This window comes from Sulfitobacter sp. 1A12056, assembly GCF_043558125.1.
Taxonomy (GTDB): Bacteria; Pseudomonadota; Alphaproteobacteria; order Rhodobacterales; family Rhodobacteraceae; genus Sulfitobacter; species Sulfitobacter faviae.
Genome location: NZ_JBIFFY010000007.1, coordinates 167,734 through 209,422, shown reverse-complemented (window position 1 = coordinate 209,422; position 41,689 = coordinate 167,734). Strand labels below are relative to the sequence as shown.

Here is a 41,689-nt window from a genome sequence, read left to right as displayed (position 1 = left end):
TGGTCCATGTGTAGAAATCAATCATCGCTTCGGTCCCATATGCAGAGGTGCGTTTCGGTTTCTTGCAATGTTAAGCAGGCGGTTTGCGGCGGGTCAACGCAAGGAACCACGGCGGCCTGCGGGGGTTTTGCTTAACAAGGCACCAATTTGCGGAGCGAAGATGCAGAACAGTGACCCCCTAGCGCAGCCCGACATCGCAGATCGCGCGAAATCCGTTTTGGGAGCGCTTTGCGATCGCGACATTCACATCGCCACGGCGGAAAGCTGCACCGGCGGGCTGGTCGCCGCGTTGCTCACGGATATCGAAGGGTGCTCCCATGCGTTCGAGCGGGGTTTCGTCACCTATACGGATCAATCCAAGCATGAGCTGTTGGGCGTCGATCGGGCGCTTTTGGACCGCTGCGGTGCGGTTTCGTGCCCCGTGGCGATTGCCATGGCCGAAGGCGCGCAGCACCGTTCCGGCGCGCAGATCGCCGTCTCTACCACCGGGTTTGCCGGGCCGGGCAGCGCCGAGGATGAAGAGGGGCTTGTGCATTTTGCGCTTGCACGCGAGGGGTGTAACACGGTTCATCGGGCCGAGTCCTTTGGAGCCATTGGCAGGGATGCGATCCGGCAGCGATGCCTTGAAACGATTTTGGATATGTTGGAGGAGAGCCTGACGTGAGCAAGAGCCAAGCCGCCGCCTTTACCGCCTACCACCGTCATGGCTTTGTCCGGGTGGCGACCTGCACGCCCCATGTGCGGCCCGCCGATGTGGCTTTCAACCGCGACAGCCTGTTGGACGAAATGCGCCGGGCCGATGCGGCGCGGGTGGATTTGCTGGTTTGCCCCGAACTGTCACTCTCGTCCTACGCCATCGACGATCTGCACATGCAGGATGCGCTGCTGACGGCGGTGGAAGAGGCGCTTGGCGACCTGATCGAGGCCAGCGCCCAGATGACCCCCGTGATCCTGCTCGGCGCGCCACTGCGCCGCGAGGGGCGGCTTTACAATTGCGCCATCGCCATTTCACGCGGGCAGGTGCTGGGCGTGGTGCCGAAATCCTACCTGCCCAATTACCGCGAGTTCTATGAGAAACGCTGGTTCGCCCATGGCCGTGACACCGGCGGAGAAATCACCGTCGCAGGCCGCCGTGTGCCCTTTGGCGATGACCTGATTTTCGAGGCGACGGATCTGCCCGGTCTGATCTTCCATGCCGAGATTTGCGAAGACCTCTGGACGCCTGCGCCGCCCTCGGCGGATGCCGCGCTTGGGGGCGCCTTGATCCTCGCCAATCTGTCAGCGTCCAACATCGTGATCGGCAAATCCTCTGACCGTCACTTGCTGTGCCGGTCGCAATCCATGCGCGCCTTTGCGGCCTATGTGTACTCCGCCGCCGGGCCGGGGGAAAGCACAACCGATCTGGCGTGGGACGGGCAGGGGATGATCCATGAGTTGGGCGATCTTCTGGCCGAATCCACCCGTTTCCCGCTGGAGCCGGAACTGACCATTGCCGATGTGGATTGCGGGCGTATCCAGTCCGAGCGGATGCGGACGGGCAGTTTCCATGATGCCGCGCGGCACCGGGCGCCGGAATTCCGCCGGGTGACCTTTGCCCATCAGCCGCATCACGAAAACGCCGGTCTGATCCGCCCCGTGCGCCGTTTCCCCTATGTGCCGAACCGCGAAAGCCATCTCGACCAAGACTGCTACGAGGCGTTCAACATTCAGGTCGAAGGGCTGCGCCGCCGCTTTGAGGCGACCAAGGGCAAGACCATGGTCATCGGCATTTCCGGCGGGCTGGATTCGACCCATGCGCTGATCGTGGCGGCGAAAGCCTGTGACCGTATGGGCATCCCGCGCGACCGGATCCTCGGCTTTACCATGCCCGGTTTCGCCACCTCCGAGGGCACCAAATCCAACGCGTGGAAATTGATGCAGGCCATGGGCATCACCGCGGATGAGATCGACATTCGCCCCGCCGCGCGCCAGATGCTTGAGGATATGGATCATCCCTTCTCGGACGGGGAGCCGGTCTATGACATCACCTTTGAAAACGTCCAAGCCGGGCTGCGCACCGATTATCTCTTCCGGCTCGCCAACCAGCGGCAGGGCTTTGTCATCGGCACCGGCGATCTGAGCGAATTGGCGCTTGGCTGGTGCACCTATGGCGTGGGCGACCAGATGAGCCACTATGCCGTGAACACCGGCGTTCCGAAAACGCTGATCCAATATCTCATCCGTTGGGCCACCCGTTCGGGCCAGTTCGACGCTGAGACGGACAAGGTTCTGCAAGCCATTCTCGACACCGAAATCTCGCCCGAACTGGTGCCCGCGGGCGAGGATGAAGAGATTCAAAGCACGGAGTCGATGATCGGCCCCTATGAGCTGAACGACTTCTTCCTCTTCCACACCATGCGCTACGGGCTTGCCCCGTCAAAGGTGGCCTTTCTGGCGTGGCACGCTTGGCATGATGTCGAGGCGGGGCGCTGGCCTGAGGGCTTTCCGCAGGGCAAACGCAACGCCTATGATCTGGAGACCATCCGCCACTGGCTCGAAAAATTTCTGCACCGCTTCTTCGCCACCAGCCAGTTCAAACGCTCGGCTCTGCCGAATGGGCCTAAGGTCAGCGCCGGGGGGGCATTGTCGCCGCGCGGGGACTGGCGCGCGCCGTCGGATTCTGTCGCCACTCCGTGGCTGGAAGAGCTGCGCAGCAACGTGCCGGAGAGCTGGCCCCAGAGCTAAGCCGCGCTATTCCTCGCGGCTCAGCTCGCCTTCGACAAAGTTGGGGGTCAGCGGCGGTGCCGCGTGGCGTTCTTGGGTTTCGGGATCGCTGCGCAGGGTCATGCGCAGCAGCCCCCATGCCACGATGGTCAACTGAAAACCGCCAAGCGCCAGCGGCAGGCCGCGCGGCCCGAGTGTATCCAGCAGCACACCCGCCAGCAGCGGCCCGATCGCGGCGCCAATCCCCTGCATCAGCACCAGCCCGCCCGAGACGGCCACCACCGCCGAGCCGGGGGCGCGGTCGTTGACATGGGCGATGACGATGGATTGCGCGGGCAGAACCAGCCCGCCAATGGCAAAGCCCAGCACCAGCAGCATCGACCCCGAAGGCGCGGGGATCGGCAGGGTCAGCATCATCAAAGCACCGCCCGCCACAGCCAGTCCGACGCCCAAGCCCCGGCGGCTCATCCGGTCGGAAACCCAGCCCAACGGGAATTGCAGCATCAGCCCGCCGATGGTGAAGGCCGCGATCAGCAGGGCGATGCGCGATTGGGTATAGCCCATCTCCTGCGCGAAAAGCGGTGCCAGCCCGTAGAACGTCCCGATAGAGGCACCGACCAGCCCCGCGCTGACCGCGCCGTAGGGCGACAGCCCCCACAGGCGGCGCAGCGATGGCGGCTCCTGCGCGCCTTCCGAGCGCGGCCCCTCCACACGGCTAAGCGAAATTGGCACCAGCGACAGCGACATCACGATGGAGACAAGCACGAAGAGGATGAACTCAGCCGGATCCCCGAGGTTCAGCAGGAACTGCCCCGCTGCACCTGAGGCCATGCCGACCATGCCGTAGACCGCGAGCAATTTGCCCCGCTGCGCGGAACTGACAGAGGCGTTGAGCCAGCTTTCCGTCACGATGATCAACCCGGCAAAGGCAAAGCCGGTGAGGCAGCGCACGGCGATCCAGACCCAAGGGTCGATGAAAGCCAAATGCATCAGCGCCGCGGCGGAGGCGACAGAGGCGAGTGCTGCAAAGGTGCGGATATGGCCCACCCCGCTGATCAGCCGCGGTGCCACGAAGGAGCCCACGCTCAGCCCCGCGAAAAAGCCCGACATGATAAGGCCGGTGGTCGCCCCGCCAAACCCTTCAAGCCCCGCGCGCACGGCCAAAAGCGTGCCCTGCAACCCGTTGCTCATCTGCAAAAGCGAAAAGCCCAGTAGCAGTGTCGCCAGTGGTAGAACCGTCGCGCGCATGATGTCCCCTTGGTCTTTGATCCGGCTAGGGCCAGAATATGTGCGGCGGAAACGGAATTTCTAGTGATCAACCCCATTGCCCTTCCACCGGGCAGGCTTCCGCGCCATAGTGCTAGCAGCCAGCGGCCCCTTCGGGGAATGCCCAGCCATTGATCAAGCAGAATTGACGTGCCTTTTTGGGGCCGATGCTCAATTATGCGCCTCGTAACATATTTTGAAAGCGCATCCCCCGTGAAAGCCCTGCGCCAATTTTTCGTATTTCTGCTGGTTCTCGTTGCGGGTCTCTACGCGATGTTAACCTATGTCCCCGCCTCCCGCCCCTATGTGGCGGAGACCGGTCTGCTCGATCTTTTGGGGATCGAGGAGGTCGCGGAGGCGCCACAATCCTCTGGCAGGGGCTGGGGCGGCGGCGGGCCGTCGCTGGTCGTCACCGCCGCGGTCAGCGAAGAGACTTTGGCCGACCGGATCACCGCCATTGGCGACGGGCGCGCGCGCCGCTCCGTCACGCTGCGTTCCAACGCCGTAGGGGTCATCACTGATCTCAACCTGCCCGCCGGGCAGTTGATCGAGGCGGGCACAGTTGTGGCCCTGTTGGAGAATGAGGCCGAGCAGATCGCCCTGAAGCAAGCCGAATTGCAGCTTGAAAACGCCCAGACCGAGCAAGACCGCGTGGAGCGGTTGCAAAACACCGGCGCGGTCAGCGAAGTGCGCCTGCGCGAGACGGAACTGGCCCTGCAAAGCGCCGAGCTTGCGCTCAGCCAAGCGCAGTTCGATCTGTCGCAACGCCGCATCCTCGCGCCGATTTCGGGTTGGGTGGGGATCACCGATATCGAAGAAGGCGACCGCGTCAATGCGCAGGATCAACTCGCCACTATCACCGACCGCAGTGAGATCCTGATCGATTTCCGCGTGCCTGAACGGGTGGTGAGCAAGCTCTCCTTGGGCAAGGAAATCACCGTCACCCCGCTTGGCATGCGCGATTTGACCCTGACGGGCGAAGTCAGCGCCATCGACAGCGTGATCGACCGTGCCAGCCGCACGCTTCTGGTGCAGGGCCGCGTGCCGAACGAAGGCGACCAGCTGCGCGCTGGCATGGCCTTTTCGGTCAGCTTGACCTTTGTCGGCGACCCCTATCTGGCGATCCCGCCGCTGGCGGTGCAATGGTCCTCGGACGGGCCGTTTGTCTGGACGGTACGGGAGGGCAAGGCGCATCAGGTCGCGGTCGAGATCGCGCAGCGCAACAGCAATTCGGTGCTCGTCCTGTCGGATGATCTGACCGCCGATGATGTGGTGGTGACCGAAGGCGTGCAAACCCTGCGCGAAGGCGGCGAGGTGCGTGAGGTCAACCGCGCGGGCAGCGTGCAGTCAGATGCCGCCCCGACTGAGAAGACAACCCTATGAGCGCCGCCCCGACCGAAGACGCCACGCCGCCCGCGAGCACCGCCTCAGGCACCGCGCTTTTCGTGCGCCGCCCGATCCTCGCCTTCGTGCTCAACGCGCTGATCGTGCTGGCGGGCATCGCCGCGCTTTTTGGCGCGGAGGTCCGCGAACTGCCCAATGTCGACCGGCCCGTGGTCACGGTCACCACGACCTTCTCGGGCGCCTCCCCGGAATCCGTCGATCAGGAGCTCACGGGGCGGATCGAAGGGGCCGTGGGCCGGGTCTCGGGCGTGCGGGCGATCTCATCGAACTCGCGCTTCGGGCGCAGCCGGGTCACCTTGGAGTTCAACGACAGCACCGATATCGATGTGGCCGCGACCGATGTGCGCGATGCGGTGGCGCGGATCGTGAACCAATTGCCCGAAGGGGCCGACCAGCCGCAGATTGTCAAGGCCGATGCCAACGCCCAACCGGTCATGCGCATCGCCGTGACCTCCATGGGCCGCTCGCCGGAGGAGTTGACCAAACTGGTGCAGGACCGCGTCGAAGATCGGCTGATCTCGGTCAACGGTGTGGCGGATTTGCAGGTCTACGGCGACCGCGAGCCGTTTTTCCGCGTCGATATCGATCAGTTGGAACTGGCCAGCCGGGGCCTCACCCTAGGCGATATCCAGCGCGCCTTAGCCGACGTGGCCTATGACGCGCCCGCGGGCGATCTGGCGGGCGACCGTCAGTCGATCAACGTGCGCACCACGGCCAGCGTCGTTACCACACAGGCGTTCGAGGCGATGGAGATCAAGCAGAACGTCCGGCTCGGCGATGTCGCCAGCGTCACGCTCGGCCCCGCCGAAGGGGAGACGATCCTGCGTGCCAATGGGCAATTGGGCCTTGGCATCGGCATCATCCGGCAGGCCACGTCGAACACGCTTGAGATCTCGCGCGATGTGCGTGCCGTGGTGGGGGAATTGAACGAGACCCTGCCCGAGGACGTGCGGATTTTCGTGACCTCGGACGATGCGACCTTTATCTCAGGCTCGATCCGCGAGGTGCTCTCAACGCTGACCTTTGCCGTGGGCATCGTGGTGGCGGTGATCTTTGTCTTCCTGCGCGATTTCCGCGCCACGCTGATCCCGGCGCTGACCCTACCGGTGGCGCTGATCGGCACTTTGGCGGCGATCTATCTGGTGGGCTTTTCGATCAATATCCTGACCCTTCTGGCGCTGGTTCTGGCCACCGGGATGGTCGTGGATGATGCGATTGTGGTGCTGGAGAATATCGTGCGCCAACGGGCGGCGGGCATGGGGTCGCGCGCGGCGGCGGTGCTGGGCACGTCTCAGGTCTTCTTTGCGGTCGTCACTACCACGGCCACGCTGGCGGCGGTCTTTATCCCGCTGTCGTTCCTGCCCGGACAGGCGGGCGGGCTGTTTCGGGAGTTTGGCTTTACCCTCGCCATCGCGGTGATGCTGTCCTCGGTCGTGGCGCTCAGCCTTTGCCCGGTCTTAGCGAGCCGCCTGCTGACCAAACCCGCGGCTGAGAACCCGCGCGGCCCTGTCGTGTGGCTTGGCAACCTGCTGTACCGCGCCTATGCGGCGACGCTTAGATGGGCGCTGGCGATGCCCTATGTCGTTGTGCTGATCGCGGCCTTCGTCGCGCTGACGGCGGTGCTGGTTTCGGGCGAGATCCGGCAAGAGCTGACCCCGCGCGAAGATCGCGCCGTGGCCCTGCTCAGCGTCTCGGCCCCGCAGGGCGTCTCGCTTGATTATACCCAAAGCAAGATGCGCGAGATCGAAGACCTGATCACCCCGCTGCAAGAGGCCGGAGAGGTGACGAATATCTTCTCCATCACCGGGTTTGGCGCGGACAATCGGGGTTTCATGGTGTTCACGCTCGCCGGATGGGAAGACCGCGCGCGCAGCCAAGATGAGATAGTGGGCGAGATCAACGGCAAGCTGCGCGGCATCGTGGGCGTGCGGGCCTTCGCGATCCAGCCCAACTCCCTCGGCATTCGCGGCGCGGGGCGGGGGCTGTCTTTCGCGATCACCGGGAATAATTACGAACAACTGTCGCTGGTCGCGCAGGCGATGGTCGACCGGCTGAGCACGAACCCTGCGATGGGGCAGGTGCGGCTGGAATATGAACGCACGCAACCGCAGCTTTTCGTGCAGATCGACCGGACGCTGGCCGCTGACCTCGGCGTCGATATCACCGGGCTGGGGCAGGCTTTGCAGGCCATGCTCGACGGGCGCGAGGTGGCATCGGTCTTTATCGACGACACCAGCTATGGCGTGCAGATGCTGTCGACCTCGGACCCGGTGAACGACCCGCGCGACCTTGAGAACGTCTTTGTCCAATCGGGCAACGGGCAGATGATTTCGCTGGCAAGTTTCGTGACCCTCGAAGAACGCGCCGTCGCGCCCGAGTTGGACCGCGAAGGGCAGAACCGCTCGGTCGAGATTTCCGCTGGGCTGACGCCGGGCCTGTCACTGGGCGATGCGTTGGAACAGGTGCGCGCGGTCGGGCAAGAGGTGTTGGAGGATGAAAACCTGATCGTGCCGCTGGCCGAGGCCGCCGCCTTGGATCAAACCAGTTCGGGGCTTCTCGTGACCTTCGGCTTTGCGATCCTCGTGGTTTTCCTTGTCCTCGCCGCGCAGTTCGAAAGCTTCATATCTGCCATCGTGGTGATGGCCACGGTGCCTTTGGGGCTGGCCTGCGCGATCTTCGCGCTGCTGATGACGGGGCAGAGCCTCAATGTCTACAGTCAGATCGGGCTGGTCATGCTGATCGGGATCATGGCCAAGAACGGGATTTTGATCGTCGAGTTCGCCAACCAATTGCGCGATCAGGGGGCGGATATCCACGAGGCGATCTTTGGCGCTTCCACCATCCGCCTGCGTCCGGTGATGATGACGATGACTTCGACCGTCTTGGGCGGCGTGCCGTTGATCCTCTCGGCGGGCGCGGGGGCCGAGGCGCGCGAGGCGCTTGGCTGGGTGATCGTCGGGGGGCTGGGCATGGCCACGCTTTCGACCCTCTATCTCACCCCCGTCGCCTATTTCCTGCTGGCGCGGTTCACCACGCCCAAAGCCGCCGAAGAAGCCCGGCTTCAGGCCGAGCTGTCTGAGGCGCAACCGGTCTGAGCCTGCCCGATATTTACGCATCGATGCAACTTCGCGCTACAATGGGCGTTTAGTCATGTAGGATTGAGTGGAAAGGGGCGAAAACGTGCAGGGCGATTTGGATATGGCAAAGGCGAACCACGCGGAGTCGACCCAAGGGGCGAACAGCCAAAGCCTGTTCAATGACAAGACCACATGGCGCGTCGCCCGGGCCGAGCGGTTTGGCCTTATTGTCGATGCGGCGGATTATTTCCGGGTCCTGCGCGAGATTTTCCTCGGGGCGCGGCAGCAGTTGATGCTGATCGGCTGGGATTTCGATTTCGAGCTTGAGATGCTGCCGGGCGAAAGTGACGAAGACGGCAACGCACCCGACGGCTATCCCAACCAGCTTGGCGCCTTTGTCGAGGCGGTGGTGGAGCGGAGGCCGGAACTGAATGTCTATCTGCTCAAATGGAATGGCGCCGTGCTGGCCGCGCCGGGGCGATTGGTGCCCTCGCTGGCGCTCAGCCTATTCGGCGGCGACCGGATTCACTTCGCGTTAGACGGCCATCACCCCTTCGGCGCCTGCCACCACCAAAAGATCGTCGTGGCCGACGATGCTCTGGCCTTTTGCGGCGGGATCGACGCGACCGAAGACCGGTGGGACACGCCCGACCACCTGCCGCACGACCCGCGCCGCCTGCGCAAGGATGGCACGCCCTCTGACCCTTGGCATGACGCGACCTCGGCCATGTCCGGCCCCGCCGCCGCCGCCTTGGGTGAGCTTTCGCGTCGGCGTTGGTTCCGCGCCACGGGGGATGAGATCGCGCGACCTGATGATGCGCCCATGTCCGAATGGCCCGAAGACCTGCCGATTGATGCCGAAGGCGTCGAGGTGGGCATCGCCCGGACCGAGCCGCCTTTTGACGAAGAGCCGTTGATCAATGAGATCGAACGCCTCTATATCGCGGGGATCCAATCAGCGCGTGACTATATTTATATTGAATCGCAATACCTCGCCGCCGCCTCGGTTTGCGATGCGCTCAGGGCGCGATTGGCCGAAGAGGACGGGCCGGAGGTCGTCATCATCAACCCGCGCGATGCGGAATCCCAGTTGGAAGATGACGCCATGCATGTGCTGCGTGAGCGGCTCGTCGAAGAGCTGAAACGCGCGGATCACCAGAACCGTTTTCGCATCTATTTCCCCGTCACCGAGGAGGGGGAGCCGATCTATGTTCATGCGAAGATCATGATCATCGACGATCATCTTTTGCGCCTCGGCTCCAGCAACCTCAACAACCGTTCCATGGGGTTTGATACCGAGTGTGACGTGGCGATCGAACACCCCGCAGAGGTGATCGAAGGGTTCAGAACCCGCTTGATTGCCGAACACCTCGGCCTGCCGCTCGAACGTGTGGCCGAGGTGATAGAAGAGAAGAAGTCGATGATCGGGACCATCGAAACCTTGAACCGCAAGAAGGGCCGTGGCCTGCGGGCGGTGTTCCGGGGCAGCGAGACTGTCGTCGGTGGTTTTCTCGCCAATACCCGCTTGCTCGACCCGCGCTACCATCCGGGCGAAAACACCGCCACCGGGCGCGGCATTCGCCCGGGGCACATGGCGCTGATCGCGGGCGGGCTGGGGCTTGCATGGCTTGCGTGGCGCAAATGGGGGCGCCGCGACGATCGGCGTTGGTGAAGGCTACGGGGCGGCTTCGACGGTTGGGGCTTTAAGCGAGGCAGGTGCGGGTTTGGGGTCGGCCGATGCGGCAAGGACCTGCCGCGAGGTCTCTGCAATCCAAGCGATGCCATAGAGCGTCGCCGTTCCGACAACAGGTAGAACCCACGGCATCCACTGCGCTTCGGGCCGCGCCATCATCGCAACCTGACAGATCAGCGCCAGAACGGTGCCGCTGGCAAAGACCAGCAGACCATGCCGACCGAGCAGCCGGAAGGGGCTGGCCACGGCATGGGCCGAAAGGCGGGTGACGATCTGCAACTGTGACAGGAAATATCCCAGGGCCAAGATATGAACGAACCGCGGGGCGGAGAGATAGGTCTTGTCATGCGAAGTGATGTTGAAGGGCACCCCGGCCTCTCTCAGATGATGCATTTGCAGGTTCAGAAAACGGCCCAAACCCGGCACATAGCGCCATGCGAGGACGCCCAGCAGGACGGCGGCGGACAGCCAGAACAGCGCCTTCGACCGCGGGAAAAAACGATAGCCCTGCCGTTGGCTCAGGCCCACCAGCAGCCCGCAGACAAAGATCGCTTGCCATGCGAAGGGGTTAAAGAACCAGCCGCCCGGGTTGGGGTAGTTCGGCAGGTTCAGCCGGAAGACACCCGTCAGCAGCCAAAGCACCAAGGACAGCGCGAGAAGCAGGCGCGGCCAGCGCAGCCCCAGCATGATCGCCGCCGGGGCGCAGACCAGCAAAACGGAATAGGCGGGCAGGATGTTCACATAGCCGAACTGATGCGTCAAAAGCGGAATGCCGATCACGCTCTGGGTCGGGTTTTGGAAGACCTGGCGCATGTTGATCTTGGTCAGGAAGGCGGCCTCTGTGGTGATCTGGAAGGCGGCGGCGAAGATGGCCAAGGCCACTGCTGAGAGCAGAAGTTGCACCACATAAAGCGACCACGCCCGTTTCCACAGGGGCGCGATGGCGCGCCAGAGGCCGTGGCGAACCCTGCCTCGCGCGATGAAACGAGGCGTATAGGCCAAGCCTGCGGCGATGCCGGACATGAGAAAGAACGCCTCCGCCGCGTCGGCGAAACCGAGGTTGCGGATGGTCAGGGCCTCATAGGGGTTGCCCGGGACGTGGTTGATGAAAATCATGACCAGCGCCAGCCCGCGAAACAGGTCGATGCGCGGATCGCGGGCGGATTTGGGAACCGCGCCGGCAGCCCGAGCGGCGGGCGATAGCCCTGTGTTAGGCGGTGGCATGGGGCAGATCCGCCGCTTTGGGTTCTGGCATCAGATGTTCGTCATTCCACGTAAGCCGCCAAACATCGCAGATACTGTCGTATTCCGCGACGACATCGCGCGGCGCGGCATCCTCGGGCACGGCGAAAAGCCCGCGGGGCAGGGGGCGGGAGGTCCAAGCGATGAGCAGTGGGGCCAGCAGCATCGGGACCGCGACGGGCAGCAGCCAGACGGTCAGATCGGGCGCGATCCATTGCACCGCCGCGAGGATCACCGCGCCGATGAACACGATCCACCGGCCCGCCGCCCAGCCATCGGCCAAGCTCAATTGGCCCTCGTTCCGTTGGTTGGCGGGCCAGCCGCCGTCTTGGCCCGAGAGGACCTGCATCACCGCGCGACTGTGGTAGAGCAGCATCAAAGGTGCCAGAAGCGTGGTCAGCACGATCTCGGTCAGCACCGACAGCGCCATCCGCAAAGCGCGGCCAAAGTCGTGCGCTCGGTCGGTCAGAAGCGCATGGATCAGGATCAGCAGCTTTGGCACCACCAACAGCCCCAGCACGCCCAAGGCCAGCAGCGTGATCTCGCGTGCGCTGGTATCGGGGAAGACGGGGAAAAGCTGATAGGGGCCGGGGAAATACTCCGGCGGCGGCGCGTAGAGCGTGCTGATCGCCGAGGTGATCAGAAAGGCCGCCCAGAGAAGCGAGACCACATAGGCGGTCACATTCTGCAGAAAGACGAAGCGGCTCCACCCCGCCAAGCCGGGCGCAAAGATCAGTCGCGCATGTTGCAGGTTGCCTTGGCACCAGCGCCGCTCGCGCCGCGCGAAGGAGAGGACGTTTTCGGGGCCCTCCTCAAAGGAGCCGCCCAAGGTCTCATCCACCTCGACCTTCCAACCCGCGCGGGCGAGCAAGGCCGCCTCGACATAATCGTGGCTCAGGATATGCCCGCCCAAGGGTGGCGGGCCTGAGAGTTCGGGCAGGCCACAGCTTTCGGCAAAGGCGCGGACGCGGATGATTGCGTTATGGCCCCAAAACGGCCCCGTCGCCCCCTGCATCCGGGCAAGGCCACGGGTGAAGATCGGCCCGTGGAACCACGAGGCGAACTGCAAGGCGCGGCCAAAGAAAGACCGCGCGCCGATGATCTTGGGCAGGGTTTGCAGCAGCCCCAAATCCGGATCGGCCTGCATCCGCGCGATCATGGCGCGGATCGTCTCGCCCTCCATCAGACTGTCGGCGTCAAGGATCACGGCAAAGTCATAGGCCCCGCCGTAGCTGCGAATGAACTCTTCGATATTGCCCGCCTTGCGGCCCGCGTTGTCCTGCCGCCTGCGGTAGAAGATGCGGCCTTGGCCCTCGGTCTCGCGCAGCAGGCGGGCGAAGGCGAATTGCTCTTTCCCGGCCAGCGCGTCATCGCGGGTGTCCGACAGAACGACGAAATCCGCCGTAACCCCGGCCCGGGCGACGGAGCGGTCAATCGCGGCGATGCGGGCAAAGGTGGTGAGTGGGTCTTCGTTGCAGATGGGCACCGCGATCACCGTGCGCGGCTGCGGTGCCTCAAGCGCGGGGCGGGGCGGCGTCGATCTGCCGCCGAAAAGCCCGATCAGCGCCAGCGACGCGCCCCAAGCTAACCAAGCGGTGGTGGCGAAAACGAGCAGGGCGCGGAGGCCGTCCCAGCCGCTGAACCCATCCCGCGCCGCAGCCTCGGCCAAAAGGGTCGCGGCAAGGGCTGCGGAGCCGAGCGACAACAGCAGGGCGACCGCCCGTGCAAAACGGGTCGGGCCATCCGCCGCGATCTGCCTGTGCTGGGAGGTCATGGAACTCAGGCCTTACGCCGCAGCAGAAATGCCCGCGCAAGGTCGGCCAGCCCGGCCAGATGGCCGCGCCGTTCCAAGCTCTGCCGTGGCATCGCAAGCGGGGCGGCGGGCGGCATCCAGTTCTCGGCCTCGCCAGCCATTGCGGAAGTGGGGGTCGTCGCGTCTTGAAGGGTCATGCGTTGATCCATTGGTACACCCATGTCTCTGTCAGATTGCGGTCATATCCCGATAGAACTGCCTTGATCTCGACGATGGCATCAGGCTCGGCGCGCAGTTCCAGCACCAGCCGCCATTCGTCCCTGCCATCCACCCGGCTTAGGATCGCCTCCACGATTTCGCCGTTTTGTGCGCTGGTGACGGGTTCAAGCTCGGCGTCGCTCGGCAAATCGCTGAGCTGTCCGCCGGCGAAGTCGATGACGAATTTGCGGGTCTCGGTGTCTGCCTCTACACCCGCCACCCCGCCATGGCCCGAGCGCAGCCGCACCACGCGGCCAAGGGTCTGCGGTGTTGCGCCCGGCGGGGTCATCCCCCAGTGCATGCGGTAGCCGTAGGCCAGTTCATCGCCCGCGCGGGTCTCCCCTTCGGGGATCCAATAGGCCACGATATTGTCATTGCCTTCCAGATCCGAAGGTATCTCGACCAGCCGCAGCGTGCCTTTGCCCCAGTCGCCCATGGGTTCGATCATCAGCGAGGGGCGGCGTTCGTAATGGGCCTGCGCGTCGAGGTAATGCTCAAAGTCCCGGTTGCGCTGCGCCAGCCCGAAAGACCGCGGGCTCTGCGCCCCGAAATAGGAACTCGCCAAACGCGGCGGATTGTTCAGCGGGCGGCAGAGGGTGGTATCCTTGCCTGTGTTCAGCACCAAGACTTCGCTGTCATGCACCGCGGGGCGGAAGTCGTCGAAATTCCCCTTATCCGCACCATTGTGCAGAAACATCGAAGTCAGCGGCGCGATGCCAAGCTGTTTGATGTCTTCGCGCAGGAAGAGCCGCATGGTGACTTCGACGGTGGTGTCTTCGCCCGGTGTGATCACGAATTGATAGGCCCCGGTCACCGAGGGGCTGTCGAGCGCGGCATAGATCGTGGCGCTATCGTCACCCGGTTCGGGGCGGCGCAGCCAAACCTCGCTGAAGCGGGGGAATTCCTCGCCTTCGGGCAGGCCGGTGTTCACGGCCAATCCCCGCGCGCTCAGCCCATAGAGCGTGTCCTTGCCCAAGGCGCGGAAATAGCTCGCCCCTTGGAAGACGATCAATTCATCGAAAATATCGGCCCGGTTGAGCGGGGTGTGCAGGCGGAAACCGGCGACGCCCGGCATCTCAGCATTGGGCGGGATCGACTTGGCGAGTTCTTCGTCGTCATACTCGAAATCGGCGGTGGTAAAGCCCATCGGTTCCACCGCATCGCCCCGGACCTCGTTGATCTTCACCGCCTCTTTGAACAGCCAACCGGGGTGGAAGGCGTGCAGCCTGAAGGCCACGCCCTTTTCCTGCCAGCGGGCCTGCTCGGGCCGGAACCGGATGCGTTGGTAGGCGTCGTAATCCAGATCGGCAAGGAAGCCTTCGACAGGCTTCGGGGCCATATAGGAGGTCTGGGCCAATCGCCGCATATCTTCGACCAGCCCGTCGAAGGTGAAGGAGGCGGCGGGCACCTCCTGCGCCGCGCTGTGCCGCGGCATGAGCGCGGCGGCAAAGGACGCGGCGGAGAGGGTGAGGAACTGGCGGCGTTCTAGGGTTTCGGACCGCTGTTCAATCGGTCGTGCAGTCGGGAAATTCGGCAAAACAATACCTCGGAAGACACGTTAGGAGTGTGCAATTTTTTCCCTATCTAATCTTTTTGCGGAGGCTGGAAACTTGATATTGCAACTATCAGCGGAATGCCGCAGGGCAGCGCGGAAAACCGCCGATCCGCCTGCTGCGCGGCGGAAGCTGCACAAATTTTTGCCTTGATTTCCGTAGGATCGCCGCTTTTTTGTGACAATCGCCCTGCGGTAGCGGCGAGATTTTGCGGCGCTTTAAAGCCGGTTTGGGCGGGATCGCGCGCCGCCCCCGCGGGAGGGTGGCGCGCGGTTGGGGGTCAGACGGCGTCGAGCCCTTCGGCCAGCAAACGCTCAAGGCTGCGCATCTCGGCATCCGTCAGGGGAATCCCCTCGGCCCGCGTCTCGGCACGCGCTTTGAAACGGCGCTGCGAGGGCAGCCGCGCACCTTGGCCGGTGATCGCATCAAAGAGGGTTTCCGCCCGCGCGAAGGGGTCGCCGGGGCGGCCTGCGGCAAACGTTTTGGGGTCGAAGGCGATGATCAATTCGCCATGCGCGGGCGCGAGGGTGAGCGCGCCCAAGGCATCGCGCGCTTCAGGGCTGGTCAGGTCACCGATCATCACCCCGGCGAGCAATTCGATCATGGTCGAGATGGCCGATCCCTTGTGACCGCCGAAGGGAAGCATGGCCCCGGCGAGGGCGGCTTCGGGGTCGGTCGTCGGGCTGCCATCGGGGGCGATGGCCCAGCCTTCGGGCAGGGGCGTGCCCGCGCGGCGGTGCAATTCGATCTCCCCCCGCGCGGCGACACTGGTGGCGAAGTCAAAAACGTAAGGGTCGCCCCCTTCCCGGGGCCAGCCAAAGGCGAAAGGGTTGGTCCCCATCAAGGGGTCGGTGCCGCCAGAAGGGGCGACGCTGGCATAGCTGGGGCACATGGCCATGGCCGCGAGGCCCATCTCGGTCAGCGCCTCGATCTCGGGCCAGAGCGCGGCGAAATGGGTGCAATCGTTGATCACCATGGCGGCGATCCCGGTGGTGCGGCAACGCTCGGCCAGCACCGGTGCGCCTGCTTCGAAGGCGGCGTTGGAGAACCCGCCGCCCGCGTTCACGCGCACCACGGCGCTGTCGTCATGATGCACCCGTGGCACCGCGTCGGGCACCACCTTGCCCGCCTTGATCGTGCGCAGGCAGCCTTCGATCCGGTAGATGCCGTGGGATTTGCAGGCATCGCCTTCGCCCGCGACAATCACCCGTGCGAGGGCTGCGGCATTCAGGGGCGACAGGCCCGCGCCTTGGAAAATCCGAATGACCATCGCGGTCAGGTCATCGTGAGAGAGGGTTGTGTCGGCCATCTGAAACCTCGCAGGGCTTGGGTTGCAATCATGCATACATCATGTATGCAGATGCGGAGAGACGCAAGCTGACACCGGGCCGCGGCCCGCATGAAAGGATAGACGATGGCCTTTACCCCCCACGGCAAACACTTGATCGCTGGCGAATGGATCGCCACGGATGACCGCTTTAGCTCTAGCCCCGCCCATGGGCCGGCGCATGACTTCTCGGTCGGCACGGTGGAACTGGTCGACCAAGCCTGCGAAGCCGCCGAAGCAGCGTTTTGGAACTATGGCTATTCCAGCCGCGCGACCCGCGCCAAATTCCTCAACGCCATCGCTGATGAGATCGACGCCCGAGGCGCCGAGATCACCGAGATCGGCAGCCAAGAAAGCGGTCTGCCCGAAGCGCGGCTCGAAGGGGAGCGGGGCCGGACCGTGGGCCAACTCCGCCTGTTCGCGGGGCATATCGAAAAGGGCGACTACCTCGACCGTCGCTTCGATGCCGCTATGCCCGAACGCCAGCCCGCCCCGCGGCCCGCGATCACCATGGTGCAACGCCCCATCGGCCCCGTGGCCGTCTTTGGCGCGTCGAACTTCCCGCTGGCTTTCTCCGTGGCGGGCGGTGACACCGCAGCGGCGCTGGCGGCGGGCTGTCCGGTCGTGGTCAAAGGCCACTCCGCCCATCCCGGTACCGGAGAGATCGTGGCCGAAGCGATCCATGCGGCGGTTGAAAGCTGCGGCATGCCGCGCGGGGTCTTCTCGCTGATCCAAGGTGGCAACCGCGCCGTGGGGCAGGCCGTGGTGCAGCATCCGCGGATCAAGGCTGTGGGCTTCACCGGCTCGCTCGCCGGGGGCCGGGCGCTCTTTGATCTCTGCGCCGCGCGGCCAGAGCCGATCCCCTTCTTCGGCGAGTTGGGCTCGGTCAACCCGATGTTCATGCTACCCGCCGCGATGGCGGCGCGGGCCGAAGAGCTTGGCAAGGGCTGGGCGGCATCGCTGACCATGGGCGCGGGCCAGTTCTGCACCAATCCCGGCATCGCCGTGGTGATCGACGGGCCGGGCGCCGACGCCTTTGTGCAAAACGCGGCCACAGCGCTGCAAGACGTGGCTCCGCAGGTCATGCTGACAGACGGTATCGCCGAGGCCTATTGCGCAGGGCGGGACAAGTTCAAATCCGCGCCAAGCCTGCGCCAAGTGCATCTGGCCGACAGCGAAGGCCGCACCGCCGCGCCTGCGCTCTTCGAAACCACGGGCGAAGAGTTCAAGGCCAATCCGGCGCTGCACGAAGAGGTCTTCGGCCCTCTCGGATTGGTGGTGCGGGTCTCTTCGCTGGAAGAGATGCGCGCTCTGGCGTTGGAACTGGACGGGCAATTGACCGTCACCCTGCATATGGATGACGCGGATGTCGACGCCGCGCGCGACCTCATGCCGGTGCTGGAACGCAAGGCGGGTCGCCTGCTGGCCAATGGTTTCCCGACAGGGGTCGAGGTGGTGGATTCCATGGTGCATGGCGGGCCATATCCGGCCAGCACCAACTTCGGCGCGACCAGCGTGGGCACCCTGTCGATCCGCCGTTTCTTGCGGCCCGTGTCCTATCAGAACCTGCCCGAGGCGCTGCTGCCGGAAGACGCAGCGGGGTAATCTAAGATCGGAAAAGCCGGGCCGCACGCCCGGCTTTTCGCATCTGTTACGCCGTGGGGGAGCCGCCCAACCGGCTGCTTTTTCACGACCATGCTGGCAAGGCAGGAATGTATCAAAAATATGTCGACATGCCGGTAAAAGTAAAAAATACATATTGTATTTTTAATGAAGACATTGTTCCTTCATACCACCCCGCACCCCGTCCAGAGAGAGTCGGGGGCGACCAACCCAAGAGGGAGATACCTATGAAATTCACGCAACTCGCCGGGAGCCTTGTGGCTGCGACCGTGATCGGCACCGCCGCTCAGGCCGACAAACTGGACGACATCATTTCTTCGGGCACGCTGCGCTGCGCCGTGGTGCTGGACTTTCCGCCCATGGGCTCGCGCGATGACAGCAACACGCCCGTCGGCTTCGACGTGGACTATTGCAACGATCTGGCCGCCGCCCTTGGCGTCGAAGCCGAGATCGTGGAGACGCCCTTCCCCGACCGTATCCCCGCCCTCGTCTCGGGCCGCGCGGATGTGGGTGTTGCCTCCACCTCCGACACGCTGGAGCGCGCCAAGACCGTCGGCTTCTCGGTGCCCTATTTCGCCTTCACCAACGTCGTGCTGACCCGCGAAGACGCGGGCGTCGACAGTTTTGAAAGCCTCAAGGGCAAGACCGTGGGCTCCGTCGCGGGCACTTTCGAAGCCATCGCGCTGGAAGAGCAGGTCGACGCATGGGACGAAGGCAGCTTCCGTTCCTACCAGAGCCAAGCGGACGTCTTCCTGTCGCTGGCCCAAGGCCAGATCGACGCGACTGTCGTGACCTCCACCGTGGCCTCCTCCATCGTGGCGAGCGGCAAGTTCGACGGTCTGACCATCGCGGGCGATGCGCCGTTTGACGTGGACTATGTCGGTCTGATCGGCCTGCGTCAGGAATACGGTCTGCTGAACTACCTCGACCTCTTCGTGAACCAGCAGGTGCGCTCGGGCCGTTATCAGGAACTGTTCGACAAATGGGTCGGCGGCGAGGCGCCGGACCTGACCATCGCCAAAGCCTATCGCTGATGAATGCGGGGGCCGCGACCTGCGGCCCCCCTGCCGATAACCGCTGATCGGAGCAAGAGATGGGCAACTATACCTTTCAATGGCGACAGGCCTTTCGCGCCTTGCCAGAGATGCTGGAAGGCGCGCTAGTCACGCTGCAAATATCGATCCTGTCGATGCTCATCGGCGTTGCCATCGCCGTGCTGCTGGCCGTGGGCCGGGATGCCAAATCGGCTTGGCTGCGGGCGCCTGCGACCGCATGGGTCGAAGTGGCGCGCAACACGCCGGCGCTGTTTCAGATTTACATGGCGCATTTTGGGCTCGGGTCTTTCGGGATCTATCTCAGCCCCTACGCCGCGCTGCTGGCGGGGATCGCCTTCAACAACGCGGGCTACCTTTGCGAGACGTTCCGCGGCGCGATGCGCGCCATTCCGGGCACCCAGCTGCGCGCCGGGCGATCACTGGGCATGGGGCAGGCCAAGGCGTTTCGCTTGATCATCCTGCCGCAGATGTTCCGCATCTCGTTCCTGCCGACGACGAACCAGATGATCTGGGCGATCTTGATGACCTCTCTGGGGGTCACAGTGGGGCTGAATTCGGATCTCGCCGGGGTGACGCAAGACCTCAACGCGCGCAGCTTCCGAACCTTTGAATTCTTCGCATTGGCGGCGGTGATCTACTACGTGATCGCCAAGACCGTGATGCTTGGCGCACGGCTGCTTGCGGCCCGCCTGTTTCGCTACTGAAGGAAGAGAATAGATGTTTGATACGGCTCTGACCTTCAACGACCTGTTGTTCATGCTCAAAGGCGCAGGGGTGACGCTTTCGGTCACCGCCTTCGCGGTGGTGGGCGGCACGCTGCTGGGGGTCTTCTTCGGGGTGCTGCGCAGCCAGATCAGCCCATGGGCGGCGCTGCCGCTGACTTTCGTGCTGGATATCTTCCGCTCGGTCCCGCTGCTGATCCAATTGATCCTTGCCAACGCCTTTCAGGCCATCGCGGGCTGGGGGATTTCGCCCTTCGTGACATCCTGCATCGTGCTGGCCCTTTATACCTCAGCCTATTGCACCGAGATCGTGCGCGGCGCGATCGAGGCGGTGCCTTCGGTCACCCGCCGTGCGGCGCGCTCGCTTGGCATGACTTGGGGGCAGGATCTTACGCAGATCGTCTTTCCCATGGCGCTGCGGGTCGGCCTGCCCAGTTGGATCGGCCTGACGCTCGGCGTGATGAAAGACAGCGCGCTGGTGATGTGGCTTGGCATCATCGAATTGCTGCGCGCCTCGCAAATTCTGGTGACACGCCTGCAAGAGCCGATGTTCATCCTGCTCGTGACCGGCGCGATCTACTTCGCGCTCAGTTTCCCCATTGCCCGGCTTGGCAGCCGCTTGGAAAAAAGGTGGCAAGAAAATGATTGAGATTGAAAACGTCCACAAATCCTTTGGTGCGCTTCAGGTGCTCAAGGGCATCGACCTGACCGTGCAAAAAGGCGAGGTCGTCTCGGTGATCGGCGGCTCAGGTTCGGGCAAATCGACGCTTTTGACCTGCATCAACGGGCTAGAGCCGATCGACAGTGGCCGCATCGTCGTCGACGGGACCGAGGTTCACGCCCGCGACACCGACCTGAACAAGCTGCGCCGCAAGATCGGCATCGTGTTCCAGCAGTTCAACGCCTTTCCGCATCTCACGGTGCTGGAAAACGTCACCCTGGCCCCGCGCAAAGTCAAAGGCATCGCCCGCAAGGAGGCCGAAGAGATCGCGGTTCAGCAGCTTTCGCATGTCGGTCTGGCCGATAAGCTCGATGTTTACCCTAGCCGCCTGTCGGGCGGGCAGCAGCAGCGGATGGCGATTGCGCGTGCATTGGCGATGTCGCCCGACTACATTCTCTTCGACGAGGTGACCTCGGCCCTCGACCCGCAACTGGTGGGCGAGGTGCTGGACACGCTCAAATTGCTGGCAGATGAAGGGATGACGATGATCTGTGTCACCCATGAGATGAGTTTCGCACGCGATGTGTCGGACCGTGTGGCCTTCTTCCACAAGGGCGTCATGGCCGAGATCGGCGCGCCGGATCAGATCTTTGGCGATCCGCAGCAAGAAGAGACCCGTCAATTCCTGTCGAGCGTGCGGTAATGAACCAAACCCCGGTGACGGTCGTCGGCGCGGGCGTGGTGGGCCTGTCCATCGCGCTGGCGCTTCAGGCGCGCGGGCTGCCCGTGCGGGTGATCGACCGTGAAGGCCCGGCGGCGGGCGCCTCGGCGGGCAACGCGGGTGCCTTTGCCTTTACCGAGATCCTGCCGCTCGCCTCGCCCCGGATGATCCGGCAGGCGCCGAAGTGGCTGCTTGATCCGCTGGGTCCGCTGTCGGTGCCGCCGCGCTATGCCGGGCGGATCGCCCCGTGGATGTGGCGTTTCTGGAAAGCAAGCTGGCCCGCGCAGGTGCGGGCCTCGACCGTCGCGCAAACGGCGCTGATGAAGCTCTCGCAGGCCGCGCTTGACCCGCATCTGGAGCTGAGCGGTCTGGCCCATATGCTGCGCCATGACGGGCAGTTGCAGGTCTATGAGAGCGAGGCCGAGTTCCGCGCCTCCCTCCCTGGATGGCAGGCCCGCGAAGAGGCGGGGATCGCTTTCACCCATCTCAAGGGCGATGAGATTGCGGCCTATCAGCCCGGTCTTGCGCCCAGCTTCACCCATGCGACCTTCACCCCGGAATGGCAATCGATCTCGGATCCGCGCGACTATGTGCTGGCGATGGCCAAACGCTTCCGGGCCGGGGGCGGGGAGATCACCATCACCCGCGCCGAACGTCTCGTCGCGGGCGGGGTCGAGACCGCCGCTGGCCTGATGCCGGGCCGCGTGGTGCTGTCCGCAGGTGCGCATTCGCATCACCTCGCGCGGACCGCTGGCGCGAAAATCCCGCTGGAGACCGAGCGCGGCTATAACACGACCCTGCCCAGTGGTGCCTTCGACCTGAAGCGCCAAATCACTTTCGGCGGCCATGGGTTTGTCATCAGCAAGGTGGGCCATGGGCTGCGCGTCGGCGGGGCGGTGGAACTCGGCGGGCTCGACCTGCCGCCGAACTTTGCCCGGGCCGATGCGATGCTGAAAAAGGCCAAGCGCTTTCTGCCGGGGCTCGACACCTCGGGCGGCACGCAATGGATGGGTTTCCGCCCCTCACTGCCCGACAGCCTGCCCGCCATCGGCGCGCTGCCGAACCGCCCGGATGTGTTCTGCGCCTTTGGCCACGGGCATCTGGGCCTCACCCAATCGGCGGGCACCGCCGCCATCATCGCGGATCTGATGACCGGCCAAGACCCCGGCATCGACCTGACCCCCTTCTCTCCCGCCCGTTTCTAGAGGCTGACATGACGCAACACACATTTCCCTGTATCGACGGCCATACCTGCGGCAATCCGGTACGGCTCGTTACCGGCGGCGCGCCGCTGTTGAAGGGCGCGAACATGCTGGAAAAGCGCGCGCATTTTCTGGCGGAATACGACTGGATCCGCACCGGTCTGATGTTTGAGCCGCGTGGGCACGACCAGATGTCGGGCGCGATCCTTTACCCGCCGACGCGGGATGATTGCGACATCGCGGTGCTGTTCATCGAGACCTCGGGCTGCCTGCCGATGTGCGGCCACGGCACCATCGGCACCGTCACCATCGCGCTTGAGAACGGGCTGGTCACCCCCGCCACCCCCGGCCAATTGCGCCTTGAAACCCCTGCCGGGCGGGTCGATGTGACCTACCGGCAAGAGGGGCGTTTCGTTGAAGAGGTGCGCCTGAGCAACGTGCCCGCCTTCCTCCACGCCGAAGGGCTGACGGCAGAGGTCGAGGGTTTGGGCGAAGTGGTGGTCGATGTGGCCTATGGCGGGAACTTCTATGCCATCGTCGAGCCGCAGAAGAATTTCCGCGATATGGCGGATTTCTCGGTCTCCGAACTGGTCGGTCTTAGCCCGAAACTCCGTGCCGCGCTCAATGCGAAATATGAGTTCATCCACCCCGAACACCCTGCGATCAACGGGCTGAGCCATATCCTCTGGACCGGCGCCCCCCGCGCGGGAGAGGCCCATGCCCGCAACGCGGTTTTCTACGGTGACAAGGCGATCGACCGCTCGCCCTGCGGCACTGGCACCTCGGCGCGGATGGCTCAGCTTGCGGCCAAGGGCAAGCTGAATGTGGGCGATGATTTCGTGCATGAATCCATCATCGGCTCCATGTTCAAAGGCCGTGTCGAAGCGGCGGCAGAGGTGGCGGGCAGGCCCGCGATCATCCCCTCCATCGCCGGTTGGGCGCGGGTGACGGGCTTTAACACCATTTTCATTGACGAGCGTGACCCCTTCGCGCACGGCTTTGTCGTCACCTGAATTGGAGGGGCACCCCATGGCGCAAATCATCGTTCCCGCCGCGGCCCAAGGCGCGGTGCTGGCTTCCTCTGAGGGGCTGAGTTTCTGGGGCGGCGTCGATCCGGCCACGGGCAAGGTCATCGACGCGCATCACCCGCTCTGCGGTCAGTCGCTGGCGGGGAAGATCCTGCTCATGCCCACCAGCCGCGGCTCCTGCACCGGCAGCGGCGTGCTGCTGGAACTGGCGTTGAACGGTCATGCCCCTGCTGCCCTCGTGTTTCGTGAGGCCGAAGACATCCTGACCCTAGGCGCGTTGATCGCGGGCAAGATGTTCGACAAGCCGCTCGCGGTGCTGCGACTCGGGGCCGAGGATTACGACCTGCTCGCCAAATCCCGCAGCGCGCGGATCACGCCTGAGATGCTCAGCACCGATGACTGGGATCTGCCCCTGTCGGACAGGCCCGCCCGCGCCCTGCATCTCACCGCCGAGGATCAGGCGATGCTGGACGGGGTCGAAGGCAAGGCCGTGCAACTGGCGATGGAGATCACCTGCACCATGGCGCGGGGGCAGGGGGCCGAGCGGCTGGTCGATGTGACGCGCGTGCATATCGACGGCTGCATCTACGCCAGCCCCGCCAACCTGCTCTTTGCCCAGACCATGGCCGATATGGGCTCGAAGGTGCGTGTGCCGACGACGATGAATGCCATCTCGGTCGATCACGGCAATTGGCGCGCCCAAGGCGTGCCGCCGGACTTCGGCCTGCCCGCCAGCCGTTTGGCCGACGCCTATGTCACCATGGGCGCGCGGCCCAGTTTCACCTGTGCGCCCTACCAATTGCCCGCCCCGCCCGAACGCGGCGAGTTCATCGCATGGTCGGAGTCCAACGCGGTGATCTATGCCAATAGCGTGCTTGGCGCGCGGACGGTGAAACATCCCGATTTCCTCGACCTGTGCATCGCGCTCACCGCGCGCGCACCGCTCTCCGGGGTCTATCTGGAAGAACATCGCGCCCCGCGCCGGGTGATCGAGGTGGAACTGCCCGTGCAATATGACGAGGCGATCTGGCCGATGCTGGGCTGGCTTGCGGGGCAGGCCGCCCCGGACCGGATCCCGCTTTTGCGCGGGTTGGAGGGGGCCGCCCCGAATGAGGATGATCTCAAAGCGCTCTGCGCGGCCTTTGGTACCACCTCCGCGGCCCCAATGCTGCATGTCGCCGGGATCACACCCGAGGCCGATCTGCCCCCTGTCGCAGAGGCCGATACCGTTCGCCTCACAGCCGATGACCTGCGCCGCGTTTGGCGGCAGTTCAACGCCGGAGCCGCGACGGTTGACCTCGTGGCCTTTGGGAGCCCACATTTCTCTCATGCCGAATGCCGCGCGCTCGACACCGCCCTCGCCGGGCGCAAGCGCCATGCCGACACGGCGGTGATCGTGACGCTTGGCCAAGACACGTTACAAGCGGCGCGCGATGACGGCACCGTGGCGCGGCTCGAGGCGGCGGGCGTGCAAGTCGTGCCCGATATCTGCTGGTGTTCGATCTCCGAGCCGGTCTTCCCGCCCTCGGCCAAGGTGTTGATGACGAACTCCGGTAAATACGCCCATTACGCCCCCGGACTGTCGGGCCGGGATGTGCGCTTTGGCAGTATCGCGGACTGTGTCGAGGCAGCCGTGACCGGGCAGGCCGGGGAGGCTTTGCCGCCATGGCTGGCCGAAGAGGAAACAAGCAATGCGTAGCAGCAAGACGGTTCATGTGATCTCGGCCCATGCCGAGGGTGAGGTGGGCGATGTGATCGTGGGCGGTGTCGCCCCGCCGCCGGGCGAGACGCTGTGGGAGCAGAGCCGCTGGATCGCGCGGGATGAAACCCTGCGCAACTTCGTGTTGAACGAGCCGCGCGGCGGGGTGTTTCGCCATGTGAACCTGCTGGTGCCGCCGAAAGACCCCCGCGCCGATGCGGCCTTCATCATCATGGAGCCGGAGGACACGCCTCCGATGTCCGGTTCCAATTCGATCTGCGTCTCGACCGTACTGCTCGACGGGGGCATCCTGCCGATGACGGAGCCTGTGACGGAGCTAACCCTCGAAGCGCCGGGCGGGCTGGTGAAGGTCCGCGCCGAATGTCGCAATGGCAAAGCGGAGCGTATTTTCGTGCAGAACCTGCCAAGCTTCGCGGCGCGTCTGGATGTGCCGCTTGAGGTCGAAGGGCTGGGCACGCTCACCGTCGATACCGCCTATGGCGGCGACAGTTTCGTCGTCGTCGATGCCGCCGCAATGGGGTTTTCGCTGGAAGCGCATGAGGCCCATGACATCGCGCGGTTTGGCGTGCGGATCACCGATGCGGCCAATGCGGCGATGCGGTTCGACCACCCTGAGAACCCTGATTGGCAGCATTTCTCTTTCTGCCTGTTCGCCGGTCCGGTGACCCGCGATGAGGCCGGCCTGCGCGCCGGGGCGGCGGTCGCGATCCAGCCCGGCAAGGTGGACCGCTCCCCCACTGGCACAGCGCTTTGCACGCGGATGGCCCTGCTGCACGCGCGGGGGGAAATGGGGCTGGAGGACAGTCTGACCACCGTGTCGCTGATCGGGTCGACCTTCACGGGGCGTATCTTGGGCGAGACGCAGGTGGGCGAACATATGGCCATCCTGCCGGAACTGTCGGGCCGGGGCTGGGTCACGGGCATCCACCAACATATGCTCGACCCCGATGACCCTTGGCCGGGCGGCTACCGCTTGTCCGATACTTGGGGCGCACGCGGCTAGTCGCGCCCGTTGCCACGTTGAACCCCGCCGCCCGGGGCAGACCGGGGGCGGGGGCCAATCTTCACAACCTCGCGCCGCCTCGGCGCGAAGCCGCCGTGTTTGGCTGACGCGAGGCAACGTCTTGCATGTGCTCTTCGTTTTCGATTGATTACTTTTCAATCAGAACACGAACTTTCAAACAACGGAGAGTCACCATGAAGCTACGCACGACACTCGCCTCCTCCGCATTGGCGCTAAGCCTTGCGTTTCAGGCCCAGGCCGCCGATGTGCCCGAGGGCGTGAATCTTGCCGAAGATCAGACCTATACCTTCTGGCTGCTCGACGCGATCAAGTCGATGGACCCGCAGATCAACACCGACGTCGAAGGCTCAGATGTGCTGCGCAACCTCTTCGAGGGGCTCTACAACGAGGACGGCAACGGTGAGCTGGTCCCCGGCGTCGCGCTCGACCACGAAGTTTCGGAAGACGGCAAGACCTACACGTTCAACCTGCGCGACGACGCCAAGTGGTCCAACGGTGAGCCGGTCACCGCGAACGACTTCGTCTATTCCTGGCGCCGTCTGGCCGACCCGGCGACCGCCTCGGAATACGCCTGGTACATGGAGTTGATGCAGGTCCAGAACGCGCCCGAGATCATCGCCGGGGACAAATCCCCCGAGGAACTCGGCATCCGCGCCATCGACGACCACACGCTTGAGGTCAAGATCACCACGCCGCTGCCCTATTTCCCGCAGATGCTGGTGCACGGCTCGACCTTCCCCGTGCTGCAAAGCGTGGTCGAGGAACATGGCGACGACTGGACCGATGCAGGCACGCTTGTCGGCAACGGCGCCTATACGCTGGTCGAACACCAGCTGGGCGAGCGTGTCGTGATGGAGAAGAACGACACCTATTGGGACGCCGAGAACGTGGTGATGGAAGAGATCATCGCGCTGACGATCAACGACGTGAACCAAGCCCTGACCCGCTATCTGGCCGGTGAGCTGGACCGCGTGGACATCCCCGCCGGGCAGTATCCGCGCCTGAAGAAAGAGTACCCCGAACAGGCGGTCTCGACCCCCTATAACTGCTCCTACATCTACATGCTGAACGTGGGCGACAAGGGGCCGGAGGCGCTGAAAAACGTCAATGTGCGCAAGGCGCTGGCCTATGCCATCGACCGCGACATCATCGTCGATCGCATCCTGCAGGGCGGCCAGAAGCCTTCGTACAACTGGACCCACTGGGCGATCGCCGACTTCGAGCGGCCCGAGCTCGACTGGGCCGACAACATGGACCAAGCGCAGCGCGTGGAGAAGGCCAAGGAGCTGCTGGCCGAGGCGGGCTACGGCCCCGACAACCCGCTGGATCTGACGTTGCAGTACAACACCTCGGAAGATCACAAGAAGATCGCCATCGCGGCCTCGCAGATGCTCAAGCAGATCGGCGTGAACCTCACGCTCGACAACTATGAGTGGAAGGTCCACACCGACCGGATGCAGAACCAAGACTACGACATGGCGCGTTATGCTTGGTGCGGCGACTACAACGAGGCGTCGACCTATCTCGACCTCATGACTTCCTATTCGGGCCACAACAACGGCGAGTTCTATAACGACGCTTATGACAAGCTCATGAAGGACAGCAAGACCGCCGAAGATCCGCAGCCGCTTTATCAAGAGGCGGAGAAGATCTTGGCCGAGGAAATGCCGATCATCCCGATCTACCATTACGCGAACGTTGACATGATCGCGGAAGACATCGAAGGTCTGCCCGAGAACAACGTGAACAACACTTGGTACGGCAAAGACCTCTACCGTACCGCAGAGTAACCTCTCGACATTCGGGCAGCCCGGCGGTTATGGCACGGGCTGCCCGATTCTATTCTACACCCCCACAAACCCCGTATTCGGAGCGCGCGCCTCTTGCTCAGTTACATCCTCAAGCGCCTTGCCATCGCTATTCCGACGCTTCTGGTCTTGATCGTCATCTCTTTCCTGCTGATGCATTCCGCCCCCGGCGGCCCCTTCACCTCGGAGCGCGAGTTGCCGCCGCAGGTGCTGGCGAACCTCAATGCGAAATACGGGCTGGACGATCCGCTGTGGAAGCAGATCACCTCCTACGTCTGGGGCATCGTCACCGAGTTCGATTTCGGGCCGAGCTTCGTCTACAAGGACCGTTCGGTGAACGAGATCATCGCCCAAGGTTTCCCGATCACGCTGACCTACGGCCTTTTGTCCTTCGCCGTGGCGGTCATCGTCGGCGTGGGCCTCGGCGTCGCCGCCGCCGTGCGGCACAATACGGTACTGGACTATGCCGCCGTCGGCGTCTCCATCGGCGCGCAGGTGCTGCCGAACTTCGTGATGGCGCCGATCCTCGTGCTGGTCTTCACGCTCTGGCTGGGCTGGCTGCCGGGTGGCGGCTGGCAGGGGCCGGAATATTGGATCATGCCGGTGATCGCGCTGTCCACGTCCTTCATGGCTTCGATCGCGCGGATCACGCGCTCCTCGATGCTGGAAGTGCTGACGTCGAACCACATCCGCACCGCCCGCGCCAAGGGCCTGCCCGAACGGCGGGTGATCCTGCGCCACGCGCTGAAACCTGCGATGCTGCCGGTGATTTCCTACCTCGGGCCGGCCTTCGTGGCGATGATCACCGGCTCCGTGGTGGTCGACATCTATTTCTCCACCGGCGGCATCGGCAAGGCCTTCGTCGATTCGGCGCTGAACCGCGACTACGCGGTGATGATGGGGGTGACGATCCTCGTCGGTGCGCTGACCATCTTCTTTAACCTCGTGGTCGATATCCTTTACGGGTGGATCGACCCCAAGATCCGGTACTGACATGGTGATGACATCCGAACAACGGGTCGAGGCCACCGAGATCGCCGCCAAGGGCCGCTCCCCCTGGGCTGACGCGCGGCGGCGGTTCTTCCGCAACAAGGCGGCGCTGATGGGGCTGGTGATCCTCGGCTTCGTCGTGGCCTTCGCACTCTTTGGCAACAGCCTCGCGCAATGGTCGAACGAGGAACTCGACTACAACGTCATGGGCCAGATCGCCGAACTGGGCGGCCCATCGATTGAGAGCGGCCATTACTTCGGCACTGACGATCTGGGCCGCGACCTCTTTGCACGCACCGTGCAGGGCACGCAGATCAGCCTCGCCGTGGGCCTCGTCGGCGCGTTGATCGCCTGTGTGGTCGGCACGCTCTACGGCGCGGTGGCGGGCTATTTCGGCGGGCGGACCGACAGCATCATGATGCGGCTCGTCGATATTTTCATGGCCGTGCCTTACATGTTCGTGCTGATCCTGCTGCTGGTCATGTATGGCCGGTCGATCACCATTCTCTTCGCCGGCGTCGGCCTGATCTCTTGGATGGAGATGGCCCGCATCGTGCGCGGCCAGACCCTGACCATCAAGGGCCGCGAGTTCGTCGAGGCCGCCCGCGCCACCGGCGTCTCGGCCCCGGTCATCATCCTGCGCCACATCGTGCCCAACCTGCTGGGCGTGATCGCCGTCTATGCCACGCTGCTGGTCCCGCTGATGATCCTCACGGAAAGTTTCATCTCTTTCCTCGGCCTTGGCGTGCAGGAACCGCTGACCTCCCTCGGGGCGCTGATCTCCGAAGGCGCGGGCACCATCGCCTATGGCACCACCTGGCAGTTGGGCTTCCCGCTGCTGTTCTTCTGTCTCACGCTCTTCGGCCTGTTCTTCATAGGCGACGGGCTTCGTGACGCGCTCGACCCCAAGGATCGCTGATGTCTCTGCTGGAAATCGACAAGCTCAACGTCACCTTCGAGGGCGACGACGGACCCGTTCACGCGGTCAACGACCTGTCGCTCTCGATCAACCGGGGCGAGACCCTCGGCATTGTCGGCGAAAGCGGCTCGGGCAAATCGCAGACCGCATTCTCGATCATGGGACTGCTAGCGCCCAACGGGCGCACCGGTGGGTCGATCCGTTTCGACGGGCAGGAAATCCTCGGCGCCAAGCCCAAGGTGCTGAACAAGATCCGGGCCGAGCGCATCGCGATGATCTTTCAGGACCCGATGACCTCGCTCAACCCCTACATGCGGATTTCCGAGCAGATGGCCGAGGTGCTGACCCTACACCAGGGACTATCGAAGCGCGACGCACTGGCAGAATCGGTGCGGATGCTGGACGCGGTGAAAATTCCCGCCGCCAAGGAGCGTATCCGCCTCTTTCCGCATGAGTTCTCCGGCGGGATGCGCCAGCGGGTGATGATCGCCATGTCGCTGCTGTGCAAGCCGGACCTGTTGATCGCGGACGAGCCGACCACCGCGCTCGACGTTACCGTGCAAGCGCAGATCATGGACCTCTTGGGCGATCTACAAAAGGATTTCGGCATGGCCACGATCCTCATCACCCATGACCTCGGCGTCGTGGCGGGCTTCTGCGAGCGGGTGCTGGTGATGTACGGCGGCCGGGTGATGGAGCAGGGCCCGACCGAGCCGCTCTTTGCCGAGCCCACGCATCCCTATACCCGCGGCCTTTTGGCCGCCGTGCCGCGCGTCGATGACGAGGACGCCACCATGAAGGCGATCCCGGGCAACCCGCCAAACATGGCCGCGCCCCCCGAGGGCTGCCCCTTCCGCCCGCGCTGTGATTACGCCGGCGAGGATTGCCGCGTGATGCCGCCGCTCGCACCCTTCGACGGCGCCCGCGCCCGCGCCTGCCACCGTCCCATCGCGGAGGTCACCGCATGAGCCCGCTTCTTTCGGTCCGCGACCTGCACGTCAAATTCCCGATCACCCGCGCCGGCGACATGCCTTGGACCAAGCCGCGCCTGCTCCACGCGGTGAACGGCGTCAGCTTCGATCTCGAGCCCGGCAAGACCCTCGGCGTCGTGGGCGAATCCGGCTGCGGCAAGTCCACCCTTGCGCGCGGGTTGATCCAGATGGTTCCGGCCGAGGGTCAGGTCATGTGGCAGAGCGAGACAGATCTCCTGTCGCTCTCCCCGCGCCGGATGAAGCCCTACCGGTCCGAGATCCAGATGGTATTTCAGGACCCGCTCGCCTCGCTCAATCCGCGTATGACGCTGGGGCAGATCATCGCCGAGCCGCTGAAGACCCACCGCCCCGACGTGCCCGCCCGCGAGCGCCGCGCCCGGGTGGCGCAGATGATGGAGCGCGTGGGCCTGCTGCCGCAGATGATCAACCGCTACCCGCATGAGTTCTCCGGCGGCCAGTGCCAGCGCATCGGCATCGCCCGCGCGTTGATCGTGGAGCCGAAGCTCCTGATCTGCGACGAGCCGGTTTCGGCGCTCGATGTCTCAATTCAGGCGCAGGTGATCGAGCTTCTCAAAGAGTTGCAGCGCGATCTGGGGCTCGCGATGATCTTCATCGCCCATGACCTCAGCGTGGTGAAAAACATCTCGGACGAGGTCATGGTGCTCTACCTTGGCCGCGTGATGGAGAAGGCACCGAAGGCGCAGCTCTACGACGACCCGCAGCATCCCTACACGCAGGCCCTGCTTTCCGCCGTGCCGATCCCCGATCCGATCGCCGAGCGCGCCAAGCAGATCGTGCCGATGTCGGGCGACATGCCCTCACCGATGAACCCGCCCTCGGGTTGTGTTTTCCGTGGCCGCTGCCCGCGGGCGCAGGCGGATTGCGCGCAGGTGGTGCCGCAACCGGGCGAGTCGCTGCATCGAGTCGCTTGCATTCACCCCGGCCCGTTGCAAGCCAGCGAGACCGCGGCGCAGTAAGTCTTCGGTCGGTTTCGATACGAGAATTCTATAACATTCAGCCCCTTAGGGGCGGTTTGCGTTCGCCACCGCCCCGCCCTATTCCCGAAAAATGATATACGTCTATCAAAAATGATTGACGTATATCAAAATATCCCCCTAGATAGGCCCCGAGATGCGCAGGCTGGGAGGGTCGGCGCGCAGGGGAGGGGCCATGACAAGTCCGACGTTGAGCGATGTCGCACGCGCTGCCGGAGTGAGCTATGCCACCGCGGACCGGGTGATCAACAACCGCGGCAACGTGGCGGAAAAGTCCATCGCCAAGGTGCGCGAAGCGGTCGCGGCGCTTGGCTATGTGCGCAATGTCGCGGCGGCGAACCTGTCACGCGGGCGGGTCTACCGGCTCGCTTTCCTGATCCCCCGCGGCTCCAACGCCTTTTTCAACCGCATCCGTCAACACATCGACCATACCGCCGCCCATCAGGCCACCGAACGCGTCACCGCCGAGGTGATCGAGGTCGCGGCCTTCGCCGTCGAAGGGCTGCAAGACAGCATCTCGGACCTGCTGGCACGGGATTTCGACGGTGTCGCCATCGTCGGTTTGCAAAGCGCGGCGCTTGAGGCACCTTTGGCCGCCCTGCGGGACAAGGGGGTGGCCGTGGTGGGCCTCGTCTCCGACCTGCCGCAGGCCGCCCGCGCCGCCTATATCGGGATCGACAACATCGCCGCCGGGCGCACGGCGGGCCGCATGGTGGGGCTTGCCCATGGCGGGCAGGGCGGACGGGTGCAGACCTTTGCAGGCTCGCTGGACGCGCGCGACCACGCAGAGCGTCTGACCGGCTTTCGCGAAGTGTTGCAGGCCGATTTCCCGCAGGTTGAATTGCTGGATCCGATCATGACGAAGGACGACGCGCAGGTGCTGAACGCGCAGACGCGTCAGGCGCTCGGCCAGATGGAGCTGACAGCACTTTACAACGTGGGCGCGGGCAACAGCGGGTTGATCGCCGCCCTGCAAGAGGGGCAGGGCACACGGCCCTTCTGCGTGGTGCATGAACTGGTCGCGCATTCGCGTCAGGCGCTGCTTGATCGGCATATCGATCTGGTGATCGACCAGCGCCCAGATGTCGAGATCAACCGCGCCTTCACCGTCTTGCGGGCGCTGATCGACCAAAAGGAATTGCCGCCGATGCCGGACCTCGTGCCGACGATTTATGTGCGGGACAATCTGCCCGCCGACACATTGACCGATAAGATGAAGGCCAAGATAGATGACTGATTTCTTTAAAGATATAAAGCCCCTCACCTATGATCCCGAGGGGGCCGATCTGGCCTTTCGCCACTACAACCCTGACGAGATCGTCATGGGCAAACGGATGGAAGACCACCTGCGCTTTGCCGTGGCCTATTGGCACTCCTTCGCATGGCCGGGCGGCGATCCCTTTGGCGGGCAGACCTTCGATCGCCCGTGGTTCGGTGACACGATGGATTTGGCAAAGCTCAAGGCCGATGTGGCCTTTGAGATGTTCGATCTGCTGAACGCGCCCTTCTTTTGCTGGCACGATGCCGACATCCGCCCCGAGGGGGACACATTCGCCGAAAGCCTACGCAATTTCGAAGAGATCATTGATTATCTCGGCACCAAGATGGAAGGCTCCAAAACCAAGCTGCTTTGGGGCACGGCGAACCTTTTTGGTCACCGGCGCTTCATGTCGGGCGCGGCCACCAACCCCGACCCTGAGATTTTCGCTTGGTCCGCCGCCACGGTCAAAGCCTGCATGGATGCGACCCATAAGCTGGGCGGTCAGAACTACGTCCTCTGGGGCGGGCGCGAAGGTTATGAGACTCTGCTGAACACCGATCTGAAACGCGAACGCCAGCAGGCCGGGCGCTTTTTGCAGATGGCGGTGGAATACAAACACAAGATCGGCTTCAAGGGCGCCATTCTGGTTGAGCCCAAGCCGCAGGAACCGACCAAACACCAGTATGATTTCGATGTCGCCACGGTCTATGGTTTCCTCAAGGAGTTTGGGCTGGAGAACGAAGTTCAGATGAACATCGAACAGGGCCATGCGATCCTTGCAGGCCATTCGTTCGAGCATGAACTGGCGCTCGCCGCATCCTTGGGGATTTTCGGCTCGATCGACATGAACCGCAACGACTATCAATCGGGCTGGGACACGGATCAATTCCCCAACAACGTGCCCGAAGTGGCGCTGGCCTATTACGAGGTGCTGAAGGCGGGTGGTTTCACCACCGGCGGCACCAATTTCGACGCCAAGCTGCGTCGGCAATCGCTCGATCCGGTCGATCTGGTCGCGGCCCATGCGGGCGCGATGGATGTCTGCGCGCGGGGCTTCAAAGCCGCCGCAGCCATGCTGGAGGATGGCACGATTGAGGCCATGCGCGCCGAGCGCTACGCGGGGTGGGAGACGCCCAAGGCCAAGGCGATGCTGGAGGGGGATCTGGCCTCAATCGCCGCGCAGGTCGTCCAAGACGGCATTAACCCGCAGCCCCGCTCGGGCCGGCAGGAAATTCTGGAGAACATCGTAAACCGGTTCGTTTGAGCCGGGGAAAGGGAGGAACATTATGAAGACGATCAAGGGACCGGCGCTGTTTCTGGCGCAATTCGCGGGCAATGAGGCGCCCTTCAACTCTTGGGACAGCATCACCAAATGGGCCGCCGATTGTGGCTACAAAGGCGTGCAAGTGCCCAGTTGGGACGCGCGGCTGATCGACTTGGCCAAGGCCGCGTCGAGCAAGGATTACTGCGATGAGTTCAAGGGCAAGGCGGTCGAAAACGGCGTGGAGGTGACCGAGCTTTCGACCCACCTTCAGGGTCAGTTGGTCGCCGTGCATCCGGCCTATGACACGGCCTTTGACGGCTTCGCCGTCGAAGAAGTGCGCGGCAATCCCAAGGCGCGGCAGGAATGGGCGGTCGAGCAGGTCAAATTGGCGCTTTCGGCGTCCAAGAACATGGGGATCGGGGCGCATGCGACCTTCTCGGGCGCTTTGGCTTGGCCCTATGTCTACCCTTGGCCGCAGCGCCCGGCGGGGCTGATTGAGACGGCCTTTGACGAACTCGCCGCGCGTTGGCTGCCGATCTTGAACCATGCCGAGGATTGCGGTGTCGATGTCTGCTATGAGATCCACCCCGGCGAAGACCTGCATGATGGCATCACCTATGAGATGTTTTTGGAGCGTACGGGCAATCACGCGCGCGCTAACATGCTCTATGACCCCAGTCACTACGTCCTGCAATGTCTTGATTACATTGATAATATCGACATCTACAAAGACCGGATCAAGATGTTCCACGTCAAGGATGCCGAGTTCAACCCGACGGGCCGTCAGGGGGTCTATTCGGGCTACCAAAGTTGGACAGACCGCGCCGGGCGGTTCCGGTCGCTGGGTGACGGGCAGGTTGATTTCGGCGCTGTCTTTTCCAAAATGGCGGCGAATGATTTCGATGGCTGGGCCGTGGTGGAATGGGAATGTTGCCTCAAGCACCCCGAAGACGGGGCGCGTGAGGGGGCGCAATTCGTCTCAGATCACATCATTCGCGTGACCGACAAAGCCTTTGACGACTTCGCCGATGGCGGCACCGATGAGGCGGCAAACCGCAAAATGCTGGGGATCGACTGATGGCACGTATTCGACTTGGCATGGTGGGCGGCGGCAATGACGCCTTTATCGGCGGGGTCCACCGCATCGCCTCGCGCATCGACGACCGGTTCGATCTGGTCGCGGGCGCGCTGTCTTCGACCCCCGAGAAATCCGCCGCCAGTGCGGAGGCTTTGGGCATCCCGCGCTCCTACGGCAGTTTCGAAGAGATGGCCGAGGCCGAAGCCGCCCGCGAGGACGGGATCGAGGCGGTTTCGATCGTCACGCCCAACCACGTCCATGCTACTGCCGCGAAGGCGTTCTTGGCCAAGGGCATCCATGTGATCTGCGACAAGCCCCTGACCTCCACGCTCGAGGATGCGGAGGCGTTGGCGACCAGCGTCGCGGAGGCCGAGGCGCTGTTCATCCTCACCCATAATTACACCGGCTATCCGATGATCCGCCAAGCGCGGGCCATGGTGGCGGCAGGCGATCTGGGCGAGATCCGCATTGTTCAGGCGGAGTATCCGCAGGACTGGCTGACCGCGCCGATGGAGAACGAAGGCGTCAAACAGGCCGAATGGCGCACCGATCCCGCACGCTCGGGCGCGGGCGGTTCGGTGGGCGATATCGGCACCCATGCCCATAACCTCGCCTGTTTTGTCAGCGGTCTGGAGGTCGAAAGCCTTGCCGCCGATCTGCAAAGCTGGGGCGCGGGGCGCAAGCTGGATGACAACGCCCATATGATGCTGCGCTTCGCCGGTGGCGCGCGCGGCATGCTGTGGTCAAGCCAAGTGGCCCCGGGCAATGAGAACGCGCTGAAACTGCGTATCTATGGCGACAAGGGTGGTTTGGAATGGTCGCAAGAGGATCCTAACTACCTGTGGTTCACGCCCTTGAGCGAGCCGAAGCGTCTGATCACCCGCAACGGGGCAGGGGCGTCTGAGGCGTCGCAATCGGTAAGCCGCATTCCCGGCGGCCACCCCGAAGGGTACCTCGAAGGGTTTGCCACGATCTATAACGAGGCCGCCGATGCGATCCGCGCCGTGCAGGGCGGGGCGAGCCGCGAAAGCGCCATGGGCGTGCTGCCGGACATCACGGCGGGCATGGCGGGGATGCGTTTCATCAACGCTTGTGTCACCTCCTCGGCCAATGATGCGGCGTGGACCAAGCTATGAGTGCCACCCCCGTTCTTGCCCTGCGCGACGTGAGCAAGAGCTTCGGCTCGATCGAAGTGCTGCACGGCGTGACCCTCGCGCTAGAGCCGGGGACCGTGCATGCGCTGATCGGTGAGAACGGGGCGGGCAAATCGACGACGATGAAGATCATGGCGGGCTATCAACTGCCCTCCAAAGGCGCTGTCGAACTTGACGGTGCAGCGGTCCGTTTCGACAGTCTGCACGAGGGCGAGATGGCCGGGATCGTGATGATCCACCAAGAGTTCAACTTGGCGGAGCAGTTGACTGTTGAGCAGAACATCTTTCTGGGCCGCGAGTTGAAACGCGGGCCGCTGCTCGACAAGGCCGAGATGCGGCGGCGCACGCGGGACTATCTTGATCGGGTGGCCTGCAACGTCTCTCCGGATGCGCTGGTCTCGCGCCTGTCGAATTCCGACAAACAGATGGTCGAGATCGCCAAGGCCCTGTCGCGCGATGCGCGGGTGTTGATCATGGATGAGCCGACGGCGGTGCTGACCAAACGTGAGACCGATGTGCTGTTCAAACAGGTCGCGGCCCTGCGCGCGGCGGGGACGGCGGTCTTGTTCACCTCGCATAAATTAGACGAAGTGGCCGAGATCTCGGACCATGTCACCATCATGCGCGATGGCGCGGTGGTGCAATCCAGCCCGACCTCTGAGATCACCGAAGACGAAATGGCCACCGCCATGGTGGGCCGCGATGTCTCTGACCTCTACCCCGCCAAACCCGGCGTGGAGCGGGGCGCGCCAGAGGTGCTCTCGGTCGAAAACCTCAGCGTGCCGGGCTTTGCCAGCAATGTGTCCTTTTCGCTGCGACAGGGGGAGATCCTCGGGCTGGGCGGGCTGATCGGCTCTGGCCGGACCGAGGTGATGGAGGGCCTTGCCGCGCTGCGCCCGGCGAGTGCCGAGCGCGTCACCCTCTTTGGGGAGCCGGTACAGTTCAAGCGGCCAAGCGACGCGCAACAGGCCGGGCTGTGCTATCTGACCGAAGACCGCAAGCTGCGCGGTCTGCTGCTGGAACGCGGCATGCGTGAGAACCTGACCCTGCAAAACCTGCATAAATTCGGCGGCTTCCTGATTGATCGCAACGCAGAGGAAACCGCCCTGACCGAGGCCATTGGCGAGTTCGACATTCGCGCGGGCAGCCGTGATGTGCGTGTGGGCAATATGTCTGGCGGCAACCAGCAAAAGCTGTTGCTGGCCAAGATCATGCTCTCCGAGCCGCGCATCCTGATCGTCGATGAACCCACCCGCGGCATCGACATCGGCACCAAGCAGCAAATCTATGCCTTCCTGCGCAAACTGGCCGATCAGGGACACGCCATTATCGTGATCACCTCCGAGATGCCCGAACTCATCGGCCTTGCCGACCGCGTGATGGTTATGCGTTTGGGCGAGGTCAGCGGCACGCTGAACGCGGGCGAGATCACGGAAGACGCGATTGTCCGCCTCTCGATGGGCCTGCGCGCTGAACAAATGCCGATGACGGCCTAAGGAAACCGAAGATGACAGATGTAACCACACCTCAAACCAAAAGCTTCCGGATGCCGTCGATGTCTGTCCTTGGGCCGATCATCGCGCTGATCGTTCTGCTGCTGATCGGCACGGCGCTGAATTCCAACTTCCTGAGTGCGGCGAATATCACCAACGTCCTCGCCCGCTCGGCCTTTATCGGGATCATCGCGGTGGGCATGACCTTTGTCATCACCGCGGGCGGGCTTGACCTGTCGGTGGGGTCGATGGCGGCCTTTATCGCGGGGCTGATGATTTTGGTGATGAACGCCGCCTTGCCGAGCCTCGGTGTCGGCGTGCCGATCATCCTCTTGGGCATGTTCACGGCCATCGTCGCGGGGCTGCTGGCGGGGCTGTTGAACGGCTTTTTGATCACCGCCCTCGGCATCGAAGCCTTCATCGTCACGCTCGGCTCCATGGGCATTTACCGCTCGCTGGTGACTTGGCTGGCGGATGGCGGCACCCTGTCGCTGGATTTTGGTCTGCGCAGCTTTTACCGGCCCGTCTATTTCGACGGCATCCTAGGGATCAGCTGGCCGATCATCGTCTTCGCACTGGTGGTCATTATTGGTGAGATCATCATGTCGCGCAGCGTCTATGGCCGCCACTGCGCCGCCACCGGGTCGAACGAACATGTGGCGCATTATTCCAACGTGAACGTCAATCGCACGCGGCTGATCTCCTACGCCGCCTTGGGCATCTTGGTGGGCATTGCCACGATCATGTATGTGCCGCGCCTTGGCTCGGCTTCGGCGTCGACCGGGGTGCTGTGGGAGCTGGAGGCGATTGCCGCCGTGATCATCGGTGGCACCGTGCTCAAGGGCGGCTTTGGCCGGGTCTGGAGCACCGTCATCGGCGTGCTGATCCTCAGCCTGATCGGCAATATCCTGAACCTGACCGATTTCGTATCGCCCTATCTCAACGGCGCGATCCAAGGGATTATCATCATTCTCGCTGTAATCCTACAGCGCGAAAGGAAGACGGCGCTTTAAGCCGTAGTTGAACGCTTCATGGGAGGAGCAAATATGACATTTACCAAAACATTTATTGCCACCGCGCTGGCCACGGCTGTTGGCACCGCCGCCTTTGCCCAAGACACCAAAGTCATCGGCGTGTCGATCCCGGCGGCGACCCACGGCTGGGCGGGGGGCATGAACTTCCACGCCAAGGAAACCGTCGAACGTCTGGAAGAGGTCTATTCCGATCTCGACTTCGTTCTCGCCACCGCGTCGGACCCCGGCAAACAGGTGAACGACATCGAAGACATGGTCGCCACGCGCAACATCGACGCGCTGGTGGTGCTGCCTTTTGAATCCGACCCGCTGACCCCGCCGGTGCAAGCCGTTGCCGACAGCGGTGCATGGGTTACCGTGGTGGACCGTGGCCTTTCCGTGGAAGGCATCCAAGACCTTTACGTTGCGGGCGACAACAGCGGCTTTGGCAAGGTGTCGGGTGAGTTCATGGCCCAGCAAATGCCCGATGGCGGCGACATCGTCGTGCTGCGCGGCATCCCCACCACCATCGACAACGAGCGTGTCGAGGGTTTCAACGCGGCGATCGAAGGCTCCGGCATCAATGTGCTCGACATGGAGCATGGCAACTGGAACCGCGACGACAGCTTTACCGTGATGCAGGATTTCCTGTCGAAATACCCCAATATCGACGCGGTTTGGGCCTCAGACGACGATATGGCGATTGGCGTGCTGGCCGCGATCGAAGCGGCGGGGCGTGACGATGTGAAATTCGTGCTCGGCGGGGCCGGTATGAAAGAGATGATCAAGCGCACCGCCGATGGCGATGAGATGATCCCGGCCAATGTGACCTACCCGCCGTCGATGATCGCCACCGCGATTGAGCTGACCGCCGTGGGCCTCACCTCCAACGCGCCGGTCTCGGGCACTTTCGTGATCGGCTCGGTGCTGGTGACGCAAGAGAACGCGATGGATTTCTACTATCCCGACAGCCCGTTCTAATGGCCAAGGCCACCGGCAGCCTGCCGGTGGCTCCCTCTCATTTGTGAAGTAACGAGTACCGCATGACCTATCTCAGCTTGGACCTTGGCACCTCGGGCGTCAAAGCGCTTTTGATCGACGAAGGCCAACGGCCCTTGGCCGAGGGTCATGCCCCATTGGAGGTTCAGCGCCCGCACCCGATGTGGAGCGAGCAAGACCCCCATTCATGGATCACCGCCTGCGAGAGCGCCATCGCCGAGGTCCGCGCCGCGGCCCCGGAGGCATTCGCGGCGCTGCGCGGCATTGCCGTCTCGGGCCAGATGCACGGCGCTACGCTGCTGGATGCCAACGATCAGCCCCTGCGCCCGGCGATCCTGTGGAACGATGGCCGCGCCCATGCCGAATGCGCGGAACTGGAAGAACGGGCCGATTTTCGCGGGCTGGGTGGCAATATCGTCATGGCGGGCTTCACCGCGCCCAAGCTGCGATGGGTGCAAAAACATGAGCCCGAGATTTTCGCGCAGGTCCGCAAGGTCCTGCTGCCCAAGGACTATGTCGGTCTTTGGCTGACGGGGGAGCATGTCTCGGAAATGTCCGACGCGGCGGGGACACTCTGGCTCGACGTGGAAAAACGCGATTGGTCGGATGAACTGCTCGCCGCAACGGAGCTTAGCCGCGATCACATGCCGCGATTGGTCGAAGGCAGCGCGCGGGCGGGCGGGCTTCGGGCCGAACTTGCCGCTCAGTGGGGTGTCGGCAACGTCACTGTCGCGGGCGGCGCGGGGGACAATGCCGCCACCGCCGTGGGGCTGGGGCTGGTGCAGCCGGGGCAGGGGTTTCTGTCGCTCGGCACCTCTGGCGTGCTATTCACCGTGACCGGCCGTTTCGCCAGCAACACCGAAAGCGCGGTGCATAGTTTCTGCCACGCGGTGCCGAAGACCTGGCACCAGATGGGGGTGATCCTATCGGCCACCGACGCTTTGACATGGCTGGGTCAGATCACGGGGCAAAGCCCGGCGGCGCTGGCGGGCATGGTTCAGGACCTGCAACAGCCTTCCGCGATCACCTTCCTGCCATACCTCTCGGGCGAGCGGACGCCGCATAACGCCCCCGATGCCGCCGGGGCGTTCCACGGGCTGCGCCGCGGGCATGGGTTGCCGGATATGGTGCAGGCGGTGATGGAGGGGGTCGGCTTCGCCTTTGCCGACTGCTGTCGCGCCCTCGACCACTGTGGTTCCTTGCCCGAACGGGTCTGCGTGGCGGGCGGCGGCAGCCAGTCGGAGACATGGTTGCAGATGATCGCTAACATCACCGGGCTGACCCTCGATGTGCCAGAAAGCGGTGCGCAGGGCGCGGCGCTCGGCGCGGCGCGGCTGGCGATGCTGGGCTATGGAGAGGCGGCGGAGGCCGAGGTGATCCGCCCCCCGAAGATACGCAAAAGCATCGCGCCCAACTCCGCGCTCACCTCGGCCTATGCGGAACGCTATGCCGACTTCCGTGCGGCTTGGGAACAGCGGCTGAGGCAGTAGGCATCAAGCGCAAGACCGGCAAAAAAGGGGCGGCCATCAGGCCGCCCCCGTCTTATCACATCCCGGCAATCACCTTGTCCAAGGTGGCGGGATAGTCGCGCACCCGCACGCCGGTGGCGTTGTAGATTGCATTGGTGATCGCTGCCGCCGCGCCACAAATGCCCAATTCGCCGATCCCTTTGGCCTGTAGCGGGTTGGCCC

34 protein-coding genes (1 of these 34 cut by a window edge) are annotated in these 41,689 nt (G+C 63.8%); 27 read left to right on the top strand and 7 right to left on the bottom strand.

Annotated elements, in window-relative coordinates:
* Positions 1 to 160 precede the first annotated feature (160 nt).
* Together ACGYLD_RS14110 and ACGYLD_RS14105 are read left to right on the top strand one after the other, a co-directional pair.
* Positions 161 to 664: a CinA family protein gene (locus ACGYLD_RS14110; RefSeq protein WP_271694037.1), complete on the top strand. Its 504-nt coding sequence runs from the start codon at positions 161 to 163 to the stop codon at positions 662 to 664.
* Positions 661 to 2,724, top strand: a complete 2,064-nt coding sequence (locus ACGYLD_RS14105) for an NAD(+) synthase (protein ID WP_271694036.1) — start codon at positions 661 to 663, stop codon at positions 2,722 to 2,724. Before ACGYLD_RS14110 ends, ACGYLD_RS14105 begins: the two co-directional genes overlap by 4 nt.
* Positions 2,725 to 2,730: 6 nt before the next feature.
* On the opposite strand, the gene ACGYLD_RS14100 is transcribed toward ACGYLD_RS14105, so the two are convergent.
* Positions 2,731 to 3,951: an MFS transporter gene (locus ACGYLD_RS14100; protein ID WP_271694035.1), complete on the bottom strand. Its 1,221-nt coding sequence runs from the start codon at positions 3,949 to 3,951 to the stop codon at positions 2,731 to 2,733.
* A 231-nt stretch (positions 3,952 to 4,182) separates the two neighbouring features.
* Between ACGYLD_RS14100 and ACGYLD_RS14095 the strand changes: the two genes are divergently transcribed.
* From ACGYLD_RS14095 to ACGYLD_RS14085, 3 genes are all read left to right on the top strand, one after another.
* Positions 4,183 to 5,352: an efflux RND transporter periplasmic adaptor subunit gene (locus tag ACGYLD_RS14095; protein WP_271694034.1), complete on the top strand. Its 1,170-nt coding sequence runs from the start codon at positions 4,183 to 4,185 to the stop codon at positions 5,350 to 5,352.
* Positions 5,349 to 8,468: an efflux RND transporter permease subunit gene (locus ACGYLD_RS14090; protein WP_271694033.1), complete on the top strand. Its 3,120-nt coding sequence runs from the start codon at positions 5,349 to 5,351 to the stop codon at positions 8,466 to 8,468. The genes ACGYLD_RS14095 and ACGYLD_RS14090 overlap by 4 nt, the downstream gene beginning before the upstream one ends.
* Positions 8,469 to 8,553: 85 nt before the next feature.
* Entirely contained in the window at positions 8,554 to 10,122 is a 1,569-nt protein-coding gene (locus tag ACGYLD_RS14085; RefSeq protein WP_394402903.1) for a phospholipase D-like domain-containing protein, read from the top strand.
* A gap of 3 nt (positions 10,123 to 10,125) precedes the next feature.
* Here ACGYLD_RS14085 and ACGYLD_RS14080 read toward each other — a convergent pair whose 3' ends face one another.
* The 5 genes from ACGYLD_RS14080 to ACGYLD_RS14060 form a co-directional block, all read right to left on the bottom strand.
* Positions 10,126 to 11,367 (bottom strand): OpgC family protein, encoded by a 1,242-nt coding sequence (locus tag ACGYLD_RS14080; protein WP_394402901.1) that lies wholly within the window; start codon positions 11,365 to 11,367, stop codon positions 10,126 to 10,128.
* On the bottom strand, positions 11,354 to 13,159 hold the full coding sequence (mdoH, locus tag ACGYLD_RS14075) for a glucans biosynthesis glucosyltransferase MdoH (protein WP_276154040.1): 1,806 nt from the start codon (positions 13,157 to 13,159) through the stop codon (positions 11,354 to 11,356). Before mdoH ends, ACGYLD_RS14080 begins: the two co-directional genes overlap by 14 nt.
* A gap of 5 nt (positions 13,160 to 13,164) precedes the next feature.
* Positions 13,165 to 13,335: a hypothetical protein gene (locus ACGYLD_RS14070; protein ID WP_156505591.1), complete on the bottom strand. Its 171-nt coding sequence runs from the start codon at positions 13,333 to 13,335 to the stop codon at positions 13,165 to 13,167.
* Complete coding sequence (locus ACGYLD_RS14065; RefSeq protein ID WP_271694049.1) at positions 13,332 to 14,831, bottom strand: glucan biosynthesis protein; 1,500 nt, start codon at positions 14,829 to 14,831, stop codon at positions 13,332 to 13,334. Before ACGYLD_RS14065 ends, ACGYLD_RS14070 begins: the two co-directional genes overlap by 4 nt.
* 398 nt (positions 14,832 to 15,229) lie before the next feature.
* Entirely contained in the window at positions 15,230 to 16,258 is a 1,029-nt protein-coding gene (locus tag ACGYLD_RS14060) for an Ldh family oxidoreductase (protein ID WP_271694028.1), read from the bottom strand.
* A 105-nt stretch (positions 16,259 to 16,363) separates the two neighbouring features.
* Between ACGYLD_RS14060 and ACGYLD_RS14055 the strand changes: the two genes are divergently transcribed.
* The 22 genes from ACGYLD_RS14055 to xylB all read left to right on the top strand — a co-directional run bounded on the left by ACGYLD_RS14055 (position 16,364) and on the right by xylB (position 41,488).
* Complete coding sequence (locus tag ACGYLD_RS14055) at positions 16,364 to 17,881, top strand: aldehyde dehydrogenase (NADP(+)) (RefSeq protein WP_271694027.1); 1,518 nt, start codon at positions 16,364 to 16,366, stop codon at positions 17,879 to 17,881.
* 245 nt (positions 17,882 to 18,126) lie between these two features.
* The gene (locus tag ACGYLD_RS14050) at positions 18,127 to 18,933 is read left to right on the top strand and encodes a transporter substrate-binding domain-containing protein (RefSeq protein ID WP_067260893.1); all 807 of its coding nucleotides are present in this window, start codon (positions 18,127 to 18,129) and stop codon (positions 18,931 to 18,933) included.
* Between the two features lie 59 nt (positions 18,934 to 18,992).
* Positions 18,993 to 19,658: an amino acid ABC transporter permease gene (locus tag ACGYLD_RS14045; RefSeq protein ID WP_271694025.1), complete on the top strand. Its 666-nt coding sequence runs from the start codon at positions 18,993 to 18,995 to the stop codon at positions 19,656 to 19,658.
* 13 nt (positions 19,659 to 19,671) lie between these two features.
* On the top strand, positions 19,672 to 20,325 hold the full coding sequence (locus ACGYLD_RS14040; RefSeq protein ID WP_067260889.1) for an amino acid ABC transporter permease: 654 nt from the start codon (positions 19,672 to 19,674) through the stop codon (positions 20,323 to 20,325).
* Positions 20,318 to 21,040, top strand: a complete 723-nt coding sequence (locus ACGYLD_RS14035) for an amino acid ABC transporter ATP-binding protein (RefSeq protein ID WP_209219145.1) — start codon at positions 20,318 to 20,320, stop codon at positions 21,038 to 21,040. The genes ACGYLD_RS14040 and ACGYLD_RS14035 overlap by 8 nt, the downstream gene beginning before the upstream one ends.
* Positions 21,040 to 22,263: an NAD(P)/FAD-dependent oxidoreductase gene (locus ACGYLD_RS14030; protein WP_394402899.1), complete on the top strand. Its 1,224-nt coding sequence runs from the start codon at positions 21,040 to 21,042 to the stop codon at positions 22,261 to 22,263. Before ACGYLD_RS14035 ends, ACGYLD_RS14030 begins: the two co-directional genes overlap by 1 nt.
* Before the next feature lie 8 nt (positions 22,264 to 22,271).
* Positions 22,272 to 23,273, top strand: coding sequence for a 4-hydroxyproline epimerase (locus tag ACGYLD_RS14025; protein ID WP_271694021.1), 1,002 nt, complete (start codon positions 22,272 to 22,274; stop codon positions 23,271 to 23,273).
* A gap of 16 nt (positions 23,274 to 23,289) precedes the next feature.
* The gene (locus ACGYLD_RS14020; protein ID WP_271694020.1) at positions 23,290 to 24,987 is read left to right on the top strand and encodes an aconitase family protein; all 1,698 of its coding nucleotides are present in this window, start codon (positions 23,290 to 23,292) and stop codon (positions 24,985 to 24,987) included.
* Entirely contained in the window at positions 24,980 to 26,011 is a 1,032-nt protein-coding gene (locus ACGYLD_RS14015; RefSeq protein ID WP_271694019.1) for a proline racemase family protein, read from the top strand. Before ACGYLD_RS14020 ends, ACGYLD_RS14015 begins: the two co-directional genes overlap by 8 nt.
* A gap of 194 nt (positions 26,012 to 26,205) precedes the next feature.
* Entirely contained in the window at positions 26,206 to 27,822 is a 1,617-nt protein-coding gene (locus tag ACGYLD_RS14010) for a peptide ABC transporter substrate-binding protein (protein WP_271694018.1), read from the top strand.
* A gap of 93 nt (positions 27,823 to 27,915) precedes the next feature.
* Positions 27,916 to 28,833 carry an oligopeptide ABC transporter permease OppB gene (oppB, locus tag ACGYLD_RS14005; protein WP_271694017.1) on the top strand — a complete coding sequence of 306 codons (918 nt, stop codon included), beginning with the start codon at positions 27,916 to 27,918 and terminating at the stop codon, positions 28,831 to 28,833.
* A gap of 1 nt (position 28,834) precedes the next feature.
* The gene (locus tag ACGYLD_RS14000) at positions 28,835 to 29,749 is read left to right on the top strand and encodes an ABC transporter permease subunit (RefSeq protein ID WP_271694016.1); all 915 of its coding nucleotides are present in this window, start codon (positions 28,835 to 28,837) and stop codon (positions 29,747 to 29,749) included.
* The gene (locus ACGYLD_RS13995; RefSeq protein ID WP_271694015.1) at positions 29,749 to 30,717 is read left to right on the top strand and encodes an oligopeptide/dipeptide ABC transporter ATP-binding protein; all 969 of its coding nucleotides are present in this window, start codon (positions 29,749 to 29,751) and stop codon (positions 30,715 to 30,717) included. The genes ACGYLD_RS14000 and ACGYLD_RS13995 overlap by 1 nt, the downstream gene beginning before the upstream one ends.
* Complete coding sequence (locus ACGYLD_RS13990; RefSeq protein ID WP_394402895.1) at positions 30,714 to 31,718, top strand: ABC transporter ATP-binding protein; 1,005 nt, start codon at positions 30,714 to 30,716, stop codon at positions 31,716 to 31,718. Before ACGYLD_RS13995 ends, ACGYLD_RS13990 begins: the two co-directional genes overlap by 4 nt.
* 193 nt (positions 31,719 to 31,911) lie before the next feature.
* On the top strand, positions 31,912 to 32,973 hold the full coding sequence (locus ACGYLD_RS13985; RefSeq protein ID WP_394402893.1) for a LacI family DNA-binding transcriptional regulator: 1,062 nt from the start codon (positions 31,912 to 31,914) through the stop codon (positions 32,971 to 32,973).
* The gene (xylA, locus tag ACGYLD_RS13980; protein WP_271694012.1) at positions 32,966 to 34,261 is read left to right on the top strand and encodes a xylose isomerase; all 1,296 of its coding nucleotides are present in this window, start codon (positions 32,966 to 32,968) and stop codon (positions 34,259 to 34,261) included. Before ACGYLD_RS13985 ends, xylA begins: the two co-directional genes overlap by 8 nt.
* 22 nt (positions 34,262 to 34,283) lie before the next feature.
* Positions 34,284 to 35,339, top strand: coding sequence for a sugar phosphate isomerase/epimerase (locus ACGYLD_RS13975; protein WP_271694011.1), 1,056 nt, complete (start codon positions 34,284 to 34,286; stop codon positions 35,337 to 35,339).
* A complete protein-coding gene (locus tag ACGYLD_RS13970; RefSeq protein ID WP_271694010.1) occupies positions 35,339 to 36,475 on the top strand; it encodes a Gfo/Idh/MocA family protein in 1,137 nt (378 codons plus the stop codon). Before ACGYLD_RS13975 ends, ACGYLD_RS13970 begins: the two co-directional genes overlap by 1 nt.
* Positions 36,472 to 37,989 carry a sugar ABC transporter ATP-binding protein gene (locus ACGYLD_RS13965; protein ID WP_271694009.1) on the top strand — a complete coding sequence of 506 codons (1,518 nt, stop codon included), beginning with the start codon at positions 36,472 to 36,474 and terminating at the stop codon, positions 37,987 to 37,989. Before ACGYLD_RS13970 ends, ACGYLD_RS13965 begins: the two co-directional genes overlap by 4 nt.
* Before the next feature lie 11 nt (positions 37,990 to 38,000).
* Positions 38,001 to 38,999 carry an ABC transporter permease gene (locus ACGYLD_RS13960; RefSeq protein WP_394402890.1) on the top strand — a complete coding sequence of 333 codons (999 nt, stop codon included), beginning with the start codon at positions 38,001 to 38,003 and terminating at the stop codon, positions 38,997 to 38,999.
* A gap of 33 nt (positions 39,000 to 39,032) precedes the next feature.
* On the top strand, positions 39,033 to 39,980 hold the full coding sequence (locus ACGYLD_RS13955) for an ABC transporter substrate-binding protein (protein WP_209219132.1): 948 nt from the start codon (positions 39,033 to 39,035) through the stop codon (positions 39,978 to 39,980).
* A 62-nt stretch (positions 39,981 to 40,042) separates the two neighbouring features.
* Positions 40,043 to 41,488: a xylulokinase gene (gene xylB, locus ACGYLD_RS13950; RefSeq protein ID WP_271694007.1), complete on the top strand. Its 1,446-nt coding sequence runs from the start codon at positions 40,043 to 40,045 to the stop codon at positions 41,486 to 41,488.
* 55 nt (positions 41,489 to 41,543) lie between these two features.
* On the opposite strand, the gene ACGYLD_RS13945 is transcribed toward xylB, so the two are convergent.
* Positions 41,544 to 41,689, bottom strand: the end of a protein-coding gene (locus ACGYLD_RS13945; RefSeq protein ID WP_271694006.1) for a xanthine dehydrogenase family protein molybdopterin-binding subunit. Its footprint extends 2,044 nt past the window's final position; 146 of the gene's 2,190 nt are visible here — the last part of the coding sequence; its start codon lies off the right edge, out of view — the gene reads right to left on this strand; the stop codon is at positions 41,544 to 41,546.

What these genes read in the sequence shown, in the direction of transcription:
- ACGYLD_RS14110 (WP_271694037.1), top strand. Translation starts at nt 161, where the DNA reads ATGCAGAACAGTGACCCCCTAGCGCAGCCCGACATCGCAGATCGCGCG.
- ACGYLD_RS14100 (WP_271694035.1), bottom strand. Translation starts at nt 3,951, where the DNA reads ATGCGCGCGACGGTTCTACCACTGGCGACACTGCTACTGGGCTTTTCG.
- ACGYLD_RS14090 (WP_271694033.1), top strand. Translation starts at nt 5,349, where the DNA reads ATGAGCGCCGCCCCGACCGAAGACGCCACGCCGCCCGCGAGCACCGCC.
- ACGYLD_RS14080 (WP_394402901.1), bottom strand. Translation starts at nt 11,367, where the DNA reads ATGCCACCGCCTAACACAGGGCTATCGCCCGCCGCTCGGGCTGCCGGC.
- mdoH (WP_276154040.1), bottom strand. Translation starts at nt 13,159, where the DNA reads ATGACCTCCCAGCACAGGCAGATCGCGGCGGATGGCCCGACCCGTTTT.
- ACGYLD_RS14070 (WP_156505591.1), bottom strand. Translation starts at nt 13,335, where the DNA reads ATGACCCTTCAAGACGCGACGACCCCCACTTCCGCAATGGCTGGCGAG.
- ACGYLD_RS14065 (WP_271694049.1), bottom strand. Translation starts at nt 14,831, where the DNA reads ATGCCGCGGCACAGCGCGGCGCAGGAGGTGCCCGCCGCCTCCTTCACC.
- ACGYLD_RS14060 (WP_271694028.1), bottom strand. Translation starts at nt 16,258, where the DNA reads ATGGCCGACACAACCCTCTCTCACGATGACCTGACCGCGATGGTCATT.
- ACGYLD_RS14055 (WP_271694027.1), top strand. Translation starts at nt 16,364, where the DNA reads ATGGCCTTTACCCCCCACGGCAAACACTTGATCGCTGGCGAATGGATC.
- ACGYLD_RS14050 (WP_067260893.1), top strand. Translation starts at nt 18,127, where the DNA reads ATGAAATTCACGCAACTCGCCGGGAGCCTTGTGGCTGCGACCGTGATC.
- ACGYLD_RS14045 (WP_271694025.1), top strand. Translation starts at nt 18,993, where the DNA reads ATGGGCAACTATACCTTTCAATGGCGACAGGCCTTTCGCGCCTTGCCA.
- ACGYLD_RS14040 (WP_067260889.1), top strand. Translation starts at nt 19,672, where the DNA reads ATGTTTGATACGGCTCTGACCTTCAACGACCTGTTGTTCATGCTCAAA.
- ACGYLD_RS14035 (WP_209219145.1), top strand. Translation starts at nt 20,318, where the DNA reads ATGATTGAGATTGAAAACGTCCACAAATCCTTTGGTGCGCTTCAGGTG.
- ACGYLD_RS14030 (WP_394402899.1), top strand. Translation starts at nt 21,040, where the DNA reads ATGAACCAAACCCCGGTGACGGTCGTCGGCGCGGGCGTGGTGGGCCTG.
- ACGYLD_RS14025 (WP_271694021.1), top strand. Translation starts at nt 22,272, where the DNA reads ATGACGCAACACACATTTCCCTGTATCGACGGCCATACCTGCGGCAAT.
- ACGYLD_RS14020 (WP_271694020.1), top strand. Translation starts at nt 23,290, where the DNA reads ATGGCGCAAATCATCGTTCCCGCCGCGGCCCAAGGCGCGGTGCTGGCT.
- ACGYLD_RS14015 (WP_271694019.1), top strand. Translation starts at nt 24,980, where the DNA reads ATGCGTAGCAGCAAGACGGTTCATGTGATCTCGGCCCATGCCGAGGGT.
- ACGYLD_RS14010 (WP_271694018.1), top strand. Translation starts at nt 26,206, where the DNA reads ATGAAGCTACGCACGACACTCGCCTCCTCCGCATTGGCGCTAAGCCTT.
- ACGYLD_RS14000 (WP_271694016.1), top strand. Translation starts at nt 28,835, where the DNA reads ATGGTGATGACATCCGAACAACGGGTCGAGGCCACCGAGATCGCCGCC.
- ACGYLD_RS13995 (WP_271694015.1), top strand. Translation starts at nt 29,749, where the DNA reads ATGTCTCTGCTGGAAATCGACAAGCTCAACGTCACCTTCGAGGGCGAC.
- ACGYLD_RS13990 (WP_394402895.1), top strand. Translation starts at nt 30,714, where the DNA reads ATGAGCCCGCTTCTTTCGGTCCGCGACCTGCACGTCAAATTCCCGATC.
- ACGYLD_RS13985 (WP_394402893.1), top strand. Translation starts at nt 31,912, where the DNA reads ATGACAAGTCCGACGTTGAGCGATGTCGCACGCGCTGCCGGAGTGAGC.
- xylA (WP_271694012.1), top strand. Translation starts at nt 32,966, where the DNA reads ATGACTGATTTCTTTAAAGATATAAAGCCCCTCACCTATGATCCCGAG.
- ACGYLD_RS13975 (WP_271694011.1), top strand. Translation starts at nt 34,284, where the DNA reads ATGAAGACGATCAAGGGACCGGCGCTGTTTCTGGCGCAATTCGCGGGC.
- ACGYLD_RS13970 (WP_271694010.1), top strand. Translation starts at nt 35,339, where the DNA reads ATGGCACGTATTCGACTTGGCATGGTGGGCGGCGGCAATGACGCCTTT.
- ACGYLD_RS13965 (WP_271694009.1), top strand. Translation starts at nt 36,472, where the DNA reads ATGAGTGCCACCCCCGTTCTTGCCCTGCGCGACGTGAGCAAGAGCTTC.
- ACGYLD_RS13960 (WP_394402890.1), top strand. Translation starts at nt 38,001, where the DNA reads ATGACAGATGTAACCACACCTCAAACCAAAAGCTTCCGGATGCCGTCG.
- ACGYLD_RS13955 (WP_209219132.1), top strand. Translation starts at nt 39,033, where the DNA reads ATGACATTTACCAAAACATTTATTGCCACCGCGCTGGCCACGGCTGTT.
- xylB (WP_271694007.1), top strand. Translation starts at nt 40,043, where the DNA reads ATGACCTATCTCAGCTTGGACCTTGGCACCTCGGGCGTCAAAGCGCTT.